Source organism: Frankia sp. R43, from assembly GCF_001306465.1.
GTDB lineage: Bacteria > Actinomycetota > Actinomycetes > Frankiales > Frankiaceae > Parafrankia > Parafrankia irregularis.
This window is the reverse complement of the sequence record NZ_LFCW01000018.1, coordinates 1-45,236: the sequence shown is the minus strand read 5'-3', so window position 1 is coordinate 45,236 and position 45,236 is coordinate 1. Positions and strand designations below refer to the sequence as shown.

Here is a 45,236-nt window from a genome sequence, read left to right as displayed (position 1 = left end):
GTGTCCCGGGTGAGGAGCTCGCGATCCGCCGCGACGCCGCGGAGCTGGAGCTGGCCGTCGCGGTCGGGGCCGGTGAGCTGGGCCCCGGCACGGGTGGTGGCCGATGACCCGGTTCTCGGCGGTGTGGGTCCGGCTGGTGCGTGCGGTGCGTCGTCGGGTGGGGCGGGTGCCGGCGGACCTGTGGCTCGGGGTGTGCGCGGGGCTCGCCGGAGGGCTGGGGTGGGTCCTGAGCCCGGCCGGGTCCGCTCCCGGTCCCGGGTGGGAACTGATCGGCTCGCCGGCGGGGTGGGCCCGGGTCGCCGCGGCGGTGCTGTGCGCGGTGTTCGCGCTGCTTCTCCTGGTGTGTGACGAGCCGTGGCTTGCCCGGGGCGCGGGGAGTGAGGCGGACCGGCGGCGGCTGTTGCGGCTGGCGGTGCTGCTGGCCGGGGTCGTCGTCGGGGTCATCGTCCTGGCGGGGGTGTCCGATGCGGCGGTGGTGGCGCAGGTGGCTCCGCCTCCGCCGGCCGGGGTGTCGACCGCGCCGGATCTGAAGACCGTGTTGGACAACGCGCGGAACTGGATGATGGGGATCCTCGCGACGGTCGCGACGTTCTTCTTCACGCTTGGGGCGGCGCGGTACGCGAGCGCGAACGGGGATCCCGGCGAGGTCGAGCGGGCGAAGGGCTCGTTCCGTAACGCGGCGCTCGGCTACGGGTTGGCCGTCCTCGCCCCGCTCCTGGTGAAGGCCTTGCAGTCCGTGGTCGGTGCCTGATGCCCCGACCACCGCGCAGGCCACGGCGGCCGTGGGCACGGCGGGCCGGGGTGGCGGTGTGTGTGCTGGTGGTGGGTGCGGGGGTGCTGGCCGGGTCGGTCGGGGTCGCCGACGCGGTCACGGTTCCGGCTCCTCCGGCGGCGTCTCCCGCACCCGCTCCGGCCGGGACTCCGGCGCGGCAGGTGGACCCCTCCGCCCCGGAGGCGGGGGCATCCCCGTCGGCGCCGTCCCCCTCCGCCGGGGCGACACCCGACCCTTCCGCCGGGGCCACCCCCCGTCCCTCCGCCGGGGCTCCGGCGGCGGACAGCGGTACCGGCGACGTCCCGCCGCCACCGTCGGCGGAGCTCGCGCCGACGGCCCCGGCGGACCCGAGTGAGGATCCGGCGGCGGGGCAGCCGACCCCGACCCCGAACCCGCAGCCCGGGGCGTCCCCGGACCCGAACGCGGGCGGTGACGGCGGCTGGGTGAGCAGCCTGCTCTCGTTCGGCTGGCTCGATATTCCGGGGCGGATCCTGAGGGCGATCAACGGTTGGTTCGCCGGGCTCGTCGAGGCGGCGGTCGAGCCGGTCGTACGCCTGCTCGGTCAGACGGTGCTGTCCACCCCGGACGTGACCCAGCAGCCACGGGTCCGGGAGCTGTGGAAAGGCACCCTGCTGATCGCGGACAGTCTGATGCTGCTGGTCCTGATGGCCGGCGGTGTCGCCGCGATGGGCTACGACAGCGTGCAGACCCGCGCCACCGCCAAAGAGATGTTGCCGCGGATGATCCTCGGGTTCGGCGCCGCGAACCTCTCCCTGCCCCTGATGAGCTGGGCCATCACCGCCGCGAACGCCCTGTCCCGGGCCTTCACGGACATGGGCGGCCTCGACAGCAGCGGCGCGTTCAGTGCGCTACTCACCGTGCTGGCCGCCGGCGCCCTGGCCGATATCTTCCTGGTCCTGCTCGCGATCGGCGTGGTCGGGCTGATGGTGATGCTGATCGTCGGGTGGATCATCCGGGTGGCGGCGATGATGGCCCTGGCCGTCGCCGGCCCGCTGCTGCTGATCTGCCATGGCCTGCCCTGGACCGAGGGCGCGGCGAACCTGTGGTGGCGGGCCCTCGGGAGCTGCCTGGCGGTGCAGGTCGGCCAGTCGGTCCTGCTCACCCTGGGCATCCGGGTCCTGCTCGCCACCGATGACGGCGCCTACAACCCGATCCCGACGTCGGACACCCTGGCGAACCTGCTCACCTCCGCCGCCTTGTTCTACCTCGCCGTGAAGATCCAGTCGTATGCCACCCAGCACCTGATGGGCGGCGGCCGGTCGACCGTCGTGTCGCTGGTGAAGTACCGGCTGCTGCGCCAAGGCGCCCGCCGGCTCGGTATCCCGCTCTGACCGGCCTTACCGCCATCCCCCTTTCTCCTCTCCCTTTCTCGTTCTGTCGCCTGAAAGGTCGTACTCACGCATGCCTGAAATACCCGGATCTGACAGGGTTCGTATTCCCTCCGATGTCGACCGGCCGGACCGGATCCTGGCCGGTCTGACTGCCCGGCAGCTGACGTTGCTCGCGCCACCGGTGCTGCTCGCTCTCGCGGTGTACTGGACGGCGTCGCCGTATCTGCCGCTGCCGGTGGTGGCGCTGCTGGTGGTGCCGCTGCTCGGCGCCGGTGTGGCGCTCGCGTTGGGGCAGCGCGGCGGGCTGACCGCGGACCGGTACGCCACCGCGGCCCTGGCCCACCACCGCACCCCCAAGGTCCAGATCGTCGCCCCCGACGGGGTGCCCGCGCAGCCCGGCTGGGTCCCGGACATCCCCGCCGCCCGCCGCCGCAAGCCCGTGGCGGCCAGGCCGCTGGCCGCCGGAGTCGACGCGGCCGGTGTCGTCGACCTGCACGGCGCGGTCGCCGTCGTCGCCGAGATCGCCGGGGTGAACCTGGCCCTGGCCGGTGACGCCGACACCGCGCGGAAGGTCACCGGCTACGGGCGGATGCTCAACGCCCTGTCCGGCCCGGTCCAGATCACCCTCCGCGGCGTACCGGTCCGCCTCGACCCGCACCTGGACCGGCTTCGTGCCCTCGCGGAGCAGGCACCCCACCCGGCACTGGCCGCCGCTGCCCGCGATCACGCCGTGTTCCTCGGCGATCTCGCGGCGACCCGGCAGCTGCGGACCCGGCAGATCCTGCTCACCGCCCACGAACCCATCCCGCCGGGCCGCGGTGGGCGGGACACCGCCGCCGCCACCGCGGCACGCCGCATCGAGGAAGCCCTCGGCCTGCTCGCCGCCGCCGGGCTACGCGGCCGGATCCTCACCGGCCCGGAGCTGACCGCCCTGCTCGCCGCCGCCGCCGACCCTGCCGGCCCGCCGCCCCCCGAGCACGTCACCGCGACCGGCCCGGTCCGCGGCCACACCCCGATCGGAGCCCGCCGATGAGCCGCACCCGCCACCGCCCGCACCTCGCCCCGCCCTCAGCCGGCCGCCGGCCTCTGCTTCCCGGCCGCAGGCAGGGGGCAGGCACGGGGCTCCCGGCACAGGGCCCGGCACTGTTCACCCCACCGGCGCTGCTGGTCGAGTCGGGGCAGGTCGAGGTCAGTGGGATCTGCGCGACCACCATCGTCGTGGTCGGCTACCCACGGGAAGTCGGCCCCGGGTGGATGGAGCCGCTGCTCGCCTACCCGGGCCGGGTCGATGTCGCCCTGCATGTGGACCCGACCCCACCCGCGGTGGCGGCGCTGCGGCTGCGCCGCCAGCTGGGCCGCCTCGAGTCCGACCGCCGTGCCGACGCCGCCGCGGGGCGGCTCGTCGACCCCGAGCTCGACGCCGCCGCCGCGGACGCGGGCGAGCTGGCCCGCCAGGTCGCCCGCGGCGAGGCACGCCTGTTCCGCGTCGGCCTGTATCTGACCGTCTACGCCGACACCCGCGACCAGCTCGCCGAGGAGGCCGCGCGGGTCACCGCGCTCGCGCACAGCCTGCTGCTCACGGTCCGCCGGGCCCGGTACCGGACGGTGCAGGGCTGGGTCTCGACCCTGCCCCTCGGCCTGGACCTCCTCCACATCCGCCGCGCGTTCGACACCGAAGCGCTGGCCGCGGGGATCCCGTTCACCACCCCCGACCTGCCACTGCCCGACGTGGACCGCCCCGGTGCGGCGCCCGTCGTCTACGGCACGAACCTGTACTCCGCCGGGATCGTGAGCGCTGATCGGTGGGCGCAGCCGAACTACAACTCGGTCACCACCGGCGCTTCCGGTGCCGGGAAGAGCTTCCTAATGAAGATCGACGTTCTGCGTTCCCTCTACCAGGGCGTCCACGTCACGGTCATTGATCCGGAGGACGAGTACGCCCGGCTCGCCGACGCCGTCGGTGGGACCCGCCTCGCTCTCGGCGCCCCCGGAGTCCACCTCAACCCGCTCGACCTGCCGGCTCACTCCCGCCAGGACCCCGACCTGCTGACGCGGCGCGCTCTGTTCTGCCACACCCTGATCTCCACGTTGCTCGGTGACCGCACCGGCCCCGACAGCGGTCTGGGCGCGGGGGACCGGGCGGTGTTGGACGCGGCGATCCTCACCGCCTACCAGCAGGCGGGCATCACCCACGATCCGAGCACCTGGACCCGGCCCGCGCCCCTGCTCGCCGACGTCGCCGCCGCCCTCACCGGTCTCGAGGACCCGGCGGGCCCCGCGCTCGCCGCCCGTCTCGCCCCGTTCGTGTCGGGGTCGCACGCCGGTCTGTTCGCGCATCCGACCAGCACCCAGCCCACCGGGCATCTCGTCGTCTACTCCCTGCGTGCCCTGCCCGATGAGCTGAAAGCGGTCGGGACGCTGCTCACGCTGGACGCGATCTGGCGAGGCGTCGCTGACCCGGCGAAGCGACGCCGACGCCTGGTCGTGGTGGACGAGGGCTGGCTGCTCATGTCGCACCCCGCCGGTGCGAGGTTCCTGTTCCGGCTGGCGAAGGCGGCCCGCAAGCACTGGGCCGGGCTCGCCATCGCGACCCAGGACTCCGCCGACCTGCTCGGCTCCGAGCTGGGGCGGGCGGTCGTCGCGAACAGTGCGACGCAGATCCTGCTGCGTCAGGACCCCAGCGTGATCGACGAGCTGCGCCGCGTCTACAAGCTCACCGACGGCGAGGCCACCCAGTTGCTCACCGCCGGCCCCGGCGACGCCCTCCTGCTCACCGGGACCGGGCAGCGCACCGCCCTGCACGTCCTCGCCTCACCGGCCGAATACGACCTGATCACCACAGACCCGGTCGACACCACCACCGGCATCGATTCCGGTGACGGCGACCTGCTCGACGCGGCCCGTCCGCAGACCCCCGCCCAGGCGGAGACCGGTGTGGGTCGTGGTCCACGCCGGCCGGCTGCCCGGCCGGTGGACGACGACACCGACCCGTTCTAACCCGCCCCGCACCACATCCCGGCCCGGTCGTGCCGCCGACGAAACCCCCCGGCGGCGGCACGACGCCGGCCCGGCGATCCCGTCCGGCCATGTCCTGTGTGTCCTGCTCGTAAGCCTGGAGGCACCTTCGTGATTCTCGCCAGTTCGGCCCCCTCCGCGGGGCTCCCCCCCGTTCCTCCTCCGCCCCCTCCGCCCGCTCCGGAGGTGCCGGTGTGGCTCACCGATCCCGGCCGGATCCTCACCGGTGTAAGCAGCTGGCTGGCCGGCCATGCCGGCTGGTGGCCGCTCGCCGTCCTCACCGTTGCCCTGGTGGTGGCGGCGGGTTACGCCCGGGGCCGGGTCCGTGCCCACCGGCACGCGGTACTGCTCGACGGGGCGCGGACGGTGGAGATCCTGACCCCGCCCGAGGTGTCCGCCCACGCCGCGGAGATCTTCTGGGGGCAGATGGGTGGCCTGCAACGCCCCTTCTGGGAACGGCTGTTCCACGGCCAGCCCCATCTGGGCTGGGAACTGCTCGCCACCCGCGCCGGGACCGTGATCCGGCTGTGGGTCCCCGGCCCGGTCCCACCGGGCATGGTGGAGCGGGCGGTGCAGGCCGCGTGGCCCGGCGCCCGGACCACGACCCGCCCGGCGGACGCGCCGCTGCCGGGGGACGCGCTGGCGATCGGCGGGCAACTCCGCCTCGCCCAGGTCGACGTCCTCCCGCTACGCGCCGACACCTCCGGCGACCCGATCCGCTCCCTGCTCAGTGCCGCGTCCGAGCTCGACGACGACGAAGCCGCCGTCGTCCAGCTGCTGGCCCGGCCGGTCACCGGACGGCGTCTGACCCTGGCACGGCGTGCGGCGGCACGCCAACGGGGCCAGTACACGCCCAGCCCGGTGGGTCGCGCCCTCGACCTGATCACCCCTCACGCCGGGCCCCGCCCGGCGGCCGGGCAGGTCGTGGGCCAGACCGGGCCGACCCCGCCGGAGGACTCCGCAGCGTCGCGCGCCATGGGCATCAAGGCGGTCGGGCCGCGGTGGGAGGCGACGGTCACCTACGCGGCGGCTCACCTGACCCCACCCGACGACACCGACGAGCAGCGTCGTGCCGTGGTGATGCTGCGCGGCCGGGCCCACGCGTTGGCCTCCGCGTTCGCCTTGTACTCCGGCCACAACTATTTGCGCCGGCTTCGCCTGCCCCACCCGGTTCCGCTGCTCGCCGCCCGCCGGCTACGCCGCGGGGACCTGCTCGCCGTCACCGAACTCGCCGCCCTCGCCCACCTGCCCTTGGACACCGCCGTCCCGGGACTGTCCCGCGCGGGCGCCGCGGCCGTCGCACCGCCCGCCGGGATCCCCGAAGCCGGACCCCGCGTCAAGCCGCTGGGCATGTCCGAGGCCGGCCGGCGCCGTCCGGTGGGGCTGAACGTCGCCGACGCCCGCCACCACGTCCACGTCGTCGGTGCCACCGGCTCCGGCAAATCGACGCTGCTGGCGAACATGATCCTCGCCGACGCGGAAGCCCGCCGCGGTCTCGCGGTCTTCGACCCCAAGGGCGACCTCGTCAACGACGTCCTGGCCCGGCTGCCCGAGGACGCCGCCAGCAGGGTTGTGCTCCTCGACCCCGAAGACCCCGCCGCCCCACCGTGTCTGAACATCCTCGACGGCGGCGACCCCGACCTCGCCACCGACCAGCTCGTCGGGATCTTCCGCCGGATCTGGTCCGATAGCTGGGGGCCGAGGACCGACGACCTGCTCCGCGCGACCTGCCTGACCCTGCTCGAACGCCGCACCCGGACCGGGATCACGCCGACGTTGAAGGACATCGTCGGCGTCCTCACCGCGACGAACACGCGACGCCAGGCCACCGAGGGCGTGACCGATCCGATCCTGATCAGTTTCTGGACCTGGTACGAGCAGCTGTCCGACGGGGCCCGCGCCGCCGCGATCGGCCCGATCCTCAACAAACTCCGCGCACTGCTGCTGCGTGGGTTCGCCCGCCAGGCCCTCGCCGCGGGTCCGTCGACCGTGGACCTGCGTGAGGTCCTCGACCACGGCGGGATCCTCCTCGTCCGCATCCCCAAAGGCGTGATCGGCGAGGACGCGTCCCGCATCGTCGGCTCCGTCGTGCTCGCGAAAATCTGGCAAACCGTGTTGCACCGGGCCCGCCTGGACCCCGATCAGCGTCCCGACGCCACCTGTTTCCTTGACGAGGCGGTGCGCCACGAAGCGCTGCAGGTCTGAGAGCGGCAGGTAGCCGCTGATGACCGCAACACCGGGTGGGGTGAAAGGACCCACCGCCAGCCAGTCGCAGCTGGCTGGTGAAGCTGAGGACAGTCCGATCCGGGAAACGCCGGTGAGGGCGGGAGCAGTCCTGACAACGACGGGACGGCCTGGAACTACCAGACAGGCCGGGTCCGGCAAGCGAGACGGAAAGGTGTACGAGAGGAACCGGCGTATGAAGCCCCGTAAGCGAGGAACCAGCTCCAACCTGGTGGATATGGGCTGGGATGCAGCGCGTGACCGTCGCGATCAACTGTGGATGGTCAACTCCGTAACCGTGTCTGCTTCGACGGGAAGGAGGCCAGTGGGAATGCCTGCGGCGTACCACTGGCGATGCTGCCGGGGAAGAGTCGGGCACCTCCTCCGTCAACCGGTGTGCAGTGAACGTGGGAACCATCCGTGGCCGCCCTACCCGCCGGGAGATCGTCCCGGTGAAGGGCAGGACCGTTGTCGTCTGACGGCCACGCGATGGGGCGGAGGACCCGTAGTAGTCCGAGCGCGGGAAAGCCGCGTACATGGCGAAGGGGTCCAGCAAGTCAAGCAGCCGAAGAACGGGAATGCCAGGAGGGTACGCCGGTGAATACCGACGCATCGACGGAAGCGCTCATGCGGGCGCGCCGTCGGGTACTGGGGATCCAGACCAAGCTGCACCGCTGGGCGACCAGCGATCCTCACCAAAGGTTCGATGATCTGTTCAATCTCGTCACCGACCCGGCTTTCCTTTTGGTGGCTTGGGATCGGGTGCGGGGCAACAAGGGCGCCAGGACCGCCGGCGTGGACGGCCGCACCGCGCGGTCGATCCAGGTGACGGACGGTGTCGAGCAGTTCCTCGACGAGCTTCGCGGCTCGTTGAAGGACCGCTCGTTCACCCCGTTGCCGGTGGCGGAACGGATGATCCCGAAAGCCGGCGGGCAGCTACGCCGGCTGGGGATCCCGACCGTCGCCGACCGGGTGGTCCAGGCGTCGCTGAAGCTGGTGTTGGAGCCGATCTTCGAGGCGGATTTCCGCCCGTGTTCCTACGGGTTCCGTCCGAACCGCCAGGCCAGGGACGCCGTCGCCGAGATCGTCTTCCTCACGACCAACAAAGCACAGTACGACTGGATCGTCGAGGGAGACATCAAGGCGTGCTTCGACGAGATCGACCACACGGCCCTGATGGGCCGGGTGCGTCGACGAGTCGGAGACAAGCGTGTCCTGAACCTGGTGAAGGCATTCTTGAAAGCTGGCATCCTCACGCAGGAACGCCAGCTCCGCAAGACCGATGCCGGCGCCCCGCAAGGGGCGATCCTCTCACCGTTGCTGAGTAACGTGGCCCTGTCGGTGCTGGACGATTTCATCGCCCACGCACCGGGCGGCCCGTCGACCAGTCCGCATTTTCGGGCCAAGCGTCGTCGGCAGGGCCTGCCGAATTTCCGGCTGGTCCGTTACGCCGATGACTGGTGCCTGATGGTGGCAGGTGACCGCGACCATGCGGAAACCCTGCGTGAGGAGATCGCGGGGGTTCTGTCCACGATGGGCCTACGCCTGTCCGAGGGCAAGACCCTGATCACCCATATCGACGAGGGTCTGGACTTCCTGGGGTGGCGCATCCAACGCCACCTGAAGAAGGGGACGACGGATCGGCGTTTCGTCTACACCTACCCGGCGAAGAAATCTCTCGCCAATATCACCATGAAGGTGAAGGCGTTGTGCGGGCAGACCACGAACCAAGACCTGGCCGACCTGCTGCCTGGCCTCAACCAGGCACTGCGGGGCTGGTGCACCTACTTCCAGCCAGGGGTGTCCTCCAGAACGTTCCAGTACCTGCGCGCTTTCGTCTGGAAGCACGTCTGGGAATGGATCCGGAGGAAGCATCCCAAGAACAATTGGAAGGAACTCCGCCGCCGCTACTGCGACGGCGGCTGGTGGCCCAGCAGCAACGGGATAACCCTCTTCAACCCCGGCGAGGTACGCACGACCACCTACCGGTACCGAGGAAAGGTCATCCCCACGCCATGGCCGGTCGAACAGTGAGGAGCGCCATCATGCCCGAGCGGGACCTGCGGAGAGCCGGATGCGTAGAGATGCGCATGTCCGGTTCGGGAAGCGGCTCGCGGAATCCCACCGGTGGAGACACCGGCAGGGCGCCGCGAGTCGACTTTCACCAAAATTTCTTGACGATGCCGGGGGCGGTGGAGGACATGCTCGCCGAGGCCCGAGGCTACCGGCTGTCCATGACCCTCGCCCACCAGCATCTGCGCCAGTTGCCTGATGACCTGGCGGACGCGCTGAGTACGAACGCACGCAGCAAGCTGTTCTTCGGCGTATCCCCGAAAGACGCCGCGGACCTGGCCCGGCATGTCAGCCCGGTCCTCACCCAGCACGACCTCGCCCGGCTACCCGCCTGGACGGCCGCGGCCCGCCTCGTCGTGAACCAGGAGGACACCGCGGCGTTCACCCTGCGGACCCGACCCCTGACGCCCCCGGTGCCGGGCCGGGCGGACGCGCTGCGGGAAGCCGCCCGGCGCCACGCCGTGGTACCTGATGCCGGGCGCGGCCCGCGAGGAGGCCGGCCGTGAGCGAGCGGGAACAGACCCTGCTGGGGTTGGCGGGCCGGCTCACCTCCCGGGACCGGTGGATCTTCGCGATGCTGCGCGAACACCGTGTCCTGACCCGCCACCAGCTCACCCGCCTGGCGTTCACCGGTGAACGGATGACCCGGCTGCGTCTGGCGACCCTGCACCAGCTCCACACCGTCGACCGGCTCCGCCCCTACTACCTGTGGGGACGCGGCACCGGCCCGTACTACTACATCCTCGGCCCCGCCGGTGCGGCGATCCTCGCCGCCGAACGCGGCCTGAGTGTCGCCGACCTCGGTTACCGCCGCGACAAGCTGCACGCCTGGGCGAACTCCCCACGGCTGGCCCACCTCGTCGGTGTCAACACCGTCTTCACCGCCTTCGCCCACGCCAGCCGGTCCCGCCCCGACGACGAGGGGCTGACCGTCTGGTGGTCCGAACAACGCACCACCGCCCTGTGGGGCCAGTGGATCCGCCCCGACGGCTACGGCACCTGGCAGACCGGTCGCAGGCGGCTCGACTTCTTCGTCGAGTTCGACACCGGCAGTGAGTCGCTGTCCCAGGTCGCCCGCAAGATCCCCGGCTACACCCGCCTCGCCGCCTCGAGCGGCCTGACCAGCCCCGTCCTGATCTGGCTGCCGTCGGTGAACCGGGAACGGGAACTACGCGCCCGGCTCGCGACGACACCGGCCGGGGTCGTCATCGTCACCGCCGCGCCCGCGCCGCTGACCGCTCCCGCCCCGCCCCGCGCTCCGGCCGACCTCGCGCCCGCCGGGCCGGTCTGGCTGCCCCTGAACACCTCCACCCGCACCGACCTCGACGGCCTCACCCACCGGTACGGCACACCGATCACCACCCGGTCCCCGCTCGACACCCCCGAACCCGGCCAGGAGGACGACACCGACCCGGCTCCCAGCCCACGCCAACCCCCGCTGAGTTTCGGCCCCCCGCCACCGCTGGGACGCTGAGTGGGCCGGCTGTTCGCCGGACTGTGCGCCCTGCTCCTCGCGGTGCCGCTGCTCGCCGGTGCCGCCGCCGCGGGCATCCTCGGCGGTGGCAGCGGCGGCGGAACGTCGCAGCCGCCGCCCTCCCCAGCGGCGGAGCAACAGATCCCCGCCGACTATCAGCGGTTGTATGCCGCTGCCGCGGCCACCTGCCCCGGGCTGTCCTGGAGCGTGCTGGCCGCGGTCGGGAAAGTCGAGACCGACCACGGCCAGAACCCGGACTGGACCTCCGACGCCGGCGGGCCGATGCAGTTCGAGCCCGCCACGTTCGCCGCCTACGGGGTCGACGGCGACGCCGACGGCACCGCCGACATCAACAATCCCGCCGACGCCATCTACTCCGCCGCGCACTATCTCTGCGCCTCCGGCGCACGTGACGGCGCGAACATTCCCGCCGCGCTCTACACCTATAACAAGGACAATTCCTATGTCGCGCGTGTTCTCACCCAGGCTGACGTCTACACCAGCGCTGACATTTCCGTCACCACCGGGCCGTCGGAGGCGGCGCTGACCGCGGTGGACTACGCCACCGCCCAGCTCGGTCTGCCGTATCTGTGGGGTGGGGATGGCCCCCAGTTGACTGAACTACCAGATGGCCGGGTCAAGGTCACCGGCGGTTTTGACTGCTCGGGTCTGACTCGTGCTGCCTATGCGGCAGCCGGGGTCAACTTGCCCCGAACCGCCCAGCAACAGTACGAAGCGGGACCGCTGGTTCCCGCAAGCTCGGTCCTGCAGCCGGGGGACCTGCTGTTCTTCGGGACCGGGCCTGGTGATGTCACGCACGTCGGGATTGCAATCTCGTCAACTCAAATGATTAATGCTCCTCATCGGGGTGCCGTCGTCCGCATCGACTCGATCTGGCGCAATCTTGTAGGGGTAACACGGCCTGCGGATCGGGGATGAAGGTGACCACGGTGTGGCTGGATAGGAATAGTGATTTTCGCTGTGTGTCCGTCCACCGTCGTAACCGAAGGGCATGGCGACAATCAGACCACTGGATCGCGTGGAGGTTCCGGCGTGGTGAGCGCCCGTTCTCTGCGTCTGTCCGCTGGAGTAGGGCGATGATCGATACTGAGAATGAGTCGCGAGACTTGGCCGCGCTGGTAGTGCCTTGTGTCGGATGCCTGCGAGACACGGGCGAGCTGTTCGAGCCGTACCGTCTGCTGGACGGAACTGGGCGTGTTGTGGAGCCGGTCACGGTCTATTTGAAGGATCTGCAGGCAGCAGGCCGGTCGGCGGCAACGCAACGCTCCTATGGGCTGGACCTTCTTCGCTGGTTCCGTTTCCTGTGGGCGGTTGATGTGTCCTGGGATGCGGCGGGCAGAGTCGAAGCGCGTGACTTCTCCAGCTGGCTGAGAACTATCGACAAGCCGGCGCGGAGCCAGCGAACGAGGAAAGTATCGGGGGCGGGGCGCCCGAACCCAGTCACGGGAAGGCCGGCCCCGGGGGTGAAGTATGCGGCCCGTACAGTCGCGCATAGCGAAACCGTCCTGCGCGCCTTCTATGAGCCTTTTCAATCTTGGTTTGTCTGATTCTCCCGGCGGTTAAGGGTCACCAATTGACGAATTGAACGGGAACCGGCTCGGGCCGTTCCATCATCTGGCGACGGCAATAGTTGGTCGGGCGGCGGGCGGAGGGATGCCGTAAATAGAGAAGTCCCCGGTAGATCACAGGGTTCCTACTCCACTGTGCCCTTGACCGAGGACTTCCGTTGCTAACCTACCCCGGTGTCGTCGACCTGCCCGAGTCGACCCTGACCTTCCTCACGGGACTGCTGGCCGAGGACCGCGCCCAGCGCCGGACCTGGCGCAAGCTGCCCCCACGCGAGCAGGCACTCCTGGTGCTCGCCCACCTCCGCAAGGGTGAACGCTACGAGCACCTCGCCGAGGGCTTCCAGGTCAGCGTCGGCACCGTCCACAACTACATCCGCGAGGCCGTCGGCCTGCTCGCCACCCACGGCCGGACCCTGCTCGCCGCGGTCTGGACCTTCGCGTGGACCCAGAGCAACTTCCTCATCCTCGACGGCACCGTCGTGCGTACCAACCGTGTCCGTGCGCACAACAAGCTGTACTACTCGGGCAAGCACAAGTACCACGGCATCAACCTGCAGGGCCTCACCGACCCCTACGGTCGGCTGCTCTGGATCTCCGAAGGACTTCCCGGCTCCGTCCACGACCTCACCGCGGCCCGGATGCACGACGTCCTCCATCTGATCGACCGCTCGGGGCTCTACCTCTACGCGGACAAGGGCTACGTCGGCGGCGAGGGTGACCGCCTCCTCGTCCCGGTCAAGAAACCCAAGAACAGGGAACTCCCCGACCGCGACAAAGAGACCAACTGGACCCACGCCACCACCCGCTCGCAAGGCGAACGAGGATTCGCGGTCCTCAAGAACTGGCACATATTCGACCGTTTCCGCGGCTGCCCACGCCGCGTCGGCATCTTCGCCCAGGCCGTCCTCGTCCTCTCCAGTGAGGGCCTTTAGGAAAATCGACTTTGAAAAGGCTCTATGATTGCCACCGGCGCTGGGGTAGTGGGCCTGTCATAAATCCGTTTCCGCTGGTCCGGCAGCGGGAGGACCAGGGACGGCCCCATGCACACCATAATCCGCTGGAGCCGTTTCGCAACACGAGGGTCGGCTTGTATCGTCCGGGCATCCCGAAGCGGGTACCTCGCGCGATCCCGGACGAGCGCTTCAACGAGTTGTTCGCGGCGTTGCTGAGCCACCGCGACCGTGCACTGGTTGCGTTTTACGTGTCAACCGGTGCTCGCGCGTCCGAGCTGTTGGGGGCTACCCAGGTTGATGCTGACCCAGGCCAGCAATTGATCAGCGTTGTGAGGAAAGGTTCCCGGACAATCCAGCGGCTGCCGGCGTCTCCGGATGCCTTCGTATGGCTTCGTCTGTATCAGCAGGAGGTTCATGATCTGGCGCCGTCCGGACCGGACTGCCCCCTCTGGTGGACATTGCGGCGGCCGGCTCGCCCCTTGACTTATCATGCCGCCAGGGCGGCCCTCAACCGGGCGCAGGCCATGTTGGGGAGTAACTGGACCTTGCATGATTTTCGTCATACGGCCGCCTACCGTATGGCACGGGATCCCCAGGTGGCATTGACCGACGTGCAATGGGTCCTCGGGCACGCCAGCCTGACGACGACGCAGATCTACACGACACCGTTCGAAGACGAGGTCCTCGCCGGAATGCGCGCTCACCATGCCCGCCAGGCCGCGGGCCTTGTCGCGCCACCGCCTCCGCCGGCCGTGGGATACCGGCCTGACAGCCTGCAGGTCCTTTTCCCCGGGAGAACGCCGTGACCGAGGTCTTGGATCGGCCGGATCCATCCATCGGGTCACATTCCATTGTCAGGAAACCCGGGACGATGCGCGGCACCGCTGGCGCTGCCGCGCGTCTGCGGATACAGTTCCCGCCGCGGGCAGTTCCGGGGTCGTGGCCGGAAACCTTCCTTGGCAGTCGTGACATCGTTGAGCTCCTTGTTCCCCCGCCCTACGGGTCTGACAAGCAGGCCGTGCAATGGAAACGACGCAGCGGCATCACCGGCGTCCTGCGGTGGCTGCAGGGCCATTCAGGCGCTACCTGGCAGCAGCGATGGCTCGCCACAGGAGTGCAGGAGATCGACGGGAAGCACTGGCGGGAAATAGCCGTGCAATGGCTGCGGGGAGTCGGCGACGACACCAACGAGCCCTGTCTCTCGACTGGCCTGCTCGCCTTGATCTGCGGGGATGTGATCCGGCCCGGGGTGCGGTGGATGATGACCCGTCATTCCCCGCGTTTCCAAGCGGCCATGGAACGTTCCCGTGACCCCGACGGTTTCGCCCGGCTGCGGGCCTGCGCGCGGGAGAACCCTGCCGCGGCGCCGCTGATGGTCCGTCTCGCTCTCTACCGCACCGCCACGATCATGGCTTGCAAAGGCGGACTCATCGCCGATATCGTCCCCGGCGATTGCGTGGAGTTGCTGGACGTCCAAAGCTCGGTGCAGGCCAAAGGTGGAACCTGCAAGACCTATTTTTACCAGCTCCTGCACGACGCCGGGATCTTCTCTCCCGATGCGCCACCCACGATACGGGCCTTCCGCGGCGCAACCGGACAGCTCACCGTCGAGGCGCTCGTGGATCGGTTCGCTCTACGCTGCCGGCCGGTGCGGAATCTCCTCGTCGAGTATCTGCGTTACCGGCAGCCAGCAGTGGACTACGTCAGCTTGAAGGAACTCGCGGAAAAGCTCGCGGGCCTGTTCTGGGGAGACCTGGAGCGCCACCATCCCGGAATCTACTCCCTCCACCTTCCCGACGAGGTCGCCACGGCTTGGAAGCAACGCATCCAAGTGAGAACTACGAAGGCGGCCGACACTGACGGGGGTTTCGTCGACGTGGAGACCCCGCGGGCGAACGCCAAGAGCTGCATGTTCGCAGTCCGTGCCTTCTATCTTGACATTGCGCAGTGGGCGTTGGAAGACCCAGCCCGTTGGGGCCCTTGGGCCGCGCCCTGCCCCGTCACGCCTGCCGACGTCAATCGGTGGAAAGAGCGGATGCGCCGCAAGGCGCGGATGGACCAGCGCACCCGCGAGCGCCTGCCGCACCTGCCCGCCCTTGTCCGCATTGTCGAGAAGCGTCGCCATGACACCGCGGAGCGTCTCGCCGTCGCTCGCCGCACCGACCCCGGTGAGACCTTCACCATCGCGGACCGCACATTTCTACGGCCACTCATGCCGACCGCTGGCGGCACGAAGGTCTGGGCCGACGACCAGAACAGCGGCGTTCGCCACGACCTGACCTTTGAAGAACACGAAGCGTTCTGGGCATGGGCAACGGTGGAAATCCTGCGACACACCGGAATCCGGGCAGAGGAACTCCTCGAACTCACCCACCACAGCTTCATCCAATACCAGCTTCCCGCCACCGGCGAGCTGGTTCCCCTCCTACAGATAGCGCCGTCAAAAACTGACACCGAACGCCTTCTGCTGATCAGCCCGGAACTCGCCGACGTCCTCAGCGCCGTGGTCTGCCGCGTCCGCGACGCCACTGGAACCGTGCCTCTCGTCCCCTCCTACGACATCCACGAATGCGTCTGGCTTCCGCCGATGCCTCTGCTGTTCCAACGACGCTGGGGCGCCGAAAACCGAGCGATACCACGCCGGTCCATCGAGAAGGCGCTCAGCAACGCCCTCGCACACTCCGGACTGACTGGACCGGACCAAAAGCCCCTCGACTTCACCCCGCACGACTTCCGCCGCATCTTCGTCACCGACGCTGTCATGAGCGGACTCCCACCCCACATCGCCCAGGCCATCTGCGGGCACCGCGACATCAACACCACGATGGGCTACAAGGCGACCTACCCCGAGGAAACGATCGAAGCGCACCGCGCATGGATCTCCCGACGCCGTTCCGTGCGCCCCAGCGAAGAATACCGGACACCGACGGAACAAGAATGGGAAGACTTCTTCGGCCACTTTCAACGGCGCAAAGTATCCCTCGGCACCTGCGGGCGCGCCTACAACACTCCGTGCATCCATGAACATGCCTGCATTCGATGCCCGATGCTGCGGCCTGACCCGGCCCAGCGGCCACGACTCGTCGAGGTTCATGACAACCTGCAAGCACGCATCAGCGAAGCCGAACAGCAAGGATGGCTCGGCGAAATCGAGGGCCTCACCATCAGCCTCGCCGCCGCCGAAGCAAAACTCACCGATCTCGACCGCCTCACCAACCGGCAGACCACCGTCCACCTCGGCATGCCCAGTGTCCATCACCTCGTCGCACGCACCATCACCACCAATGCGCCCGAGAACCGGTCACCCGAGTAGGGCCATCCTCTCACACCCGTCCAGCCAACGACTCAACCGAGACAAATATGATCTGTCCGACTTGCGCAAGTTCAGAGAACCCGATTACGGCGAGAATGGATTCGACTGCAGCGGTCTCACCCGGGCCGCGTACGCCGCCGCCGGGATCACCATTCCCCGGGTCGCGCAGGACCAGTTCGACGCCGGACCGCGTCTCTCTCCAGGAACGCCCCTGGAAATCGGAGACCTCGTGTTCTACGGAACATCCGAATTTGACATCACCCACGTCGGAATTTACATTGGCAGCGGGAACATGGTGAACGCGCCCCGGCGCGGGGCGCCGGTACGGACCGAAACGTATGTCCGGTCCAGCTACCGCGGCGCCACCCGACCCGCCGCCTGACCACACACCCCCGCCCTTTCCGCGGTATGCCTGCCGCAGCCCCGGGTGGGCCGCGGCGAGCATCCCGAACCGGCGGCTCGAAGAGGCAGGGGCCGGCCGGCACCCCCGCCCTCCGTTACGGGCTCCGTTTCTTCGTCCGTTTCTGGTTCCGTTTCGTCGTCCGCTCAAGGCCGGAGGGGGACCCCGCCGGCAAAGACGCAGGTCAGCGGCCTGCGACCCCCTCCGAGGGTGGGCCAGGCTACGCCGCCCGGAGGCTGGAAAACACGTGCGGCGGCCCGGCGCCCGCCCCAGGGGCGGACCCCGGACCACCACCCGGTTTTCCGCCTCCGGGCGGCTATCGGCCCCCTGGGCCCGGCGTCCCGCCGGCCCCAGGGCCCCGCCTCGCCGCCTCGCGCGAGGCCGCGCACGCGCGCGGGCGGAGGCGGCGGAGCGCCGCCGGTCGCGTCCGCGTGCACATCCCCACCACCCCTTCCGTCGTGCGCCGATTCCGTTGCCGCCATTCTATCTCGACCCGCGCGCATTCACACCCGCATTTCCATGACTCTTTTCGTCATTACCTATCCGCGCGCACGCGGATAGCTCGCCATTTCGAAACAGGCAAGCGGTTTTCCATGACTCTTTTCGGAAAACATTCCTAAAGAGTCATGGAAAACCCCTTCCCATTGCCGAATGGACGAGGTTAATGTTGTCCCACACCGAAAACGCACCGCCCGAACGGGAAACACGAAACACGAATCCCGACCGGGAAACCGGTACCGCGACACGCGACCGGGACGCGCATCGGACCCGCCCACATGAAAGGAGGTGACCCGTCATGCCCGCACCACGCATCGCGGTGTTCCCGCACCCGGAAGGCGTCTACTACGCCCACCTGGTCGACCCGATCCTCGGGATCAACGCGGTGGGCCCGACACCCCACAACGTCGAGGACATGAGCGTCGAGGAGGTCGCGTTCCGGCTAAGGAAGCTCCCGGGCAACGAGTACACCGCCGTCCGGCCCTTCCGCACCACCCAGAAGTGGATCACCTACGCCGAGCACGAGGGACACCTCGAGGCGATCACCGAGGCCCTCGGCCGCACCCGCGAAGGAGTCGATCACGATGCCGCGCGATGACACGGCCTTGGCCTACCTCACCGTCGGGAACCTAACGACCTGGGTCTACCAGGAACCCGACGGCGCCATGTCGGTGGAGATCTTCTCCCTAGCGGACTACCGCACCGCGCCGTTCGCCCTGGAGATCGTCTTCGACGGCAAGACGATCCTCAACTGGGCCCCGGAGGTCGACCCGGACGCGGTCGGCCTGGTGCGCACCCTCAACCCGCCCACCGCCGAGCAGACGTCGTGCCCGCACGGGTGCCTGACGACCGTCCGCCGCACCCGAGGCCTGCGCCGCCTCCTGCGCCGCCACCGGTAACACCACCCACCCCCACGCGGGAAAGCCAGCACGCCCCCCTGCGATCGATCCACCACTCGGACGGAGTCCCCATGCGACCCATGCGCACCGCACGCCGGGCCCTCACCAAGGTCACCTCCAGGCGCGGTACCCAGACCTCCTTCGACTCGGTCGAGAGGTTCGACGAGGTGAAGGTGCCCGCACCCATCGGAGGCCGCGTGACGCGATCGTCCTACCGGCCCGGCACCCACTCGCAGCGGTGGACACCGGGGATACCGGGAGCGCCGGTCACCGTCAGCCTCGTCAACGACCACCTCGGGACCTGGGTCCATATCGACGTCGTCGGAGACCTCCCCCCGGGCGACCCGTGGAACCCGGCGAACTTCGACATCGTCGTGGGCACCCAGCAGTTCCGGCCGGCCCCCCGGCGCCGCCGCCCGCTCCGACGCCGCCTGCGCCGCCGGTAGCGCCCCCAGCCTCCGGGGTGGCGTGCGCCCCGCACGCCACCCCGGAGCCACCCCTCGCCCTTTCCTTCACCTGCCTGGAGATCAGGATGACCAGCCCTGCCCCGACCCCCGCCCCCGAGACGCCCCGGCTGTCCCCGTACGCCCTGCATCGCCTTGTCGCCGAGTTCCTCCTCGACAACACGGGCTCCCACAGCCCCACGGCGATCGCGAAAGCCCTCGGAGGGCGTAGCTCGGGTGCGGTCGGCAACGCTCTGGATCGCCTGACCGAGGCGGGGCAGGCCGCCCTGACCAGCCCGGCGCCACGCCGGTACGCCGCCACCCCCACCACCGGGGACGCACTCGCCATCAAGGCCGGGACCCTCCCGCCGAAGGCCCCACCGGCACCTCCCGTCCCCGCTGCGGTCCCGCCGAAGCCGGCGCCCCCGGCGGTACCGGCGACGACGCCGGACGGGGGGATCATCCGCCCCTCCGGGCAGGTCTACCGGCCGAGGAAACTGGCCGATCTGCCCGACGTCGAGGTGTTGCGCAAACTGCGCGCCGCCGAGGTACCGGTCCTGCTCTACGGACCGCCCGGCACCGGCAAGACGAGCGTGATCGAGGCGGCGTTCGGGGAGGATCTGATCACCATCGCGGGTGATGGGGACACCCAGGTCGGGGACCTGATCGGGGAGTACACCCAGACACCGACGGGCCGGTACGAGTTCGTCTACGGGCCGCTCATCTGCGCCATGCAGGAGGGAAAGGTCCTGCTCGTCGACGACGCCACCCTGATCAGCCCGGCGGTCCTCGCGGCCATGTACCCGGCGATGGACGGCCGGAAAAGGATCGTGGTCAAGGCCCACAAAGGCGAAACGATCGAAGCCAAGCCTGGCTTCTACATCATCGCGGGCCACAACCCGGGGGTCCATGGCGCGATCCTCACCGAGGCCCTCTCCAGCAGGTTCAGCGTGCAGATCGAGGTGTCCACCGACTTCGACCTGGCCACCAAACTCGACATCGACAGGCGGGCGGTCACCGTCGCCCGGAACCTGCACCGTCGCCGCGAGTCCGGTGACATCGGCTGGTCACCCCAGCTCCGCGAGTTGATCGCCTTCCAGAAGATCGTCGACGTGTTGGGTGTCCCGGCGGCGGCGGCGAACCTGATCGGGGTCGCCCCGACCGAGGACCGGCCCACGGTCGCGGAGACGGTCGAGAAGGCGTTCGGAGCGAAGCTCACGCCCCTCGCCCTCGGCAAGCAGATCTAGCCTCCGCCCCTTCGCCCTGCCTCACCCGTCCCACGACACGCGGCGGGTGGGCGCCAGCCTGCCCACCCGCCCCGGCCGAGGAGTCCCGGATGCCCGCCGAGCACATCCACACCGACCCGACCATCCCCGCGCCCGCCCCCGAAGGCGAGTGGCTGCGGATCTCCGCCGCGATGACCGCCGAGATCGCCACCATCTCCGGATGTAAGGACCTGGTCGTCACCTGCGCCCCCGGCGCCGGCCGAGGTGCCCCCGGGGTGCACATCCCCTCCCTCGCCGCGATCGAGATCGACGCCGCCATCCTCCCCGCAGGCATGGACCCCACCACCGTGGAAGGCACCGCCACGGACGCACGGCGCTACCCCGCCCTGTGGGGAGTACTCACCCACGAAGGCGCCCACGCCGCCCACACCCACTGGGACTCTCCGACCACCATGAGCAGCCGCGCGGGACGGGCCGCGATGCTCCTCGAGGAGGCGAGGATCGAGGCCGCGCACACCGGCCGGCGCCCCACCCACCGCCGCTGGCTGCGCGCCAGCGCCAAGACCCTCATCCTCCCGACATTCCTGCCCGACCCCGACGACGAGGCGGCGGGGGGAGCACTCCCACCCGTACCGGCACCGCCCGCCAGTACCCCGGTCCCACCCGCGCCCACCCCGGCGCCACCGGTCCCGATGACCCGCGCCGCCGCCGCCCGCGCCGCCGCCCTCCTCCTCGCCCGCGCCGACGCCGGGATCCTCGGCCCCACCGAGACAGCCCCCGTCGAGACGGTGTGCGCGGCGATCCTCGGCGCGGATGACCTCGCCGCACTGCGCCGTATCTGGCAGGCCGCCACCGCCACCGCCGACGACGACACCGCCACGATGCTGCGTCTCGGCGAGCAGTGGGCCGACCTCGTCGGCGACGACGAGGAAGAGACCGACCGCGTGCTCGCCGGCGCCGGCACCGGGACCGGTCCGGCCCTTGACGGCGCGACACCCCTCGGGGAAGCGATCGCCGAGGCGCTCGACGCGATCACCGCCGACACGCACGGGCACTCCCTCGACGGGGAGACCCGCACCGCCGGCACCCGCCCGGCGACCCGCGTCGAACGCACCGCAGCGGGCACCCTGGCCCGTGCCCTGCGCCGCGCCGCCGTCCCCGAACGCGTCCCGGTCACCGTCACCTCCGCGACCCCACCGGGCCGGCTGAGGATGCGCGGCGCGCTCGCCGCCGACGCCCAACGCGCCGCAGGCGCCCTCCCGACCGCAAGGCCGTTCACCCGCACCCGCCACAAGAAGATCCCGAACCCTCCGCTACGGCTGGGTATCGCGGTCGATGTCTCCGGGTCCATGCGCACGTTCGCGAAACCGGCCGCCTCGACCGCGTGGATCACCGCGACGGCCGCCGCCGCCGTGCCCGGCACCCACACCCAGACGGTGATCTTCGGACGGCATGTCCGGGCCCTGAGCCATCCCGGGGCCGCCCCGCAGAAAGTCACCAAGTTCGAGGCGAACGACGGCACCGAGGTCTTCACCGAAGCGGTCGACCTGCTCACCGCCAGCCTCGGCCTCGACCGCCCCGGCGGTGCCATCCGGCTGCTCGTCGTCATCTCCGACGGGAAGTTCCTCACCACCGAGAAGGAGCAGGGCGAGGCCAGGCTGCGCCGGCTCGCCTCCAGCGGCTGCCACCTGCTGTGGATCACCCCCAGCAAGACGAACAGCCCGATCCCACCCGCGCCCGGGATCACCCTCGACACCCCCACGACCACCGCCACCGCGATCGCCGACGCCGCGCTGCGCGCCCTGCGCCCGTCCTGACCCGCCTCCGGGCGCGGCCCCACCCCCCAGGGCCGCGCCCACCCACCCCATCCCGCGTGTCTCTTCCCCGGAGGTCTCCATGGACCTGATCAGCGGTTTCGTGCGTATCCGCCCCCACGCCCGGCCCGGCGACCCCGCCCCGGTGGCCGACCTGGTCGTGCCGTTCCTCCGCGGAGGCTGCCCGGAGGTCTTCCCCGGCTGGCCGGCCTCCGAAGGGGTCTACGACGGTCCCCACTCCGCCACCGTCTGCCCGGCCTGTCTCCCGCAGCGACGCCTCACCGCGGACATCGAGGAGCCGTACCTCTACACCCACCCCCACACTCGCACCCACGCCCCCTACGAACCGCTGACCTACCTGGTCGGCTCCACCCCCGCCCACGGAGTGGACCTCGACCTGGTCACCGTCCTGGACGAGGCGGGTTTCACCCGGGCCGGCTGGCTGCCCCTGCCCGGTCTGGAGGACACCTACGTGTGGGACCACCCGGTTGACCACACGCGGGTGATCCTGCACGCCACCGGCCTGGAGTTCCACCTGCACCACCGGCACACCGGCCAGCGGTTCCACACCCGGCTCGGACCCCGCTTCGGCCCCATGCAGCTCCGTGAGGTGCTCGCCGAAGGCGGCTACCAGACCGGTGAGAAGGACCCCGACAGCACACCAGGCGCCACCGGCACCGGGCCACACCCCGCGCTGCCAGCCGGCGGACGACTCCTGACTCCCACCGAAGCCGCCCATCTGATCACGACCGGCGACCACCCCGGCGCGGCCCAGGGATCCCTCGCCTTCAACGCGGCGCTCATCGAGGCCCTGCACACCGGACGGATCGTCGCCGCGTGCATGCCTGACGGCACCCTCACCTTCACCCACGGCCACCTCGGCTGACTGCCAGCGCCCCGGCCCGGGGCCCGCCGGCATCCGCGCCCCGGGCCACCCACCACCCCCGAGGACGGCAATCCGGTTCCCGCCCAGGCCGTCACCCTCACCAACCCGAGCGACACCGCCACGCCATCGCCAAGGCCGCGCTGCGCGCCCTCACCCCCAGCCACCCCGCCGGGTGCGGCCCCCACCGTGCGGGGCCGCGCCACCCCACCTACCCGCCACCGATCCGTGAGGTGACCAGCCATGACCCACCCGAGCGCCCCCCACGACCCGACCCCGACCGGCCGCCTGAAGGCCTACACAGTGATCGGCCTCATCGACAACGAGGACGACAGCAGGACGTTGTACGTCGCGGCGATCCTCACCGGCGCTCACACACCGGCCGGCACCATCAGCCCCGACAACGACTACACCCGTTGGATCAGCGTGGTCGAGGCCACCGACCCCGACCACGCCAAGGAACTCGCGGCCGCGGCCTGGCGCGTGAAGGCCGAGGAAGAGCTCCAGGCCGAGAGGGAGGCATTCGCCGCCTCCGGGTTCGGCGGTGCCGACGACTGACCAGCACCCCCCACCCACCCACCTGCCGGGCCCGGCCCGGCAGGCACCCCCCGCCCGTCGCAGGACCCGCCTCACCCGCCACCTGCGGGAGACCGGCCCTCACCGCCACGCCAAGCCCTGCGGCCCTTTCCCCACCCAGCCCCACACCAACGCCGCAGGACCCGCACCTCACCCCCGAAGAAGCCGCCCACCTGATCGACCACGGAGCCCACCCGACGCCATACGGGGATCCCTGCTCCTGGACGCGGCCTTCTACCAGGCCCTCTGTGACAGGTGGTCACCGTCCGTCGCAGCCCCGACGGCGGCCTCCTCCTCGCGCTCCACACCCACCTCTGACCAACCCGTCCCCGCCCCGCGCCACCCCTCCACCACGACCCACGCCTTTCAGGGAGCACCGATGAACCAGCCCCCCGCGCACCCCCGCACCGACGACGCGACACCCACCGCCGCGCACACGCCGGCGCCCCCGCAGTCCCCGGACGGCCGGGACCAGCTCGGTCCCGTCGAGGCCATCGCCCTCCACTCCGGTGACCTCTACCGCGACACCGACCCCGACCGGCGAGCCCGTGACCACGCCCGACACGGCACCGACCTGTGGGTCGTCCTGGATCCCCTCGACCTCACCGCCCTCGACCGCGACGAGGAACCCCTCCTGCACGTCCGCGCGGCCGGCGGCCCCCACCGCGCCTCATGGCAGTTCTTCGGCCCCGAGGACACGGTGGACCGCGTCGGCGTCCTCCAACACGAGTCCTCCGGGCGCGTCGGGCGCGGTTACGAACTGACCTGGGTCTACCGGATGCCCCAGCACACGGTCCGGGTCCGGGTCTTCCGGGTCCACGACCGCTACGAGGACCACCAGCACACCTCGTCCGCCACCGCGCAGATCCTCACTCCCACCGGCTGGGCCGAGCTTCTGACCCATCCGGCGGACCACTGGCCACCCGGGGGCGGTTATGTCCTCGACGAGGCCTCCCTCCTCCCGCTGGCCGGACGGCTGATCGCTGACACCCATCGTGTCCTCACCCCCCTCACACCGCCGGCGCCCCGCGACCCGGTGGGCGACGTGGGCCCGGTGTCCGCGTCCGGCGGTGATCGCGCCGAGCGCCGGTCCGGCGCACGTGCCGCCCGTGGCCTGCGCCGGATCCCGCGAGCGCGCTGACCCCCCGCAGGTGACCGGCGTGCGGCGCCTTCCCCGACCGCGCCCGTCGGCCGGCCGCCGGTCACCCCGGAGGGAGCCCGCTGCTCACCGGCCCGGCCGGGCAGTGGGCACCGACCGGGACCCGCCAGCCCCACCGACATTCGTTCCTCGCCCTTGCCAGGAGGCAGACCGTGAGACCGCGACGCAGGCCGCACAGGCACCCCACCACCCGCACGGCCCACCCGGACCCGGCCACGTCGGATACCCCGGAGCCGCGTGAACGCGCACGCGAGGTGTTCCTCGACGCCCGGGACGCGCTACGCGCCGTCCTGGAAGACGAGATCGAGGCCGGGACACGCGCCACCTGCCCCGCCGCGACACACCTCGACGTCGAGACCTACCACGACGAACTCGACGAACCCCGCGGACGCCTTCTCCGCGTCCACACGGACACCGGGCCCGCGGACGACCACCTCGGCACCCTCGCCGAGACCCTCGCCGACCTGCTCGACGAGTGGGCGACCGTCGCCAACGCCGACAGCGAGATCGTGTTCCGTCCGCTCGACGGCCCCCGCTCTCCGTCCTCCTGACAACACCAGACCCGCACCGGCCCGCGAGAATCCACCGGCCATCTTTCCCCCGCCACACCCCCTCGTGCGCGCACCCTTCCTCACCTCCGGCCCATCGGCACCTGCCCGGGCGGCGACCACCGGCCCGCCGTTCTTGACCCCTCCGGTGCACAGAAAACCTGCCGGCTCACAGCCGGAACATCCCAGGGTTTCTCTTTTCGGTCGCGCCACACCCCGAGTTTCCCGTTCCCAGCCGGCGCGACGGCGGAAGCCCCCGACGCGTTCTCCCCTCCTTTCCCTTTTCCCACCTGGGATCACCGTCCCGTTGTGGAGGAGATATCCATGCACACAGCCCGCGCGGAAGACCCGGAGACCGAGACCCTCGTTCTCGGCGGGGTCGCGCTGACCATCGACCGGTCCACGGCCCGCCCGCGCACGAGCGGGGCTTCGAGGTCCTCGCGGACCTCACCACCGCCGACGGCCGCGACGCCGGCACCCTTTTCCGGATCCACCCCGGACGCATACCGGCGCGGCTCGGCGCGGACCTTCGACTGCACCGGCTGTCACCCACCGACCGGGAGCAGGTCCACCTGTTGTTCCCGCTGTCCCGGTTCCGTGTCGAGGTGGAAAGCCTCGGCGCCTACCGGATCCGGGACCACGGCACACCCACCCGGGACCGGGCCTGGACGGACTGCTCCCTCTACACCGGCGACCCGCCGAAGTCCTGGGCAGCGGCCTGGGCCGACTGCGCCCGCCTCAACACCGGCGACCTCGCCGCGGACCCGGACTGGTACCAGCCCGACACCGGCGCACCCTCGGGGCGCCCCACGGAGGAAGAGCACTAAGCACGGCCCTCGCCCCCGGCCGGGACGCGGCTCCCGCGACGCCGTCCGGCCCGCCTGCCACACACCCCGCACCCCGACCACCCGGCACCCCCGCACCGGCCCCGGTTCGGCCGCCGGCTCCGGCTTCGACGCACGGGTGACGCCGGCCGTCACACCGGGGCGCGGGGGCCGCCGTCACCCGCGCCCCCGGCCACACCGGCCACACCGGTTCCGCACGGACGGGCTGCCCCGACACCGGCGGCACGAGCCACCCACCCGCTCCCACACCACGGAGGAAGCCCCATGTACCCGCCCGATCTGCTGGCAGAAGTCCACGGCGACGAAGACCTGGCCGCCGCCGTGGTCGACTACGCCGACGTACGGCAGAACCTGCTGGACCTGGTAAGCACCCGCGCGATCCCCGCGCTGAACACCTGCCTGCAGGGTATCCACGACGACGGCGACAGCTACGTGGACTCCGACGACCTTGCCGTGCTCCTGGGCGAGGTGACGGATCTCCTCCGCCGGCGCGAACAGCTCCTCGACCATCTCCGCACCGAGGGCATCACCATCGCCGACGCCCGGGAAGCCGTGACGGATAACGGCCACCTGCCCGCCCAACGGCTTCCACCAGCGGCCCCCTCGACCGGTGAAGATCGGCGGCCACGCCGCGCGGTACCGGCGGGGACCTGAACCAGCGCCCCTCCGATACATCCTCGACCCGCCTCACGCAGGCGAAGAAAAAGCCGCCGCGGGCAAGGTTAAAGAATCCTCGAACGTGAGCTTTCCCCATTCCCGACGTGTGATGCGGAATTGTTTACCGCGCCGGGATGGCGAGCTACGATTCCACCGCACGCCACGATCCCCGTTTCAATCCGACGAGCGTGGCGCACATCCACCAATGATTCCCGGCGCACGCCGGGCCGGAAAACCCCACCGTGAAACGGAGTTCCCCATGCATGTTTCCGATGTCACCGACCGTGTCCTGACCCACCTACGCGAGGCCGGTGACTACCCGACCAACCCGAACCTGAACGCGGCCTGTGTCGTTGCGTTCTTCCCCGGCGGATGCCCGGACAGCGCCCCCGAGGGCTGGCCGCACGACACCGTCGACTACGAAGACCCCCACGCGACGACGATCTGCCCCGGCTGCCTCGACTCGTGGCGTGAGGACCACCTCGTGTCCGCACCGGTCACGGTGCCCGCCGGCACGCCGCTGACCCTGCGGTTCCCGTGGGTCGCAGCCCAGCTGGCACCCACCACGCCCGGGGACGGATCCCCGGCCGACACCGACCCGGTGCCGGCCGACACGTCCGCCTGACCGCCCCTACCCCCGCCCGATCCGCATCGTCCTGAAAGGCGTTGGAATGCCTGTCCCGCCCGAGGAGCGCCGCGCCCGCGCCGCGCTGACCCTGTTCCCCCTCGACAAGGCCCGTGACGCCGCTGTGCACACCGGCGGCGCCGAGGCCGTATGGGCGTCCCTGTCCGCCGGGTCGGACCTCGACCCCGACGGGCTGATCGCCACCCACACCGCCCGGGGATGGCGGCTGCTGTGCCCTGGGGACGACGAATGGCCGCCGACCCTCACCCCGGCGCAGGGTATGCCGATCGGCCTGTGGGCGCGCGGTGACGGCCACCTCGCCGACCTCATGGCCCGTTCCGTCGCGGTCGCCGGCACCCGCAGGCCGAGCCCGCACCGAGCCCACCTCACCGGCCAGCTCGCGCAGGGGCTCGTCACGGCCACCCCCACGGTCACCGTGATCGCGACCGTGGGGGTGGGTGTCGGGGTGCAGGCCCTGACCGCCGCCGTGACCCACGGGCCGACCGTGGCCGTCCTGACGGCGACGTCGCTTTCCCGCCATCCCGAGCTGTTGGAGATGGTCACGGTCCACGGCGTCCAGCTGAGCGACGCCCCGCCGTTGGGGCCCTCCGTGCGCGACGCACCGAGCCGTCGCACTGCTCTGCGCACGGCGCTCCTCGCGGCGCTGTCGTCGGCGTTGCTGGTCGTCGAGACGGAAACGTCAGGCCCGCTGATGGAAACCGCGCGGGCCGCCCGCCGTCGGGGCCGCACGGTGCTGGCGGTGCCCCCCGAGACCGACGCCGAGCCCGTCGGCGGCTGTCACCAGCTCCTCCGCGGCGCCGTCGCCGTGCCGGTCATGACGGTCGCCGATATCACCGGCCATCTGCCCGCGGTCTGACGCGGTCGCGTCCGCGCCCGGGGCCGGGGCCGGTGGTCGAGAACCTTGTCGTAGGTCAGCCGCCAGGTCTCTCCTTCCAGGTCCCAGTGGGGGATGGTCAGGGAGCGGGTGTTGACGCGTAGGACCCGGTGCCATCCGCCGAACGCCGCCTTCACCTCATCCCCAGGGTGGAAGTCCTCCGGCCGCCACACCTTCACCTCGGCCGCCTCCTGCTCGGCGACATACCGGGTCCAGTAGTCGATCCGCGCGGCCCGTTGGGTCATGTTCGCCTCGAGACGGGCCTTCCAGCCGGGATGTGGCGCCGGCCCTCCGCCGGCGGCCCGGTTCTCGGCGGCCCGCAGGGCGCGGGTGTCCGCGCGCTGTTCGGCTTCGAGGGTGGTCAGGCGGCGCAGGGCGGCGGGGACGTCGAGGCGGCTGCGCGCGTGGCGGGTCGCGGCGGCGGCCTTGCCGGCGTGGTAGCCGGCGATCGCGGTGGCCTGCGTGGCGGCATCGTCGTGCCGGTCGGCGCGGGCCAGATCACGGCGATGCCCGGGTGCGGAGCGGTGACCGGGCAGGACCGGCCGCCCCAGCGGGATCGCGCCGCGCAGGGCGTCGGCGGCGTCGCGGCGGGCGTCCGCGCGGCCCGCCGCCCGGCCGGCGGCATCGGTGTGGTGGGCGGCACGGTCCAGCGCCCGCCCGATCCGGGCCGCCGCGAGCGCGGCGATCGATCCGGTCCCGGACGGTGATTCATGTCACTGGTGATGGTTGGCGGATTCGGCTGGCCGGGTTCCGTCGGATCGAGGTACAGCTGATTGCGTACCCGGAAAACCGCATCCGCAACAGGGGCGGTGGAAACGCTCGGCGGGAAAAGGTTAGCTACCGATCCGCCGAGCTTGATATGTCCGGCCCCTGGAATGCGGCTATCGATGGCCGCGTCGACGTGATGCGTTTTCCGAAGCCTGCCGTAAATAGCGAGTTCCCCGGGGGCGAAACCTCGCCCTTGGCCTGCGATGGAAGGATTGCTATGGCTATGTTGCCGAAACCGGCTCCTGTCACCGTGCCGGAGGTGCTGCGTCGAGCGACGGGGCCGATGGATCTCGGTGAGTTGGCGTGGTGGACCGGGCTGCGTTCCCCGGAGCTCGTCGAGAGCTTGCTCGCCTACCTGGAGGCCGGTGAGGTGATCGGGGCGGGCGACGGTCCCGAGCCGCGGTGGACCGTGCCGGACCATCCTGCCGCAGTAGCAGGCGGGTCGGTTGTCGTCGCCCATCCCGGATGGGGTACCCCGCCCACGCCCCTGGCAACGGTCCTGTCCGATCGTGGCACGGTCGGCGTGCGACCGGGACCCGACTATGACGGCGCGGCCACGGTGATCCTGACGGTCAACGCGCCGTGGATGGGTGGTCTTGCTTGTCTACGCCTCACGGATGAGGAGGCGCGGCGGTTGGTGAGGATGCTCACCGAGGCCGCGACGCCCGTGGATGGATCCCGCCCGGCCGGTACCGACCCCGTGCCGGCCGACACGTCCGCCTGACCCTGCCCGACCGGCGGTGAGCCCCCCCGGGGATCACCGCCCCCCGGGGGGGGCTCACCTGTTCGGCCCCGCGCCTCGCGGTGAAGATCGGTAGCCACACCGCCCGGTTTCGGAAGGGGACCTGAAGCAGTTCATCTTCCGGAATCGTCCTCGCGCACCTTCACGCAGGTGAAGAAAAAGCTGCCGCAGGCAAGGTTGAAGAACCCTCGAATGCGGACTTTCCATAATTGTCGGCGTGTGATGCGGAATTGTTTACCGCGCCGGGACGGCGAGCTACGATTCCACCGCGCGCCGCGACACCACATTCGTTCGATACACGCGGCCCGCATTCCGATGATTCCGCCTCCGGCGTTCGCCCGGGGCGCCGGAACCCGCCATCACCGTGAAACGGAGTTCCCGATGCATGGTTCCGAGGCCACCGACCGTGTCCTCGTCGTGTTGCGTGAGGCCGCCGAGCATCCCGACAACGAGGCCCTCGATGCCGATCTGATCCCGTACTTCCCCGGCGGCTGCCCGGACACCGCGCCCGACGGCTGGCCGCACGGCACCGTCGACTACGGGGCGCCTCACGCGATCACTGTCTGCCCCCGCTGCGTCGAGTCATGGCGTGTCGACCACCGCGTCTCCCAGCCGTTCCCGGTCCCGGCCGGCACGCCACTGATCCTGCTGTTCCCGTGGGCAGCGGCCCAGCCGGTGGCCGCCACCTCCGACGGCGGATCCCGCCCCGCCAACCCCGGCCCGGCACCGGTCGATACCTCCGCCTGACCGCCTTCACCCGCCCGAGGTGCCCGGTGACACACCGCGCGCCCCTGGGGCGGGCACCGGCCCCGCCCGATCCGCGTTCTCGTGAAAGGTCCCGTGCATGCCTGTCCCGACCGGGGAGCGCCGCGCCCGCGCCGCGCTGACCCAGCTTCCCCCCGACCCCGACCGCACCTCCGCCGTCCACACCGACGGCGCCGAGGCCGTGTGGGCGTCCCTGCACGCCGACGTGGACCTCGACCCCGACGGGCTGCTCGCCACCCACACCGTCCGGGGATGGCGACTGCTGTGTCCCGGGGACGACGAATGGCCGACCACCCTGACGCCGACGGACCGGACACCGATCGGCATGTGGGTGCACGGTGAGGGCCACCTCGGCGACCTGACGGCCCGGTCGGTCACCCTTACCGGCACCCGGAGCCCCAGCCCCCACGGCGCGGACCACGCCGAGCGTCTCGCCGTCGGGCTCGTCACCGCCGCACCGCCGGTCACCGTGACCGGTGTCGTGTCGATGGGGATCGGGCTGCGCGCGGTGACGAGCGCCGCGCCCCACGGTCCCACCATCGCCCTGCTCGCCTCGCCGACACCGGCGGCCCTCACCCGCTACCGCGGCCTGTTCACCACGGTCGCCGCCCGAGGTGTCGTCCTCGCCACCGCCCCGCCGCTCGCCGCCGCCGACCCCGACGCCGGGGGCTACTACCGCCGGTGCGAGGCACGGACGGCCCTGCTGGCGACGATGACCCCGGCGTTGTTCGTCGTCGAGTCCGAGACGGCCGGGCAGGCGATGACGCTGGCCCGGACCGCCCACGACTGGGGCCGGCTCGTCATGGCCCTCCCGCCCGCCCAACGGCTGACCGTCCACGGCCACGGGGGATGCCACCAGCTTCTGCGCGGGGGCCTCGCCGTTCCCGCCGTCACCGTGGACGACATCACCGCCCGGCTCCCCACCGGATAGCCCGGGTCCTGCCCGCCTCCGCGCCACGCGCGATGGCCCGCCACCCCCGAACGCGGGGGGTGTCGGGCCATCGCGCGTCAGGGTGTCAGCGCCGGGGCCGGTGGTCGAGGACCTTGTCGTAGGTCAGCCGCCAGGTCTCGCCTTCCAGGTCCCAGTGGGGGATGGTCAGGGAGCGGGTGTTGACGCGCAGGACCCGGTGCCACCCGCCGAACGCCGCCTTCACCTCGTCCCCGGCCTGGAAGTCAGCGGGCCGCCAGATCTTCACTCCGGCGGCTTCCTGTTCGGCGACGTACCGGGTCCAGTAGTCGATCTCGGCTGCCCGCTGGGTCATGTTCGCCTCGAGACGGGCCTTCCAGCCGGGATGTGGCGCCGGCCCTCCGCCGGCGGCCCGGTTCTCGGCGGCCCGCAGGGCGCGGGTGTCCGCGCGCTGTTCGGCTTCGAGGGTGGTCAGGCGGCGCAGGGCGGCGGGGACGTCGTGGCGGCTGTGCGCGTGGCGGGTCGCGGCGGCGGCCTTGTCGGTGTGGTAGCCGGCGCTGGAGGTGGCCTGCGCGGCGGCGTCGTCGTGGCGGTCGGCGCGGGCCAGGTCACGGCGATGCCCGGGTGCGGAGTGGTGGCCGGGCAGGACCGGCTGGCCCAGCGGGATCGCGCCGCGCAGGGCGTCGGCGGCGTCGCGGCGGGCGTCCGCGCGGCGGGTCGCCCGGCCGGCGGCGTCGGTGTGGTGGGCGGCGCGGTCTTCGGCTCGCTCGATCCGGGCCGTCTCGAGCGCGGCGATGTCGGTGAGGGGGCTGTCGTCGATGCTGATCGTGACGGGGTAGCCGACGGAGCGGAGCGCGTCGGCGAGTTCGTCGATGCGGAAGGTGTCCGCGGCCCGGCCTCGGCTGTGACGCCGGTACCAGGAGCCGTCCTCCCCGATGAGGCCGGACCAGCGGACCCGATGCCGGGTGAAGATCGGCGCGAGGATCGCCCGGTCCGCCCGTGAGGTGCCTTCGATCAAGGTGCCGGTGTCGCGGCTGTGGCGGATCGTGAGCGCCGCGTGGTGGGTGCTCTCCGAGGAAACGGGTGTGGATTGCGTGCTCGGCCTCCGGGTCGTTGCCTGGTGGGTCAGGGACGCGCACGCACGGTCCGCGTGCTGGGATGGGGCGGGCCTGTGCCTGACCCGCGTGGGGGCCGCCGGGACGCGGTGCCCCCACGCGGGTCGGGCATGTTGGTGGCGGTCGTGGCGGGGTGGGCGAGGCCGCCGCGCGGCAGGTCCTGGGCGCTGGTGACGTTCCCGGGGCGCACGGGGTCGGGGAGGGCGACGGCGAGGCGGCCGAGAGTGCCGGCGGCCCGTCGCGGCGGCGCCGCCGGCTGCGCCGGGGGCGGATGCGCACTGACAGCGGGGCCGGCGGAAGGCCGGCCCTGTGGTCAGGTGCGGTCGAGGTGGGCGCGGATGTCGTCGGGGCCGGTCACCATCCGCGCGGTGCCTTCGGCCAGCAAGCGGTGCGGGCCTTCGGAGAGCGCGGCGGTGATCGGGCCGGGTACCGCCATCACCCGGCGCCTGTACCGCCACGCGGTACAGGCGGTCTCCCACGCCCCGCCGTGCGCAGGGGACTCGACCAGGACCGTGCCCCGGGTCAGGACCGCGAGAGTCCGCGCGCGGGCGAGAGCGTGCAGGCCGTGCCGTGCGGTGCCGGGCGCGGTCACGCAGACCACCAGCCCGCCCCGGGTGGTGATCTCCTCGAACAGGTCCTCGTTCTACCCGGTGAGTTCGCTGGTGGTGGCGAGCACGGCGATCGCGGTACCGGTCGCGGCGGCGGCGCGCAACGCGGCGGCATCGGCCCCGTCGCCCGTCCCGGCGGCGGCGATGGTGACCGGCCGGTCCACCCACCGGGGCGCCAGCGCGGCGGCGAGGTCGGCGGCGACCTGGGTCCCGTACCCGGTGCTCGTCCGGTTGCCGGTGATCGTGACGGATCGGTCCGCGAGTACGGAGAGGTCCCCGAAGCCGCGGACCCACAACCCGACCGGTCCCGGTCGCAGATCGCGGGTCAGGGCGGCGGGCCACTGCGGATCGCCGGGAAGGAGGAACCACCAGCCGTCGGTGGCGGCGTCCTCGAGCAGCCGCCGAGGGTCGACTCGCGGATAGGTCGGTGCGAGATCCGCCCACAGATCCACGGGATGTCTCCAGCGCAGGTCCTCGGCCCACAGGTCGACGGGCACAGCGGTGAGCGCGGCGGCGGCGTCCCGGCGTGCGTCCGCGGACGGTGGGGTCTCGATCGTCACGGCGAGCTCCTTCACGGTCGGGAAAGGGGGTGGGATCGGCAGGCGGGCTGACCGCCGAGGGGGCGTGGCCTACGGGCGAGCGCCCCCACGACACGCGGGCTGGCCGGGCCTGCCCCGCGATCGCGGCCAGCGCTGGCGCGGTGCGGGGCCCTCGGGGTCGTGATCTCCCGCGCTCCGCGGGCCTCGGCCAGGTCGAGGCCGGCGTGCACGGGCACCGGGGAGGTCAGGTCTGGGGCAGGTGGGCGGTGATGTCGGCGGCCGTGGTGACGCAACGGGCGGTGCCGTCGCGTAGGAGGACGTGCGGGCCGGCGCTCGCCGGTGCGGTGATCGGCCCGGGGACGGCGAGTACCGGCCTGCGGCGCCGATAGCGGGCCGTGTAGGCGACGGACAGCGCGTCGTCGTCGCCGGGGCCGGCCTCGACGAGGACGACGGCGTGGGCGAGAGTCGCGAGCAGATCGATCCGGGCCGTGACATGGCCGGGGGTGGGGTACGCGCCGGGCGCGGCGGCGCTGACGACCGCACCGGCGGAGGCGACCGCGGTGAGCAGCTCGTACTGGTGGAACAGGTCGGTGTTGGTGTCGAGGACCGCGACCACACCCGCCCCGGGCCGGTGCGCGGCGGCGGTGAGGGCCGCGCCGTCGGCGCCATCACCACCGCCGTGGGCGACGACCGTGACCGGTACCCGCGCCGAAGAGCCGGTCAGGTCGGTGGCCAACGTGGCGGCGACGGCCCGGCCGTAGGCGCTGCCCGCGCGGGCACCGGTGAGCGTCACCGCCCGGACCAGCAGCGCCGCCGGATCCCCGCCGCCCAGGGCCCACAGGCCCAGCGGCCCGCCGGTCCCATCGAGGGTCGCGGGCCAGTCGGGGTCGCCGGGGATGATCAGCCGCCACCCGTCGGCGGTGTCAGGATCCAGCAGCCGTCCGGGGTCGACGCCGGGATACCGGCCGGCGATCATCTCCCATACCGCGACCGGTCCGTGGCGGTGGATCCGCCGGGTGCGGGCACGGTCGGGTGGCAGGTAGGTCAACGCGGCGCGGGCACGACGCTCCGCGTCGCGCGCAGACTCAGCCATGACGAAGCTCCCCTCCTCTGAGGACAGGCCGGATCGGTGAAAGGCCTGGTGCCGCAGGTCCGGGGGCGGGAACGGCACACACCCCCGGGCCTGCGGTGGGAGGTCAGGTCTGGTCGAGGACGGCGCGGACGTCGTCCGCGCCGGTGACCGGCCACGCGGTGCCCTCGGCGAGCAGGGCACGCGGTCCGGCGCCGAGCGCCGGGGCCGGGCCGGCGATGACCAGGACGGGGCGGCCGAGTGTCTGGGCGGCCCGTGCGGTGTCGAACGCGGCGCCCCGCGCCTCGGACTCGACGAGGACCGTCGCGGCGGACAGGGCCGCGAGAAGCCGGACGCGGGCGTGCGCGTGACCGATGGTCGGCAGGACACCGGGCGGGGCCAGGCACAGGACCATCCCGCCGTCGGTGACACGGTCGAGGTGAGCCTGGTGGCGCCGGGTGATCCCTCGGGTGGAGGACAGGACCGCGACGGCGCGGCGGTGCGTGGCGGCGACCCGCAGCGCGGTGACGTCGACGCCGCTCCCAAGCCCGGTGCTGGCCACGGTGACCGGGTCGACGGTCGGGCCGGTCAGGTCCCTGACCAGGTCACCGGTGACACGTTCGGCGTGTGCGGAGGCGATGAGCCCACCGACCACGGTCACGCAGCGGCGGGCCGCCACCGGCGGGCCGGTGCCGCCCCGCGCCCACAGCCCCACCGGCCCGACCGTTGCGTGGTCGAGGGCGGACGGCCATCCGGGATCCCCGGGGATCAGTAGCCGCCAGCCCTGCGCATCCGCCTCGTCGAGCAGACGCGCCGGGTCGACGGTCCGGTGGTGCGGGGCGAGGCACGCCCAGACCTCGGCGAGATCGGTCCGTGCCGGGCTGTCGGTCAAGGGGATGGCCGAGGACAGGGCGGTCAGGGCGGCGCGGGCGAGCCGCTGATTCTCATCGGGCATGGCCAGGACCTTTCGACGAGAGCCGACGGGAAGAGCTGCGGTGGCGGTCATCGGGGGCGCGGGACCCGCCACGGCGGCGGGCCGTCCGGGCCGGGGCGCAGGAGCCGGCCGAGAGCGTCGTGCAACGCCCGGGTCTCGGGACGTCGGGCGAGGTCCGGGAGCTCGAGAGCGGCGGCGGCGAGCAACGTCGTGAGCGCGCCCTCGATCGCGTCGACCTCGACCGCCGCGTCGGCGAGCGGTATCCGGGGCACCCACCCGGCGGCGGCGGGCATGCTGTCCCCGCCGGGGGGTGTGAGGAGCAGGACGGCTGGACGGTGAGGGTGGGCGGGGGTGCCGGCGAAGCCGGTACCGGCCGGGACGGTGAGCAGGCCGTGCACGATCGCGTCGCGTGGCGCGCCCGGCCACACGGTGACGGTGAACGTGCCGTCCGGGTTCAGCCGAGAGCCGACCCGGCCCTCCGAGGAACTGGTCATGGGAATCCCTTCGCGGTGGGAAACGGGAGGACCCGGGGCGGCGGGCGGCGTTCCCGCCGCCCGCCGGGTAGGGGGCTCAGGTACCGGCGCCGGCGGCGAGGGCGAGTCCGGCGGGGGTGATCTGGAAGCGTTTCGGCCGGCCCGGGACGAGGCGGACCTCGCCGCGGCCGGTCATCGCGTCGCAGGAGGCGTTGATCGCCCCGGAGGAGCGGTCCGGGATTTCACGGCTGAGTTCGGTCACGCTCATCGCGACGTCGGCGTTCGTCGCCAGCACCGTCCGGACCATCGCGGTGAGCGCCCCGGCCTGCAGCCGGGGCTGCCCGTCGGCGTTCGTCGTGCGCTTCGCGACCGCGGCCGGGGGCTTCGGGGCGCGGCGCCGTGCCGGCCGGGGCGGGGGTGCCACACCGGCCCGTACCGGGCAGTGCGCCGCCGGGCAGGACCACGCCGCACACCCCGCCCCGCCCGCCTGGACACCCGCCGGAACCGGAACCGGCGCCGGGGTGGGGTCGGGGGCCGGCGCGCTGGGGGTCGGCCCGTCCCCGGGCGCGGTTGCGGTGCCCTCGCCGGATGTCGCCTCGACGAACGGCGAGGGTGGCGTGGTGGGATCCGCGCCGGTCTCTGATCCGCGTGCGGCCTCCGTCGGCGTCGGCGATACGGCGGCGAGATCCTCACCCGCGCCGGCTGGGGGGTTCTGAACCGGCGGGTGCACGCTGGGGACGTCGGGCGGTGTCTCGGTGCCCGCCTCGGCGCTGATGACCCCGTCGATGTCGGTGGGGGGCGTCGCGGGCGGTTCCTGCGAGGGCGGGTCGGCCTCGCCCTCGGCAGCGAGGCCCTCCTGCGTCGTCGCGGTCGCGGTGTCCGCGGCGCCCGCCGAGGCGGCCGGGTCCTCCGCCGTGTCGCCGGCCCGTACCGGGGCGGTTTCCCGCTCGGCTTCTGCCGGGCGCTCCACGATCACCTCGGCGTCGGCGGCCTGGGCATGGCCGGTGGGAGCGGCGGACGGCGCGGAAACGGCGTCCGATGGTGCGACGGTCTCCAGGTCGGGGGCGGTCTCCAGGTCCAGCGAGGTGTCCGGCGCGGCGCCGGTCTCGGTGATCAGCGGCCGGCCACCGTCGTCCTGGGTGTCCCCGTCGGCGGGCGTGTCGGTGTCGGCCGGTGGCCCGGTGGGCGTGGTGACGTCGGGTGCCGGCGCGTCGCCCGGGGTGGGAATCAGGGCCCACTGCGACGGCTGCCCCCGGACCCCGGCCCGTCGCGACGTCATGAGCTGGCCGGTGTCCACCATCCGGTCCAGCACCGGCCGCAACTGCCCGACCATCATTCCGGCCGCGACCCGGATCTCCGCCAGGGTCGCGGGCCCCTGGTGATTCCGCAGGATTTCCAGGACACGCGCGATGTCGGCGTCGGCTGATTCGTTCTCGTCGACCATTGTTCACAACCCCCATTTGTGGGTGCGGTTTGTGGGTACGTGAACAGCTGTATCTCGATTCGATCGCGTTCAGCCAGCCATATCCGCCGGCCATGGCCAGTGACATGGATCACTGCCTGGGGAATGCGCGGAACCGTTGCTGAACCAAATCTGATCAAGTTACGGTTCCTGGCGTTCCGGGATTTCCGCCACACCAGGCGTGTAGGCCACCCGGACGCGTTTCCCCTCATCCCCCCGCGTGACGTGGGCGCCCGCGTGCCCCTTCACGCCCCGCACAGAAACGGCAGCCCATGAACCAGCGTGTGAACACCCGGACGGATCCACCGGTGGATTCGCCTTTCGACCTGGCCGCTTTCCTTATCGGCCACGGATTCTGGCAGGTCAGAACCGGGCCGGACCTGTACCGGCATGGCCGGGTCGAGGTCGAGAACACGGCCGGGCATCTGCATGTACGCCGCCACACCGCACCGGGAGGTGAGCTCGAGTGGGCGTGCACCTTCGGCCCCGGCACACCCGCCGCGCTGATCCGCATGGGAGTCCTCGCCGCGTTCGCACCGCTCCCGGTCACACCAGATGACGGCGGGGACTGGTCCGTCTGGGCCGCCACGCCGATCCGTATCGCGCCGAGCTGTCGTACGGACCGCCGGCGCCACCCGCTGGCTGCAGATCCAGGCTGGCCCTACGTCCGCGCACGCCCCGGCGCCACCCCGCCCCACCGGCGGGGCCGCCCCGCCGCCCCACTCCCATGATCACCGCCCTGGTGATCCCGAGGACTCGACCCTCCGACGCGCCGGCTCCGACTCGACCCCACCGACATTCCCGGCATGGAAAAGCTTCGGAGGGATCCTGCGTCCGGTGAGTGTCACCGACCCGGAAAGCAGCCTGTACCTTCCCGAGGAGAATCCCCGTTTCCCCGGGCCGTGCAATATGCGCGCGACCGCGCTCGCCGCGTTCCACACCCGCCCGCTTCGGATACCACGGCCCATTCTTCGGGGCGATGCTTTCCTCGCCGGCCCCACGACCATCGAGGGACGGGACACCGACGCCCCCGAAGAACTGATCCGCCTTCTCGAACACCGCGAGTTCCTCGTCCAGACGAAACAACCCGGCGCCCGCAGATGGTCTCAGGGCCGTCGCTACGTCGGTTTCGAGCATGCCTACGCCCACACCTGGAACAGGATGCGACGGATACCGGACGAGGACATGCCCCTCATCCGCATCGTCGGCGCTCCACCCGCGACGTCGAACAGAAAGGGAAACCGGTCATGATCCGAGTGTTGACGGTGCCCGCCGACCCTGAGGCCCCGCACGCCCTCATCCAGATGAGTCCGACGGACCTGCGCGGATTCCAAACCCTCGTCGGCGGTTCGATCGAACGCGTCGACCTCGCCGACGTCGGGTCGCTGTGGGCGAACGAAGACGGCCTCAGGCTGTGCCTGGGGCTGAACGAGCGCGCGACCGCGCTCGCCGCGTTCCACGCGCCCCGGTTCGGCTGGGATCTGCAGATCGTCGGTGACACCTACGTCACCGGGCCCGTCGACGCCGACGGACTGGACACTGACGTCCCCGACACTCTCGTCGGCCTCCTCACCGCCGAACAGGTCCGGCTCGAGGTGCGGCGCAGCGGCGGGGACTGGGCGGACAACGGCACCCATCCCGGGCTGCTCGCCGCCTACGCCGCTGTCTGGGAGAAGGTCGGCCTCCTGGCCGACTTCAAGCCCGGGAGCCGCTTCGCGGTCCGCGCGCTCCCCGTCGGCACCGCCGCCGGGGAGCCTACGGCCGGTTCCGTCACCGACGGGGAGGCGGTGTGGACCGTCTGGGGCGACCGCGTCGACCCCTACGCCGTCCGCCAGACCCGCCAGCAGGCACAGGCCGCCGTCGACAAGGCAGCCGCCGAGGGCGATGCCGGGGTGTACGCCGCGCACCCCGACGGCACCACCCTCACACCCACGCCCACCCGCTAATCCAGACCGGCCGGCGGCCCGCTCTCCCCGAGGGCCGCCGGCCCCCACCCCGACCGCACCGCGGACAGAGAAGCCGGGTCATGAAGATGCTCGGCCGTAAGGACTACTTCATCCGCACGTTTGGCGGGCAGTCCTGCTGCCGGCCTGGCTGCTGTTCGGAGACCGCCCGTCAGGGCCGGGACGGGTACAAGCGGCACGTCAAACGGGCGGAGCAGGCCGACGTCGCCAGGGAGGTCGCGCCGGGATCGCAACCGCACCGCCGAGGGCCGTGGCTGCGCGCGCTGCGGGTACTGGCCCGAGCCCGGCCAGTCCCTCGCTGACCTGCACCCTGGCCTCGCCGCCCAGCTCGACCCCACCCTGAACGGGGACCTCACCGGCGCCGAGCTGCGTCCCCGGTCCAACCGGCGGGTCTGGTGGCGCTGCCCCCACGACCACACCTGGCAGGCACCTGTCACCCGCCGCGGCACCGGATATCCCCACTGCCGCCAGACCCGCCCGCGCGAGGACCTTTCACCGGAAACGGTCCCGGCCGGGCGGACGGCTGGCAGCCGACCGCACCCCGCCCTATGATCATCGGTGTGGAGGACGGGTGGGGCGCGGACGTCGCCGCGCTGACGCGCTGGCTCGAGAACAGCGCGGGCACCGCGCCAGCGGAGCGGACGCGGGTGTGCGTGGCGGTGGCCGCCGGGCTGTTCGCCGCGGGTCTGACCCGGCCCCCGTTCCCCGTCGACGCCGGGGAACCGTGGCTGTCGTGCGCCCGCGCGTTCTGGGCGTTGCGGATCCAGGCGGAGCCCGGGGTCGCGACGGCGGTGGCGTGTGCCCGCTGGCTGCGCGACGACTCCGGCCTCCCCGCCGAGCGGAGGTCGGTGATCGCGTGGGAGTGGTCCTTCGGGTTCGGTGTCGAGGCCCGCGCGTCGGTGGAGTCCGACCACGACCTCACCGCGGCAGCTGGCGCCCTGACCGGTAGGGACACCTCCGAGGTGTACGCCTTCGCCGCCGTCTTTCACGCCGCGAAGCTTTACGGGAACCTGCGGTTCGACGAGCTGGGCTGCTTCCTGGAGGGGTCGGCGCTGGTCCTCGGGGCCGGGGAGGGGTTCCAGGGCGGTGCGCTGGTCACCGCTCTGCGGGGCTTCGCTGCCCGCGGAGACCGCCGCCACACCGCCGCGTACGCCGACGGTCTGCTCGACCGGGCGTGGGCCGCCGATCCCGGGTCCCGGCTGGTGGTCGAGGTGTGCCTGCACGCGCTGGCCCTCGCCGCCCCCGGGCACGGCGTCGGGGAGCGGCTGTGCGCCCGTGCGTGGGAAGCGGTCACCACCTGGCCTGACGATCATGTGCTGTGGGGGCGGCTCGCGGCCGGGCAGCGCCTGTGTGGCCGCGCGGCCGAGGCGCGGGTGAGTATCGACACGGCGCTGCGCTATCTGCTGGACGCCGGGGAGTGGGACAGCCCTGCCAGGACGGTGTACCTGCGGGAACGAGACCTGATCGGGAGCATGCCGCACCCCGACGCCGGGGACGTCGACGTTCCCGAGCCCAGACCGGTGCACACCGATCTGCCAGGCGTGGCGGTGCCACGCCTGGCTTTCCTGGCCATGTTTCTCGTGGGAGGGCTTGTGGTGCTGGTCGCGGCCGGCACCACGGCGGCGGATGCCTCGTGGCGGACCCGGTTGGGCCAGGAGGCGCTGCTCGGCGTGAGCCTTCTCGCGCTGGCCGCCGGAGTCTGCGCCGCCCTGCGCCTGCTCCTGCGCCGGTGGGAGAGGACCGGATAGCACCGGGCTGCCGAGAGGGGGTCATGGCCGGTGCGATGGGGCCGGTGCGCGGGCTGGCAGCGGCTGGTTCCCGGTGCGCGGTGGGACCGCGATGCGGCCGGGGGGCCCGGTGGGCGGGTCGGGTCGGTGTGCCTGTGCTGGGGGCTGTGCGGGTGGTGGGGGTGTGGGGGTGTGGGGCAGGTAGCCGGCGGTCGCGGCGGCGGCGCCGAGCTGGAAGCGGGTGCTGACCCCGAAGCGGTGGCACAGTTCGGCGACGTCGCGCTTCACCGTCCGTTCCGACACCCCGAGTTCCCGGGCGGCGCGCACGTCATCGAGGCCCCGTCCGAGCAGGATGAGCAGTGCGCGTTGCCGCCGCATCGCGGCGGGTTCCTGGGCGCCGGCAGGGTGGCGTTGGACGGGGATCGCGGCCTCGATGCGGGTGACCATGTCGGTGACGGCGCGCACGAGGGTGGGTGCGACGGCGACGAGGCCGCCTTCGTCGAGGTCGTCGTCGCGGACCGGGATGAGGGCTGCGGTGGTGTCCCAGACGATGGTGCGCATCGGTAGGGCCGGGGCGAGGCGTAGGACTCCCATGGGGGGTAGGCGCCGGCCGGGGGTGCGTCGTTGCGCGGCGCTGAGCGCGGGTGGTGTCCAGACGCTGCTGATCTGGACTCCGCGGGCGGCGGCGGGCACGAGCAGGTCGGGCACGTTGCCGCCGAGGCCGGGGGGTGGCGGGCCGGTCTGGAGGAACCGCATCCGGGTGCTGGCCTGGGTGGTGAGCTCGGCCATCTTGTGGAAGATCTCGTCGCGGGCGAGGAACTGGACTCCGGCGGTGGTGCCGGTGCGTCGGCGGCCGGCGATGTAGTCCCCGAACATGCCCGACCGGTAGAGCTGGGCTTTCTGGTCGTCCATGCGGGCGCGTTCGGCGCTGAGTGCGGCCTCGCGTTGTGCGTGGCGGGCCTGCAGGACCTTGATCGGGTCTTGGGGTTCCCACTGGCGGCCGACCTGGCGGAGCAGGCCGGCGTCGACGAGCCGGCCGATTTCCGCCTCGACGATGGGTTCGGGCTTTCGGAGCCATTCGGCGAGCAGGTCGATGTCGCAGTAGGGGTGGCGCGCGACGGTGCGCCATACCTTTTCGGAGAAATCGTCCAGCTTGATCCCGAAATCCAGCTCGGAGATTCTCACACGACCTCTATTCTTGCTTTCAAGCAAAGGTAAGGGCAGGGTTCACGCACCTCCTGGAGGCGAACGTGGGGGTCACGGGCGGGGCAGGCCGTCACCATGCGGGTGCGGCGAGCACGCGCACGGCGACCGTAGCGCATCGGAGGGGTGCCGATCTGTGACATTGAGACCGATACCACCGGTTTCGCGCTCCGTGTATGACCTGGTCGGCGCCGTAGTTGTTACCGCCGGCCTTCTGATACGTGTCTGATCCGAGTCCGATCGTGACCACCACGCCCGGCGCACATCGCCGAAGACGGTGAGGAATCGTTGCTGTCCAACGCCCGGCGCGCCGATGGACAGGACGGGCTACCGCCCGCCGTGTGAGCGGACCGGGCCGGTCGGACGCTTCCGTGGGCTCCTGGTGGGCGACTGCGGCGGGCCTGTGACGTGCGCGGTGACGAGACTCGCTGTACCTGGGGGCAGGGAGGCCGGCCGCCTCGGAGATCGGGTGCCAGGCACCGTGACCCTCCATCGGTGGGCCGCGGGTTCTCGGCCCTGAACCGGCCTCACGCGGATTTCCGAGAGAGGAGAAGACGACCGTGGAACGGTGCGGAAATAAGACATGAAGAAGCCGCTGTCACGTCCGGGAAATGACTCGCGCGACAAGGGAAAATGTTCCACGGAAAGGTGCGGAAACCTCGCGGGAAATCGTCGTGGATGCGCCTTTCGATGGGTGGGCGGCGCGGGCGATGATCTGGCCGGGGCGCCTGTCAGGTGCTGGGGCGGTCGGGGTGGCGGATGGCGGGGCGGACGATGCGCCGGGGCCCGGTCGTGGCAGGGGCTGGGGTGGGGCGTGGGGTGCGGGTGAGGTGGGCGAGCAGGGCCTGGGTCTCGGGGGTGGGGTCGACGTCGAGGCCGTGGGCGTCGAGGGCGTCGCGCAGCCGCTGGTAGGTGCGGCGTACCGCGTCGACGCGTCCCCGGGCGGCGTGCAGGCTCATCACGTGCCGGTAGAGGTCCTCGACCGTCGGGGTGAGGGCGAGGGCCTGCTCGAGGTAGGCCAGGGCCCGGTCGGGGTGGTCGTCGGCGAGCAGGTCGGCGAGGTCGGCGAGCGTGTCGACCGCGCGGTGTTCCAGGTCCGCGACGATCGGGGCGGACCAGTCGTAGGCGGTATCGCCGAGAGGCGTGGCGGTGGCGAGGGCGACGGCCCGGGTGAGCGCGAGGACACGGGCGGGGTCGTCGGGGGCGTGTCCGGCGGCGTGCAGCGCCGCGTCGAACTCCCACACGTCGACGTCGACCACGGCCGGGTTGAGGCGGTAGCCCGCTTTGCTGTTGAGGATCGGGGTGAGGGTCGGGTCGCCGGTGGCGGTGCGCAGGGTGTCGCGCAGCGCGGCGACGGCGCGGTAGGCCTGGTTGCGGGCGCGGGTCGGGTCCTGGTCGGGCAGGAGGTCGGCGGCGAGTCGGTCGCCGGTGACGCCGCTGGGGTGGACGGCGAGATGTGCGGCGATTTCCAGGCTGAGGGTCCGTAGTCCGCCGACCAGCGGCGTGCCGTCGAGGTGGACGGCGGGCCGGCCGAAGAGCATCAGCCGCACCCGCGGGCCCGGCCGGTCCAGGTGGCCGGGCTGGCCCGCGGGTTCGTCGACGGTGCTGGTGGTGGGCGGGTCGTCGGCTGGCGGTTCGGCGGGGACGGGTGGCGGTCCCGGGTCGGGGGGCGGCGGCGTGCCCGTCGGGGGCGCGGGGAGGGCCTCGACCATCGGGTTGGGGGCGGCTGTCTCGGTAGGGGGCGGGGAGTCGGTGGTGGGGGTGGGCTGGTCGGCAGCGTCCGCGAGGAGGCGCAGAAGGTCACGGGTCTGGGCGGGAGTGAGATGCCAGGGCGGTGCCGGCTGACCATCGCCGGCCGGGCCGCCGGTCGGGTCGAGGGTGAGCAGATAGAGGCCGACGCGTGCCCCGGCGTGGGCGAGGGCGCCGAGCCGGCCGTCGTCGGCGCTCGCCACGGTGGCCACGAGCAGGACGGTGGGGATCATCTCGTCGGGCAGGCCGGCGCGTAGCTCCTCCAGGCTCGCCGCGGTGGTGTCCTCGGCGAGCCGGGCGCGGCGCAGTGCCTCACGGTCGGCGAGGTCGAGGGCGTTTTGCGTGGTGGCGGTGATGGTGACCTGTGGGAGAACGTCGAGGACGGCGTGCGGCAGGTCGAGCCGGTCGGCCAGACCGCTCGGGATGATCAGCCGGGAGGGCCAGGCCGTGTGGTCGCTGTGGTGGGCGGCGAGGACGTGCACCAGCAGCGCGCGGGCAGCGGCGGGTGCGCCGGGGCCGTGCAGGTCGAGCCGTCCGGTGCGCAGCAGCTCCGCGAGAGGCTCGTCCAGGTCCCCCGCCTCGGCGGGGCCGGGAATCGCGTCGGCGGGGCGGGGCGTCGGCGACGGGCCGGCGGGCATCTGTCGCGGCGGGTCGTGCCGTTCGGATGCCGGTACGGGGTCGGGGTCGCTGCCGGGTTCGGGGTCCTGCGGACCCTGCCCGTCGTCGTTTCCGTCGCCGTCGTCGGGGTTGTCGGTGTCGTCGGTGGGTGGGCGGCTGGCGCGCAGGATCTCGCGCACGACCAGGGGTAGGGGCGGGTCGGTCGGGACGGGCTGCCCGGGTGGGGTCGGGACACGGCGGCGGCGGGAGCGCAGGAGCCGGGCGGCGACCACGGCGGCGGCGAGTGCGGCGATGAGGCTGAGCGGGAGGACCGCGCCCGAGGGCAGTCGGACCGGCCGATCCTGACCCGGTGGGGCCGGGT

44 protein-coding genes and 3 pseudogenes are annotated in these 45,236 nt (G+C 72.0%); 36 read left to right on the top strand and 11 right to left on the bottom strand.

Annotation, left to right across the window (positions count from 1 at the left end; translation table 11 throughout):
* The first annotated feature begins 103 nt into the window (after window positions 1-103).
* From ACG83_RS40870 to ACG83_RS40765, 23 genes and pseudogenes are all read left to right on the top strand, one after another.
* Window positions 104-751 carry a pilin gene (locus ACG83_RS40870; protein ID WP_226931188.1) on the top strand — a complete coding sequence of 216 codons (648 nt, stop codon included), beginning with the start codon at window positions 104-106 and terminating at the stop codon, window positions 749-751.
* Window positions 751-2,124: a hypothetical protein gene (locus tag ACG83_RS40865; RefSeq protein WP_226931189.1), complete on the top strand. Its 1,374-nt coding sequence runs from the start codon at window positions 751-753 to the stop codon at window positions 2,122-2,124. The genes ACG83_RS40870 and ACG83_RS40865 overlap by 1 nt, the downstream gene beginning before the upstream one ends.
* A 70-nt stretch (window positions 2,125-2,194) precedes the next feature.
* Entirely contained in the window at window positions 2,195-3,157 is a 963-nt protein-coding gene (locus ACG83_RS40860; protein ID WP_054571610.1) for a PrgI family protein, read from the top strand.
* Window positions 3,154-5,121, top strand: coding sequence for a VirB4 family type IV secretion system protein (locus tag ACG83_RS40855; protein ID WP_054571609.1), 1,968 nt, complete (start codon window positions 3,154-3,156; stop codon window positions 5,119-5,121). Before ACG83_RS40860 ends, ACG83_RS40855 begins: the two co-directional genes overlap by 4 nt.
* 210 nt (window positions 5,122-5,331) lie before the next feature.
* Window positions 5,332-7,344: a helicase HerA domain-containing protein gene (locus ACG83_RS40850; protein ID WP_235498522.1), complete on the top strand. Its 2,013-nt coding sequence runs from the start codon at window positions 5,332-5,334 to the stop codon at window positions 7,342-7,344.
* A 615-nt stretch (window positions 7,345-7,959) separates the two neighbouring features.
* On the top strand, window positions 7,960-9,396 hold the full coding sequence (gene ltrA / locus ACG83_RS40845; protein ID WP_054571607.1) for a group II intron reverse transcriptase/maturase: 1,437 nt from the start codon (window positions 7,960-7,962) through the stop codon (window positions 9,394-9,396).
* 140 nt (window positions 9,397-9,536) lie between these two features.
* A complete protein-coding gene (locus tag ACG83_RS40840) occupies window positions 9,537-9,941 on the top strand; it encodes a type IV secretory system conjugative DNA transfer family protein (protein ID WP_226931190.1) in 405 nt (134 codons plus the stop codon).
* Window positions 9,938-10,909 carry a replication-relaxation family protein gene (locus tag ACG83_RS40835; protein WP_054571605.1) on the top strand — a complete coding sequence of 324 codons (972 nt, stop codon included), beginning with the start codon at window positions 9,938-9,940 and terminating at the stop codon, window positions 10,907-10,909. The genes ACG83_RS40840 and ACG83_RS40835 overlap by 4 nt, the downstream gene beginning before the upstream one ends.
* Window positions 10,910-11,848, top strand: a complete 939-nt coding sequence (locus tag ACG83_RS40830; RefSeq protein WP_054571604.1) for a C40 family peptidase — start codon at window positions 10,910-10,912, stop codon at window positions 11,846-11,848.
* 158 nt (window positions 11,849-12,006) lie between these two features.
* Window positions 12,007-12,477 carry a site-specific integrase gene (locus ACG83_RS43620; protein ID WP_152991251.1) on the top strand — a complete coding sequence of 157 codons (471 nt, stop codon included), beginning with the start codon at window positions 12,007-12,009 and terminating at the stop codon, window positions 12,475-12,477.
* Window positions 12,478-12,656: 179 nt separating this feature from the next.
* Window positions 12,657-13,430 carry an IS5/IS1182 family transposase gene (locus tag ACG83_RS40825; RefSeq protein WP_054564425.1) on the top strand — a complete coding sequence of 258 codons (774 nt, stop codon included), beginning with the start codon at window positions 12,657-12,659 and terminating at the stop codon, window positions 13,428-13,430.
* A 155-nt stretch (window positions 13,431-13,585) separates the two neighbouring features.
* Complete coding sequence (locus tag ACG83_RS40820; RefSeq protein ID WP_235497603.1) at window positions 13,586-14,257, top strand: site-specific integrase; 672 nt, start codon at window positions 13,586-13,588, stop codon at window positions 14,255-14,257.
* Window positions 14,254-16,764, top strand: coding sequence for a site-specific integrase (locus tag ACG83_RS40815; protein ID WP_200931263.1), 2,511 nt, complete (start codon window positions 14,254-14,256; stop codon window positions 16,762-16,764). The genes ACG83_RS40820 and ACG83_RS40815 overlap by 4 nt, the downstream gene beginning before the upstream one ends.
* Before the next feature lie 79 nt (window positions 16,765-16,843).
* A pseudogene (locus tag ACG83_RS40810) lies at window positions 16,844-17,146 on the top strand (C40 family peptidase); the annotation flags it as partial.
* A gap of 814 nt (window positions 17,147-17,960) precedes the next feature.
* Entirely contained in the window at window positions 17,961-18,260 is a 300-nt protein-coding gene (locus tag ACG83_RS40805; protein ID WP_054571602.1) for a hypothetical protein, read from the top strand.
* Entirely contained in the window at window positions 18,247-18,561 is a 315-nt protein-coding gene (locus ACG83_RS40800) for a hypothetical protein (protein WP_054571601.1), read from the top strand. The genes ACG83_RS40805 and ACG83_RS40800 overlap by 14 nt, the downstream gene beginning before the upstream one ends.
* A 71-nt stretch (window positions 18,562-18,632) precedes the next feature.
* Window positions 18,633-19,007 carry a hypothetical protein gene (locus tag ACG83_RS40795; RefSeq protein ID WP_131799642.1) on the top strand — a complete coding sequence of 125 codons (375 nt, stop codon included), beginning with the start codon at window positions 18,633-18,635 and terminating at the stop codon, window positions 19,005-19,007.
* An 86-nt stretch (window positions 19,008-19,093) separates the two neighbouring features.
* Window positions 19,094-20,251, top strand: a complete 1,158-nt coding sequence (locus ACG83_RS40790) for an AAA family ATPase (RefSeq protein ID WP_054571599.1) — start codon at window positions 19,094-19,096, stop codon at window positions 20,249-20,251.
* 89 nt (window positions 20,252-20,340) lie between these two features.
* Window positions 20,341-22,047 (top strand): VWA domain-containing protein, encoded by a 1,707-nt coding sequence (locus tag ACG83_RS47705; protein ID WP_054571598.1) that lies wholly within the window; start codon window positions 20,341-20,343, stop codon window positions 22,045-22,047.
* A gap of 79 nt (window positions 22,048-22,126) precedes the next feature.
* Window positions 22,127-22,930 (top strand): hypothetical protein, encoded by an 804-nt coding sequence (locus ACG83_RS40780; RefSeq protein ID WP_054571597.1) that lies wholly within the window; start codon window positions 22,127-22,129, stop codon window positions 22,928-22,930.
* A 240-nt stretch (window positions 22,931-23,170) separates the two neighbouring features.
* The gene (locus ACG83_RS40775) at window positions 23,171-23,485 is read left to right on the top strand and encodes a hypothetical protein (RefSeq protein WP_054571596.1); all 315 of its coding nucleotides are present in this window, start codon (window positions 23,171-23,173) and stop codon (window positions 23,483-23,485) included.
* Between the two features lie 397 nt (window positions 23,486-23,882).
* Window positions 23,883-24,644, top strand: a complete 762-nt coding sequence (locus ACG83_RS40770) for a hypothetical protein (protein WP_054571595.1) — start codon at window positions 23,883-23,885, stop codon at window positions 24,642-24,644.
* A gap of 170 nt (window positions 24,645-24,814) precedes the next feature.
* Window positions 24,815-25,213: a hypothetical protein gene (locus ACG83_RS40765; protein ID WP_193209795.1), complete on the top strand. Its 399-nt coding sequence runs from the start codon at window positions 24,815-24,817 to the stop codon at window positions 25,211-25,213.
* A gap of 293 nt (window positions 25,214-25,506) precedes the next feature.
* Here ACG83_RS40765 and ACG83_RS40760 read toward each other — a convergent pair whose 3' ends face one another.
* Window positions 25,507-25,749 carry a hypothetical protein gene (locus ACG83_RS40760; RefSeq protein WP_054571594.1) on the bottom strand — a complete coding sequence of 81 codons (243 nt, stop codon included), beginning with the start codon at window positions 25,747-25,749 and terminating at the stop codon, window positions 25,507-25,509.
* 36 nt (window positions 25,750-25,785) lie between these two features.
* On the opposite strand from ACG83_RS40760, the gene ACG83_RS45120 reads away from it, so the two are divergent.
* The 4 genes from ACG83_RS45120 (at window position 25,786) to ACG83_RS40740 (ending at window position 28,214) form a co-directional block, all read left to right on the top strand.
* Window positions 25,786-26,037, top strand: coding sequence for a hypothetical protein (locus ACG83_RS45120; RefSeq protein ID WP_054571593.1), 252 nt, complete (start codon window positions 25,786-25,788; stop codon window positions 26,035-26,037).
* Window positions 26,038-26,319: 282 nt separating this feature from the next.
* A complete protein-coding gene (locus ACG83_RS40750) occupies window positions 26,320-26,709 on the top strand; it encodes a hypothetical protein (protein WP_054571592.1) in 390 nt (129 codons plus the stop codon).
* Window positions 26,710-26,971: 262 nt separating this feature from the next.
* Window positions 26,972-27,337, top strand: coding sequence for a hypothetical protein (locus ACG83_RS40745; RefSeq protein ID WP_054571591.1), 366 nt, complete (start codon window positions 26,972-26,974; stop codon window positions 27,335-27,337).
* Window positions 27,338-27,383: 46 nt separating this feature from the next.
* A complete protein-coding gene (locus tag ACG83_RS40740; protein WP_054571590.1) occupies window positions 27,384-28,214 on the top strand; it encodes a DNA-processing protein DprA in 831 nt (276 codons plus the stop codon).
* On the opposite strand, the gene ACG83_RS47495 is transcribed toward ACG83_RS40740, so the two are convergent.
* On the bottom strand, window positions 28,136-28,477 hold the full coding sequence (locus tag ACG83_RS47495) for a hypothetical protein (RefSeq protein WP_063793380.1): 342 nt from the start codon (window positions 28,475-28,477) through the stop codon (window positions 28,136-28,138). The genes ACG83_RS40740 and ACG83_RS47495 overlap by 79 nt on opposite strands.
* 126 nt (window positions 28,478-28,603) lie before the next feature.
* Window positions 28,604-28,882 (bottom strand): annotated as a pseudogene (locus ACG83_RS47490) (DUF3560 domain-containing protein); the annotation flags it as partial.
* A 53-nt stretch (window positions 28,883-28,935) separates the two neighbouring features.
* On the opposite strand from ACG83_RS47490, the gene ACG83_RS45115 reads away from it, so the two are divergent.
* The 3 genes from ACG83_RS45115 (at window position 28,936) to ACG83_RS40720 (ending at window position 31,438) form a co-directional block, all read left to right on the top strand.
* Window positions 28,936-29,724 (top strand): hypothetical protein, encoded by a 789-nt coding sequence (locus tag ACG83_RS45115; protein ID WP_131799641.1) that lies wholly within the window; start codon window positions 28,936-28,938, stop codon window positions 29,722-29,724.
* Window positions 29,725-30,123: 399 nt separating this feature from the next.
* The gene (locus ACG83_RS40725) at window positions 30,124-30,489 is read left to right on the top strand and encodes a hypothetical protein (protein ID WP_054571587.1); all 366 of its coding nucleotides are present in this window, start codon (window positions 30,124-30,126) and stop codon (window positions 30,487-30,489) included.
* A 97-nt stretch (window positions 30,490-30,586) separates the two neighbouring features.
* Window positions 30,587-31,438, top strand: coding sequence for a DNA-processing protein DprA (locus ACG83_RS40720; protein WP_054571586.1), 852 nt, complete (start codon window positions 30,587-30,589; stop codon window positions 31,436-31,438).
* Between the two features lie 85 nt (window positions 31,439-31,523).
* Here ACG83_RS40720 and ACG83_RS40715 read toward each other — a convergent pair whose 3' ends face one another.
* The 6 genes and pseudogenes from ACG83_RS40715 to ACG83_RS40690 form a co-directional block, all read right to left on the bottom strand.
* Entirely contained in the window at window positions 31,524-32,432 is a 909-nt protein-coding gene (locus ACG83_RS40715) for a DUF3560 domain-containing protein (protein ID WP_226931192.1), read from the bottom strand.
* A gap of 410 nt (window positions 32,433-32,842) precedes the next feature.
* Window positions 32,843-33,589 (bottom strand): annotated as a pseudogene (locus tag ACG83_RS47485) (DNA-processing protein DprA).
* Window positions 33,590-33,920: 331 nt separating this feature from the next.
* Entirely contained in the window at window positions 33,921-34,769 is an 849-nt protein-coding gene (locus tag ACG83_RS40705; RefSeq protein ID WP_054571584.1) for a DNA-processing protein DprA, read from the bottom strand.
* Window positions 34,770-34,872: 103 nt separating this feature from the next.
* A complete protein-coding gene (locus ACG83_RS40700) occupies window positions 34,873-35,700 on the bottom strand; it encodes a DNA-processing protein DprA (RefSeq protein WP_054571583.1) in 828 nt (275 codons plus the stop codon).
* A 47-nt stretch (window positions 35,701-35,747) separates the two neighbouring features.
* On the bottom strand, window positions 35,748-36,173 hold the full coding sequence (locus ACG83_RS40695; protein WP_054571582.1) for a hypothetical protein: 426 nt from the start codon (window positions 36,171-36,173) through the stop codon (window positions 35,748-35,750).
* Between the two features lie 76 nt (window positions 36,174-36,249).
* Entirely contained in the window at window positions 36,250-37,596 is a 1,347-nt protein-coding gene (locus ACG83_RS40690) for a hypothetical protein (protein WP_054571581.1), read from the bottom strand.
* Window positions 37,597-37,922: 326 nt separating this feature from the next.
* Here ACG83_RS40690 and ACG83_RS40685 point away from each other — a divergent pair, with 326 nt between their 5' ends.
* The 6 genes from ACG83_RS40685 to ACG83_RS40670 all read left to right on the top strand — a co-directional run bounded on the left by ACG83_RS40685 (window position 37,923) and on the right by ACG83_RS40670 (window position 41,326).
* Window positions 37,923-38,345, top strand: a complete 423-nt coding sequence (locus tag ACG83_RS40685; RefSeq protein WP_152991669.1) for a hypothetical protein — start codon at window positions 37,923-37,925, stop codon at window positions 38,343-38,345.
* A 106-nt stretch (window positions 38,346-38,451) separates the two neighbouring features.
* Window positions 38,452-38,865, top strand: coding sequence for a hypothetical protein (locus ACG83_RS40680; protein ID WP_235498520.1), 414 nt, complete (start codon window positions 38,452-38,454; stop codon window positions 38,863-38,865).
* Window positions 38,862-39,560 (top strand): DUF3846 domain-containing protein, encoded by a 699-nt coding sequence (locus tag ACG83_RS40675; RefSeq protein ID WP_054571579.1) that lies wholly within the window; start codon window positions 38,862-38,864, stop codon window positions 39,558-39,560. The genes ACG83_RS40680 and ACG83_RS40675 overlap by 4 nt, the downstream gene beginning before the upstream one ends.
* An 80-nt stretch (window positions 39,561-39,640) precedes the next feature.
* Window positions 39,641-39,880, top strand: coding sequence for a hypothetical protein (locus ACG83_RS47480; RefSeq protein WP_226931193.1), 240 nt, complete (start codon window positions 39,641-39,643; stop codon window positions 39,878-39,880).
* A 1-nt stretch (window position 39,881) separates the two neighbouring features.
* Window positions 39,882-40,130, top strand: a complete 249-nt coding sequence (locus ACG83_RS48330; RefSeq protein ID WP_226932681.1) for a zinc-ribbon domain-containing protein — start codon at window positions 39,882-39,884, stop codon at window positions 40,128-40,130.
* Entirely contained in the window at window positions 40,127-41,326 is a 1,200-nt protein-coding gene (locus ACG83_RS40670; RefSeq protein ID WP_054571578.1) for a hypothetical protein, read from the top strand. Before ACG83_RS48330 ends, ACG83_RS40670 begins: the two co-directional genes overlap by 4 nt.
* A gap of 21 nt (window positions 41,327-41,347) precedes the next feature.
* Here ACG83_RS40670 and ACG83_RS40665 read toward each other — a convergent pair whose 3' ends face one another.
* Complete coding sequence (locus ACG83_RS40665) at window positions 41,348-42,490, bottom strand: hypothetical protein (protein ID WP_235498519.1); 1,143 nt, start codon at window positions 42,488-42,490, stop codon at window positions 41,348-41,350.
* Between the two features lie 749 nt (window positions 42,491-43,239).
* Window positions 43,240-45,236, bottom strand: a 1,997-nt coding sequence (locus tag ACG83_RS40660; protein WP_054571577.1) for a bacterial transcriptional activator domain-containing protein, incomplete at its 5' end; no start/stop codon positions are given.

What these genes read in the sequence shown, in the direction of transcription:
- ACG83_RS40745 (WP_054571591.1), top strand. Translation starts at nt 26,972, where the DNA reads ATGCATGTTTCCGATGTCACCGACCGTGTCCTGACCCACCTACGCGAG.
- ACG83_RS40860 (WP_054571610.1), top strand. Translation starts at nt 2,195, where the DNA reads ATGCCTGAAATACCCGGATCTGACAGGGTTCGTATTCCCTCCGATGTC.
- ACG83_RS47480 (WP_226931193.1), top strand. Translation starts at nt 39,641, where the DNA reads ATGAAGATGCTCGGCCGTAAGGACTACTTCATCCGCACGTTTGGCGGG.
- ACG83_RS40865 (WP_226931189.1), top strand. Translation starts at nt 751, where the DNA reads ATGCCCCGACCACCGCGCAGGCCACGGCGGCCGTGGGCACGGCGGGCC.
- ACG83_RS40795 (WP_131799642.1), top strand. Translation starts at nt 18,633, where the DNA reads ATGCGACCCATGCGCACCGCACGCCGGGCCCTCACCAAGGTCACCTCC.
- ACG83_RS40775 (WP_054571596.1), top strand. Translation starts at nt 23,171, where the DNA reads ATGACCCACCCGAGCGCCCCCCACGACCCGACCCCGACCGGCCGCCTG.
- ACG83_RS40770 (WP_054571595.1), top strand. Translation starts at nt 23,883, where the DNA reads ATGAACCAGCCCCCCGCGCACCCCCGCACCGACGACGCGACACCCACC.
- ACG83_RS40700 (WP_054571583.1), bottom strand. Translation starts at nt 35,700, where the DNA reads ATGCCCGATGAGAATCAGCGGCTCGCCCGCGCCGCCCTGACCGCCCTG.
- ACG83_RS40690 (WP_054571581.1), bottom strand. Translation starts at nt 37,596, where the DNA reads ATGGTCGACGAGAACGAATCAGCCGACGCCGACATCGCGCGTGTCCTG.
- ACG83_RS40675 (WP_054571579.1), top strand. Translation starts at nt 38,862, where the DNA reads ATGATCCGAGTGTTGACGGTGCCCGCCGACCCTGAGGCCCCGCACGCC.
- ACG83_RS40790 (WP_054571599.1), top strand. Translation starts at nt 19,094, where the DNA reads ATGACCAGCCCTGCCCCGACCCCCGCCCCCGAGACGCCCCGGCTGTCC.
- ACG83_RS40725 (WP_054571587.1), top strand. Translation starts at nt 30,124, where the DNA reads ATGCATGGTTCCGAGGCCACCGACCGTGTCCTCGTCGTGTTGCGTGAG.
- ACG83_RS40800 (WP_054571601.1), top strand. Translation starts at nt 18,247, where the DNA reads ATGCCGCGCGATGACACGGCCTTGGCCTACCTCACCGTCGGGAACCTA.
- ACG83_RS40750 (WP_054571592.1), top strand. Translation starts at nt 26,320, where the DNA reads ATGTACCCGCCCGATCTGCTGGCAGAAGTCCACGGCGACGAAGACCTG.
- ACG83_RS40695 (WP_054571582.1), bottom strand. Translation starts at nt 36,173, where the DNA reads ATGACCAGTTCCTCGGAGGGCCGGGTCGGCTCTCGGCTGAACCCGGAC.
- ACG83_RS40670 (WP_054571578.1), top strand. Translation starts at nt 40,127, where the DNA reads ATGATCATCGGTGTGGAGGACGGGTGGGGCGCGGACGTCGCCGCGCTG.
- ACG83_RS40855 (WP_054571609.1), top strand. Translation starts at nt 3,154, where the DNA reads ATGAGCCGCACCCGCCACCGCCCGCACCTCGCCCCGCCCTCAGCCGGC.
- ACG83_RS40870 (WP_226931188.1), top strand. Translation starts at nt 104, where the DNA reads ATGACCCGGTTCTCGGCGGTGTGGGTCCGGCTGGTGCGTGCGGTGCGT.
- ACG83_RS40705 (WP_054571584.1), bottom strand. Translation starts at nt 34,769, where the DNA reads ATGGCTGAGTCTGCGCGCGACGCGGAGCGTCGTGCCCGCGCCGCGTTG.
- ACG83_RS40805 (WP_054571602.1), top strand. Translation starts at nt 17,961, where the DNA reads ATGCCCGCACCACGCATCGCGGTGTTCCCGCACCCGGAAGGCGTCTAC.
- ACG83_RS40740 (WP_054571590.1), top strand. Translation starts at nt 27,384, where the DNA reads ATGCCTGTCCCGCCCGAGGAGCGCCGCGCCCGCGCCGCGCTGACCCTG.
- ACG83_RS43620 (WP_152991251.1), top strand. Translation starts at nt 12,007, where the DNA reads ATGATCGATACTGAGAATGAGTCGCGAGACTTGGCCGCGCTGGTAGTG.
- ACG83_RS40720 (WP_054571586.1), top strand. Translation starts at nt 30,587, where the DNA reads ATGCCTGTCCCGACCGGGGAGCGCCGCGCCCGCGCCGCGCTGACCCAG.
- ACG83_RS47495 (WP_063793380.1), bottom strand. Translation starts at nt 28,477, where the DNA reads ATGACCCAACGGGCCGCGCGGATCGACTACTGGACCCGGTATGTCGCC.
- ACG83_RS47705 (WP_054571598.1), top strand. Translation starts at nt 20,341, where the DNA reads ATGCCCGCCGAGCACATCCACACCGACCCGACCATCCCCGCGCCCGCC.
- ACG83_RS40780 (WP_054571597.1), top strand. Translation starts at nt 22,127, where the DNA reads ATGGACCTGATCAGCGGTTTCGTGCGTATCCGCCCCCACGCCCGGCCC.